47 protein-coding genes and 1 pseudogene (2 of these 48 running past the window's edge) are annotated in these 57,671 nt (G+C 56.7%); 27 read left to right on the top strand and 21 right to left on the bottom strand.

Going from position 1 to position 57,671, the window contains the following annotated elements; all coding sequences use genetic code 11:
- Nucleotides 1-503: the 5' portion of a LysE family translocator gene (locus IGS16_RS17540; protein WP_297087601.1), read on the bottom strand. It extends 76 nt beyond the left edge of the window; 503 of the gene's 579 nt are visible here — the first part of the coding sequence; it begins with the start codon at nucleotides 501-503; its stop codon lies off the left edge, out of view.
- Nucleotides 504-1,145: 642 nt separating this feature from the next.
- On the opposite strand from IGS16_RS17540, the gene IGS16_RS17545 reads away from it, so the two are divergent.
- The 3 genes from IGS16_RS17545 to IGS16_RS17555 all read left to right on the top strand — a co-directional run bounded on the left by IGS16_RS17545 (nucleotide 1,146) and on the right by IGS16_RS17555 (nucleotide 3,977).
- Nucleotides 1,146-1,760: a glyoxalase-like domain protein gene (locus IGS16_RS17545; RefSeq protein ID WP_225894693.1), complete on the top strand. Its 615-nt coding sequence runs from the start codon at nucleotides 1,146-1,148 to the stop codon at nucleotides 1,758-1,760.
- A 27-nt stretch (nucleotides 1,761-1,787) separates the two neighbouring features.
- Nucleotides 1,788-3,026, top strand: a complete 1,239-nt coding sequence (locus tag IGS16_RS17550; protein ID WP_297087603.1) for a hypothetical protein — start codon at nucleotides 1,788-1,790, stop codon at nucleotides 3,024-3,026.
- A 165-nt stretch (nucleotides 3,027-3,191) separates the two neighbouring features.
- Nucleotides 3,192-3,977, top strand: a complete 786-nt coding sequence (locus tag IGS16_RS17555) for a PhnD/SsuA/transferrin family substrate-binding protein (RefSeq protein ID WP_297087605.1) — start codon at nucleotides 3,192-3,194, stop codon at nucleotides 3,975-3,977.
- A gap of 6 nt (nucleotides 3,978-3,983) precedes the next feature.
- Here IGS16_RS17555 and IGS16_RS17560 read toward each other — a convergent pair whose 3' ends face one another.
- From IGS16_RS17560 to IGS16_RS17580, 5 genes are all read right to left on the bottom strand, one after another.
- Nucleotides 3,984-4,619, bottom strand: coding sequence for a histidine phosphatase family protein (locus IGS16_RS17560; protein WP_297087607.1), 636 nt, complete (start codon nucleotides 4,617-4,619; stop codon nucleotides 3,984-3,986).
- Between the two features lie 39 nt (nucleotides 4,620-4,658).
- On the bottom strand, nucleotides 4,659-5,045 hold the full coding sequence (locus IGS16_RS17565; protein ID WP_297087609.1) for a hypothetical protein: 387 nt from the start codon (nucleotides 5,043-5,045) through the stop codon (nucleotides 4,659-4,661).
- A gap of 136 nt (nucleotides 5,046-5,181) precedes the next feature.
- Nucleotides 5,182-5,532, bottom strand: coding sequence for a histidine triad nucleotide-binding protein (locus tag IGS16_RS17570; RefSeq protein ID WP_297087610.1), 351 nt, complete (start codon nucleotides 5,530-5,532; stop codon nucleotides 5,182-5,184).
- Between the two features lie 292 nt (nucleotides 5,533-5,824).
- Nucleotides 5,825-6,841, bottom strand: a complete 1,017-nt coding sequence (locus IGS16_RS17575; RefSeq protein ID WP_367185811.1) for a ribose-phosphate pyrophosphokinase — start codon at nucleotides 6,839-6,841, stop codon at nucleotides 5,825-5,827.
- A 406-nt stretch (nucleotides 6,842-7,247) separates the two neighbouring features.
- On the bottom strand, nucleotides 7,248-7,379 hold the full coding sequence (locus tag IGS16_RS17580; protein ID WP_297087612.1) for a photosystem II reaction center protein Ycf12: 132 nt from the start codon (nucleotides 7,377-7,379) through the stop codon (nucleotides 7,248-7,250).
- 419 nt (nucleotides 7,380-7,798) lie between these two features.
- Here IGS16_RS17580 and IGS16_RS17585 point away from each other — a divergent pair, with 419 nt between their 5' ends.
- Entirely contained in the window at nucleotides 7,799-8,149 is a 351-nt protein-coding gene (locus IGS16_RS17585; RefSeq protein WP_297087614.1) for a YkgJ family cysteine cluster protein, read from the top strand.
- Nucleotides 8,150-8,154: 5 nt separating this feature from the next.
- Nucleotides 8,155-9,327 carry a DUF58 domain-containing protein gene (locus IGS16_RS17590; RefSeq protein WP_297087616.1) on the top strand — a complete coding sequence of 391 codons (1,173 nt, stop codon included), beginning with the start codon at nucleotides 8,155-8,157 and terminating at the stop codon, nucleotides 9,325-9,327.
- Between the two features lie 74 nt (nucleotides 9,328-9,401).
- Here the strand turns inward: IGS16_RS17590 and IGS16_RS17595 are convergent, their stop codons facing one another.
- From IGS16_RS17595 to IGS16_RS17605, 3 genes are all read right to left on the bottom strand, one after another.
- On the bottom strand, nucleotides 9,402-10,082 hold the full coding sequence (locus tag IGS16_RS17595) for a GUN4 N-terminal ARM-like repeat domain-containing protein (RefSeq protein WP_367185820.1): 681 nt from the start codon (nucleotides 10,080-10,082) through the stop codon (nucleotides 9,402-9,404).
- A gap of 148 nt (nucleotides 10,083-10,230) precedes the next feature.
- A complete protein-coding gene (gene rfaE2, locus IGS16_RS17600; RefSeq protein WP_297087620.1) occupies nucleotides 10,231-10,728 on the bottom strand; it encodes a D-glycero-beta-D-manno-heptose 1-phosphate adenylyltransferase in 498 nt (165 codons plus the stop codon).
- A gap of 81 nt (nucleotides 10,729-10,809) precedes the next feature.
- Complete coding sequence (locus IGS16_RS17605; RefSeq protein ID WP_297087622.1) at nucleotides 10,810-13,917, bottom strand: toll/interleukin-1 receptor domain-containing protein; 3,108 nt, start codon at nucleotides 13,915-13,917, stop codon at nucleotides 10,810-10,812.
- Between the two features lie 297 nt (nucleotides 13,918-14,214).
- Between IGS16_RS17605 and IGS16_RS17610 the strand changes: the two genes are divergently transcribed.
- The 4 genes from IGS16_RS17610 (at nucleotide 14,215) to IGS16_RS17625 (ending at nucleotide 19,745) form a co-directional block, all read left to right on the top strand.
- A complete protein-coding gene (locus IGS16_RS17610) occupies nucleotides 14,215-15,387 on the top strand; it encodes a cysteine desulfurase family protein (RefSeq protein WP_297087624.1) in 1,173 nt (390 codons plus the stop codon).
- 399 nt (nucleotides 15,388-15,786) lie between these two features.
- A complete protein-coding gene (locus tag IGS16_RS17615) occupies nucleotides 15,787-17,391 on the top strand; it encodes an ammonium transporter (RefSeq protein ID WP_367185812.1) in 1,605 nt (534 codons plus the stop codon).
- A 142-nt stretch (nucleotides 17,392-17,533) separates the two neighbouring features.
- Nucleotides 17,534-18,436: an SGNH/GDSL hydrolase family protein gene (locus IGS16_RS17620; protein ID WP_297087626.1), complete on the top strand. Its 903-nt coding sequence runs from the start codon at nucleotides 17,534-17,536 to the stop codon at nucleotides 18,434-18,436.
- 538 nt (nucleotides 18,437-18,974) lie between these two features.
- Complete coding sequence (locus tag IGS16_RS17625; RefSeq protein WP_297087628.1) at nucleotides 18,975-19,745, top strand: DUF429 domain-containing protein; 771 nt, start codon at nucleotides 18,975-18,977, stop codon at nucleotides 19,743-19,745.
- 133 nt (nucleotides 19,746-19,878) lie between these two features.
- Here the strand turns inward: IGS16_RS17625 and IGS16_RS17630 are convergent, their stop codons facing one another.
- Nucleotides 19,879-20,016, bottom strand: coding sequence for a hypothetical protein (locus tag IGS16_RS17630; protein WP_297087630.1), 138 nt, complete (start codon nucleotides 20,014-20,016; stop codon nucleotides 19,879-19,881).
- A 103-nt stretch (nucleotides 20,017-20,119) separates the two neighbouring features.
- On the opposite strand from IGS16_RS17630, the gene bchB reads away from it, so the two are divergent.
- Both bchB and IGS16_RS17640 read left to right on the top strand, forming a co-directional pair.
- Nucleotides 20,120-21,646, top strand: coding sequence for a ferredoxin:protochlorophyllide reductase (ATP-dependent) subunit B (bchB, locus tag IGS16_RS17635; RefSeq protein ID WP_297087632.1), 1,527 nt, complete (start codon nucleotides 20,120-20,122; stop codon nucleotides 21,644-21,646).
- Nucleotides 21,647-21,695: 49 nt separating this feature from the next.
- On the top strand, nucleotides 21,696-23,105 hold the full coding sequence (locus IGS16_RS17640) for a hypothetical protein (RefSeq protein ID WP_297087634.1): 1,410 nt from the start codon (nucleotides 21,696-21,698) through the stop codon (nucleotides 23,103-23,105).
- Nucleotides 23,106-23,151: 46 nt separating this feature from the next.
- Here the strand turns inward: IGS16_RS17640 and IGS16_RS17645 are convergent, their stop codons facing one another.
- Nucleotides 23,152-24,180, bottom strand: a complete 1,029-nt coding sequence (locus IGS16_RS17645; RefSeq protein WP_297087636.1) for a pentapeptide repeat-containing protein — start codon at nucleotides 24,178-24,180, stop codon at nucleotides 23,152-23,154.
- 345 nt (nucleotides 24,181-24,525) lie between these two features.
- On the opposite strand from IGS16_RS17645, the gene IGS16_RS17650 reads away from it, so the two are divergent.
- Together IGS16_RS17650 and IGS16_RS17655 are read left to right on the top strand one after the other, a co-directional pair.
- Nucleotides 24,526-26,112, top strand: a complete 1,587-nt coding sequence (locus IGS16_RS17650; RefSeq protein ID WP_297087708.1) for a glucose-6-phosphate isomerase — start codon at nucleotides 24,526-24,528, stop codon at nucleotides 26,110-26,112.
- Nucleotides 26,113-26,346: 234 nt separating this feature from the next.
- On the top strand, nucleotides 26,347-26,793 hold the full coding sequence (locus tag IGS16_RS17655; protein WP_297087638.1) for a dTDP-4-dehydrorhamnose 3,5-epimerase: 447 nt from the start codon (nucleotides 26,347-26,349) through the stop codon (nucleotides 26,791-26,793).
- A gap of 76 nt (nucleotides 26,794-26,869) precedes the next feature.
- Here IGS16_RS17655 and gloA read toward each other — a convergent pair whose 3' ends face one another.
- Entirely contained in the window at nucleotides 26,870-27,295 is a 426-nt protein-coding gene (gene gloA, locus IGS16_RS17660; protein ID WP_297079227.1) for a lactoylglutathione lyase, read from the bottom strand.
- Between the two features lie 174 nt (nucleotides 27,296-27,469).
- Between gloA and gcvT the strand changes: the two genes are divergently transcribed.
- The 4 genes from gcvT to nth all read left to right on the top strand — a co-directional run bounded on the left by gcvT (nucleotide 27,470) and on the right by nth (nucleotide 31,013).
- Nucleotides 27,470-28,549 carry a glycine cleavage system aminomethyltransferase GcvT gene (gcvT, locus tag IGS16_RS17665; RefSeq protein WP_297087640.1) on the top strand — a complete coding sequence of 360 codons (1,080 nt, stop codon included), beginning with the start codon at nucleotides 27,470-27,472 and terminating at the stop codon, nucleotides 28,547-28,549.
- Between the two features lie 101 nt (nucleotides 28,550-28,650).
- A complete protein-coding gene (gcvH, locus tag IGS16_RS17670) occupies nucleotides 28,651-29,046 on the top strand; it encodes a glycine cleavage system protein GcvH (RefSeq protein ID WP_068508687.1) in 396 nt (131 codons plus the stop codon).
- 81 nt (nucleotides 29,047-29,127) lie between these two features.
- Nucleotides 29,128-30,219 (top strand): RIP metalloprotease RseP, encoded by a 1,092-nt coding sequence (rseP, locus tag IGS16_RS17675; RefSeq protein ID WP_172353284.1) that lies wholly within the window; start codon nucleotides 29,128-29,130, stop codon nucleotides 30,217-30,219.
- A gap of 74 nt (nucleotides 30,220-30,293) precedes the next feature.
- Nucleotides 30,294-31,013 (top strand): endonuclease III, encoded by a 720-nt coding sequence (gene nth, locus IGS16_RS17680; RefSeq protein ID WP_297087643.1) that lies wholly within the window; start codon nucleotides 30,294-30,296, stop codon nucleotides 31,011-31,013.
- Nucleotides 31,014-31,400: 387 nt separating this feature from the next.
- On the opposite strand, the gene IGS16_RS17685 is transcribed toward nth, so the two are convergent.
- On the bottom strand, nucleotides 31,401-32,639 hold the full coding sequence (locus IGS16_RS17685) for a septal ring lytic transglycosylase RlpA family protein (protein WP_297087645.1): 1,239 nt from the start codon (nucleotides 32,637-32,639) through the stop codon (nucleotides 31,401-31,403).
- Nucleotides 32,640-33,334: 695 nt separating this feature from the next.
- Between IGS16_RS17685 and IGS16_RS17690 the strand changes: the two genes are divergently transcribed.
- Nucleotides 33,335-35,191: an ABC transporter ATP-binding protein gene (locus IGS16_RS17690; protein WP_297087646.1), complete on the top strand. Its 1,857-nt coding sequence runs from the start codon at nucleotides 33,335-33,337 to the stop codon at nucleotides 35,189-35,191.
- A gap of 23 nt (nucleotides 35,192-35,214) precedes the next feature.
- Here the strand turns inward: IGS16_RS17690 and IGS16_RS17695 are convergent, their stop codons facing one another.
- From IGS16_RS17695 to IGS16_RS17710, 4 genes are all read right to left on the bottom strand, one after another.
- Nucleotides 35,215-36,744, bottom strand: a complete 1,530-nt coding sequence (locus IGS16_RS17695) for a YcjF family protein (RefSeq protein WP_297087648.1) — start codon at nucleotides 36,742-36,744, stop codon at nucleotides 35,215-35,217.
- 441 nt (nucleotides 36,745-37,185) lie between these two features.
- Nucleotides 37,186-37,473, bottom strand: coding sequence for an RNA-binding protein (locus tag IGS16_RS17700; protein WP_068508672.1), 288 nt, complete (start codon nucleotides 37,471-37,473; stop codon nucleotides 37,186-37,188).
- Between the two features lie 528 nt (nucleotides 37,474-38,001).
- Nucleotides 38,002-39,087, bottom strand: coding sequence for a DUF1517 domain-containing protein (locus IGS16_RS17705; protein ID WP_297087650.1), 1,086 nt, complete (start codon nucleotides 39,085-39,087; stop codon nucleotides 38,002-38,004).
- A gap of 137 nt (nucleotides 39,088-39,224) precedes the next feature.
- Complete coding sequence (locus tag IGS16_RS17710; RefSeq protein ID WP_297087652.1) at nucleotides 39,225-40,409, bottom strand: aminotransferase class V-fold PLP-dependent enzyme; 1,185 nt, start codon at nucleotides 40,407-40,409, stop codon at nucleotides 39,225-39,227.
- 1,270 nt (nucleotides 40,410-41,679) lie between these two features.
- Between IGS16_RS17710 and IGS16_RS17715 the strand changes: the two genes are divergently transcribed.
- The 5 genes from IGS16_RS17715 to IGS16_RS17735 all read left to right on the top strand — a co-directional run bounded on the left by IGS16_RS17715 (nucleotide 41,680) and on the right by IGS16_RS17735 (nucleotide 46,987).
- Nucleotides 41,680-42,390 carry a DUF1995 family protein gene (locus IGS16_RS17715; protein WP_297087654.1) on the top strand — a complete coding sequence of 237 codons (711 nt, stop codon included), beginning with the start codon at nucleotides 41,680-41,682 and terminating at the stop codon, nucleotides 42,388-42,390.
- Nucleotides 42,391-42,878: 488 nt separating this feature from the next.
- Entirely contained in the window at nucleotides 42,879-43,655 is a 777-nt protein-coding gene (locus IGS16_RS17720) for a metallophosphoesterase (RefSeq protein ID WP_297087656.1), read from the top strand.
- A gap of 127 nt (nucleotides 43,656-43,782) precedes the next feature.
- Nucleotides 43,783-45,435, top strand: coding sequence for a glycosyltransferase family 39 protein (locus IGS16_RS17725; protein WP_297087658.1), 1,653 nt, complete (start codon nucleotides 43,783-43,785; stop codon nucleotides 45,433-45,435).
- Between the two features lie 151 nt (nucleotides 45,436-45,586).
- Nucleotides 45,587-46,120 (top strand): cyclic nucleotide-binding domain-containing protein, encoded by a 534-nt coding sequence (locus IGS16_RS17730; protein ID WP_297087660.1) that lies wholly within the window; start codon nucleotides 45,587-45,589, stop codon nucleotides 46,118-46,120.
- Nucleotides 46,121-46,165: 45 nt separating this feature from the next.
- Nucleotides 46,166-46,987 carry a SirB1 family protein gene (locus IGS16_RS17735; protein ID WP_297087662.1) on the top strand — a complete coding sequence of 274 codons (822 nt, stop codon included), beginning with the start codon at nucleotides 46,166-46,168 and terminating at the stop codon, nucleotides 46,985-46,987.
- Here IGS16_RS17735 and IGS16_RS17740 read toward each other — a convergent pair.
- Nucleotides 46,984-47,625: pseudogene (locus IGS16_RS17740) on the bottom strand (cyclic nucleotide-binding domain-containing protein); the annotation flags it as partial. The gene IGS16_RS17735 and the pseudogene IGS16_RS17740 overlap by 4 nt on opposite strands.
- Before the next feature lie 453 nt (nucleotides 47,626-48,078).
- Here IGS16_RS17740 and IGS16_RS17745 point away from each other — a divergent pair.
- A complete protein-coding gene (locus IGS16_RS17745) occupies nucleotides 48,079-49,515 on the top strand; it encodes a TldD/PmbA family protein (RefSeq protein WP_297087664.1) in 1,437 nt (478 codons plus the stop codon).
- Between the two features lie 96 nt (nucleotides 49,516-49,611).
- Here the strand turns inward: IGS16_RS17745 and IGS16_RS17750 are convergent, their stop codons facing one another.
- Complete coding sequence (locus IGS16_RS17750; RefSeq protein WP_297087666.1) at nucleotides 49,612-50,607, bottom strand: hypothetical protein; 996 nt, start codon at nucleotides 50,605-50,607, stop codon at nucleotides 49,612-49,614.
- 630 nt (nucleotides 50,608-51,237) lie between these two features.
- Between IGS16_RS17750 and IGS16_RS17755 the strand changes: the two genes are divergently transcribed.
- Together IGS16_RS17755 and eno are read left to right on the top strand one after the other, a co-directional pair.
- Nucleotides 51,238-52,608: a metallopeptidase TldD-related protein gene (locus IGS16_RS17755; protein WP_297087668.1), complete on the top strand. Its 1,371-nt coding sequence runs from the start codon at nucleotides 51,238-51,240 to the stop codon at nucleotides 52,606-52,608.
- 434 nt (nucleotides 52,609-53,042) lie between these two features.
- Nucleotides 53,043-54,326: a phosphopyruvate hydratase gene (gene eno, locus IGS16_RS17760; RefSeq protein ID WP_297087670.1), complete on the top strand. Its 1,284-nt coding sequence runs from the start codon at nucleotides 53,043-53,045 to the stop codon at nucleotides 54,324-54,326.
- 52 nt (nucleotides 54,327-54,378) lie between these two features.
- Here the strand turns inward: eno and IGS16_RS17765 are convergent, their stop codons facing one another.
- A complete protein-coding gene (locus IGS16_RS17765; protein WP_297087671.1) occupies nucleotides 54,379-55,266 on the bottom strand; it encodes an MnmC family methyltransferase in 888 nt (295 codons plus the stop codon).
- Nucleotides 55,267-55,347: 81 nt separating this feature from the next.
- Nucleotides 55,348-55,872, bottom strand: a complete 525-nt coding sequence (ilvN, locus tag IGS16_RS17770) for an acetolactate synthase small subunit (RefSeq protein WP_068508903.1) — start codon at nucleotides 55,870-55,872, stop codon at nucleotides 55,348-55,350.
- Nucleotides 55,873-56,238: 366 nt separating this feature from the next.
- Between ilvN and IGS16_RS17775 the strand changes: the two genes are divergently transcribed.
- On the top strand, nucleotides 56,239-57,671 hold the 5' portion of the coding sequence (locus IGS16_RS17775) for a putative PEP-binding protein (RefSeq protein ID WP_297087674.1). Its footprint extends 1,126 nt past the window's final position; 1,433 of the gene's 2,559 nt are visible here — the first part of the coding sequence; the start codon lies at nucleotides 56,239-56,241; its stop codon lies beyond the right edge, outside the window.

Consider the following 57,671-nt stretch of genomic DNA (forward strand, 5'->3'; position numbering starts at 1 on the left):
AGCCCCGCGCCCAGGAGGAACCGGGTTTGGTCTGCCAGCAGCGCGTAGATGACCTTCACGCCCCCAACTGCGGCGATCGCCACCAGCATAATCACGCCTGCATCGACATAGGACACCTGAGACATATCCAGAAACGCAGGGAAAAAGCCGAGGTAAAACAGCGTCGCCTTCTGATCAGCCAGGGTAATCAGCAGCCCGGTTAGAAAACTGGAGACCCTCGACGAGTAGGAGAGGGCCTGCGTTTCCACAGGCTGCTCCCTAGCCCGAAAGAGCCGAACGCCCAGCCAGATTAGATAGGCTCCGCCCAGATATTTGATCAGAAACACCAGGCTGCCCAGGGCGCTGGATAGAAATGAGAGTCCCCACAGGGCGATCGCAATAAACAGGAGATCACCCACCACGATGCCCGCCGCCGTCAACACGCCATGCAGAAACCCAAGGCTGGCCGCCCGCGAGGAGACTGTGAGGACACTGACGCTGGGAATAGCTGCCAGAACGACCATTGCGGAAAATAGGGCAACGATGTGGCTCAGGGTCAGATTGCTTTGTGTCCATGTTTGTGTCCATGTTTGTGCCAATGTCGGAAACATCTTTGTGCCAATGTTTTGTGCCAATGTCGGAAACATCTCGGAAACATCCAAGTGTTAATTAAGCGTCAATCAAGCGTCAATTCTCGATTTTGGATTTGCGGTTTTTGGATTGCCCGTCAAGCCTTCGCAGGGCTTCCAGCACGTTTATTCCACGCTTATTCATCGTGCCAATTGGGAAAATTCGGGAAATGAAACGGGTGTATCCCACTTTTGTAACCCTCACCCTAATATCCCTCTCCCACTTTGGGAGAGGGACTTCCAATCTGGCTCCCCTTCTCCCGCTTTGGGAGAAGAGGCTGGGGGATGAGGGCAAACTTGCAGGACTGGGATGCGCCCAATGAAGCAGGAAGGGCGATCGCCCCGCCTCCCCCCTCCCCTCTCAAGCTGCAACGTCGGCCTTGATGACCCAGACGTTCTTGATACACTGGAGTCAGTAATCGCGCCCACCCAGCGCCTCTAGCGCTCGCTCTACTGTGCAGATGCTCATGGCTCTGGTTTTCCTTTTCGTTCTTCCTTCTTCGTTCTTCTAGCGCTCGCTCTACTGTGCAGATGCTCATGGCTCTCCCTCTAATGACCGCTTCACTAGCAGACCCCCTGTTCACCAAGCTTCTATTTACCCAGTTGTTCTCCCTCTTCCTGGCGATCCCAATTGATGGGCTGTTGTCTACTCAGGGCGTGATGGTGATGCTGCTGGTTGCCTACGCCGGAGCCATGTGGATGTTCCTTTCCAGCGCCCCCAAGGTCTACACCATCATGGTGTCGGATCTAGAGCTAGCGCGGCGGTTTTATGAAGAGGTGCTGGATTTGCCCGCCGCCGATGTGCCGCTGCATTATTACTACAACTACGAGCAGACCATTGGCGGGGCTGGGTTAGACCCGCTCTATCTATCGGGCACCACAGGCTATTCCACCAGCCCCTCGCTCAGCAATCCCGACGGACTGTGGTACCAACTCCGCAAAAAGACCCAACTTCATGTGATTACGGGTGCAAGCCTGGGCGAAAAGAACCGCCAGCGCCATGTCTGCTTTGATCACGACTGTCTGGAGCAAATGCTGTTGCGAATTCAAAGCCGGGGCGCACAGTACAAAATTCGTAGCGACAAGCCGCTGAACTTTTTGGTAAAAGACTGGGACGGTCGGATTTTTGAGATGTCTGAAGTGGCAAACTAGCAAGCCCGCCAACTGGGTAAACACGCTATGACTCCTCCCGATCGCGCTGGAAATACCTTAAACGCCGCGCGGCGTATTCGCCTATCAGAAACGCCCAAGTCCTTTCGGGATTTCGTAGGCGGCAAGGATTTGGATTTCTACCGATTTCGAGTGCTGCGAGCCAGCCAGTTTTTGCTGAATCTGTCGGAGCTAACGGCAAATGCAGATGTGGCCCTGCTGGATGACCAGGGCACAGCCCTGCTCCAGTCGGCTCGAAAGGGGAAGCGCCCGGAGGTAATTCGCGACACTCTGGCAGCAGGCACCTACTTTATCCGCGTTGTGCCCAATCGGGCAAACCAGCGGACAAATTACAAGCTTACGCTGTCGGCTGCGCCGCTAAAGACTAGCGACTTCAAAATTGAAATCGACTATCGCTTTGACACGAGGGGTTGGTTTACCCCGCTGCGGCGAGCCGTACTAGAGGCAGCAGCAGAGGTCTGGTCTACGATTATCCGGAGTGAGTTTCCTGACGTGCCGACGGGGAAACGCACGCCAAACGTCCGAAATCCGGCCACGGGGGGAACCGTGCGAACCTTTGTGACCGATCGCCCGATTGATGATTTGACCATCTTTGTCGGGGCGCGGCAACTGGGCGGCACAACCCTAGCGCTGTCTGGCCCATCGGGCTACTTCGTGGGCGAGAGTCGGTACGAGGGCAATACGTTCCAGCCGTGGATTGGCTCGATGGCGTTTAACCTCACCACGGACTGGTATTTTGACCGCACGCTCGACAGCACCAGCGATATTCCTAAAAATCAGCAGGATTTTTTCTCGACCGCGCTGCATGAAATTGCCCATGTCCTGGGGTTTGGCACCAGTCGCGCCTTCAGTCGGCTGATGACCAGCAGCGGCTTTGGTGGGTCGAATACCAGAGCGCAGAACGGCGGTAATGCGCTACCGTTGGACAGTTCTGAGCATATTCGCAATGACTATACCTTTGGCGGCGTGGGGGAACCCTTGATGACCCCGTTTGCCCAGCGTGGCCAGCGTAAGCGGGCAACGGTTTTGGATATCGCAGTGCTGAATGATTTGGGCCATACGGTGTTCTATGGCAATGCCAGCGTGAACCCCCTCAGCACGCAGGCAGCCCAGTTTGCGAGACAGGCGACGCGGCCAAGGGGCGCAGCGGCGAAGGGGGCGCTGAGTCAACGGCTGCTGCTGGCCTATGGGCGCTGTGGCTGTAGCGGCTGTCTGGTAGATGCAGGGGCGGCTAGAGGACTGGCATAGCAGAATGTTAGCTGTTGTAACAAGTCTGGTAGATTGGTCTTTTCTCAGTCCTTTTAGGCGTGAGAGATGGCGATCGCCCTTTGAGCTTGTTCTGCTAGACGTATGGATTATCCATCAGATGAATCTGGAACCAGCCCCTTAGCCCCCTTAAGATTCACCTCTTGTATGGCAGACAACACGCTGCCTGTAATGGCAGAAATTGCGGCCTATGCAGAGCGCAGACTTAGGCTTCCGACTGAGTTTATTGATCAGATTCCCTGGCAGCAGCGCGAGGAGCGCTTTGACCGGGGCGAGATTCAGGTCTGCTGGATTTGTGGGGTGCCCTATGTGCAAAAGGCCGATCAGCCAAATCCGCAGATTGAACTGCTGGCCGCGCCTGTGATGCAGGGCGATCGCTACCAAAATCGCCCGATTTATTTTTCAGACGTAGTGGTGCGGCGCGATCGCCCGTTTCAACAGTTTACAGATCTGCGCGGCGCACGCTGGGCCTACAACGAACCGCGATCGCACTCTGGCTATGTCCTGACGCGCTACCACCTGGCCATGCTAGAAGAGAGCCGAGGCTTTTTTGGTAGTGTGGTCGAGTCGGGCGCACACCAGATCTCGCTCCAGCAGATCCTGAGCGGCGAAGTAGATGCGTCGGCGATCGACAGCACGGTGCTAGAACACGCGCTGCGCGAAGATGCATCTTTGCAACGCCAGATTCGCGTGATTGACACGCTTGGCCCCAGCCCTAGTCCGCCTTGGCTGGTGTCTACTACAGTTCCTGCTGCGCTCCGCACCCGCCTCCGCAGCCTGCTGGTGCAGATGTCCGACGATCCAGAAGGAGCAGAAATTCTAGCACGGGGCGGCCTGGCCCGATTCGTGCTGGTGAGCGATCGCGACTATGACCCCATTCGCCACATGCAGCAGATCGCCGCCGCCGTCTCGCTGTCTGGTTCAGAGGCTTGACCGCTGCTAAGTCCCGGTGCGATGCCGCAGATCGCCCATATAGGTGCGATCGCCCAACACCTCCAGCATCGGCCCGTGGTCGCCAAACTTCACAATGCTGACCGACCCAGCGTAGGCATTGAGGCGATCGCGGTAGCGCCCCAGATCGATGCCCAGCAGTGTGCAGAGCAAAATCCGAATCGTCGCCTTGTGCGACACCAGCAGCACCGTACCCGTCGGGTATTTCTCCTCGATTTCGGCCACCACCAGCGAGGCGCGACTGGCAATTTCCACCGCCGTTTCGCCACCGGTTGGCGGGTTCCAGGCGGGTTCCGTCATCCAGCGGATGTAATCTTCGAGATAGTGTTCCTTGACGAATTCTGGTGACTGGTCTTCCCATTTGCCATAGCGAATTTCCTTTAGCCCGTCGCGGAGCTGCATCTCTAGCCCCACCGCCTGACACAGCGGCGCAGCGGTTGCAATCGTGCGCTTCATCGGGCTGACGTAGACCGCATCCCAAGACACGCTAGAATAAGCTGCCGCAAAGGCCGCTGCCATTTGATGGCCTTCGGGCGTTAGCTCAGCATCGATCTCGCCGCAGTAGCGGCCTGTCTGGCTATAGGGCGTTTCCCCATGCCGCAGGAAGTAAAGCGTTAGTCCCATTGGGTGTGTGCTGGAGCAGGAAGTAGATTGGGCGATCGCTCACTGCTGCGTCTGCCGCTGCTGCGAGAGGCGATATTCTGCCAAAGCCCACTCTGCCCGCTGCTCTGCCTCTGTTTCGTGGTGAATTTGGTAGATTTCGCTGTCTAGCCCCAGCGCACTTGACATTGCTTTGGAATGCACCACGCGATCCGCAATCGAGAGCGCATCATTCAGCACGCCGAACAGCGCCATTTCCTGGTCAATTTTTTCCAGGTCTTGCAAAATCGCCTGCTCCTTCTCCCCACTTGCCGCATCGAGCTGGCTTAGGCACTGGCTGCGCTTCACCTTACAGCGAGAGTAGGAGTTTTTGAAATACTCGTGCAGCTTGGTAACGACGGAAGCAACCGATTGATTTTCGTCCAGAAAGCTGAGTTTGTCGGTATTCATTAGGGCTTATCTTAAGGCGAAACGATTTTTCTAGATTCTAAGGCTTATCCTCAAATCGGCAAGGGAGTTACGGGGTTTCTTTAGACCCAGCTGTGCGATCGCCCTTCAAAGCAGCCGCAAACTAGGACAACACCCCTCAACCCGGCGGCCAGGCCAAAGCGCGACCGCCTAGCAGATGCAGATGCAGGTGATCGACCGTCTGCCCACCGTCGGCCTTAGTGTTGATCACAACGCGATAGCCGTTTTCTAGTCCCACTTGATCTGCCACCCGCTTCACCGTCATCAGCAAATGCCCCAGAATGCGATGATCTTCGGGAATTGCGTCGGCCAGGCAGGGAATTGGCTTTTTGGGCACAACGAGAATATGGACAGGAGCCTGGGGGTTGATGTCCTTGAAGGCGATCGCCAAATCATCCTCGTACACAATATCCGCAGGAATTTCGCGACGAATAATTTTGAGAAACAGAGTATCGGCTGGCTCGGTCATGGGATCACGCTTGAGATATTGAAATATAGGTGAGATATTAGGTCTGAATAGAATTCTCTAGCGACTGCGCTCAGCGTTTCACATTCAGCGGACTGGTGAAATTCTACGAGTTTCCTAGCAACTTGGCGCAACAGATTTGCCCAACAAGCCCAAACGCTCAGCGCCAACGCGACAGCCGGGTAACCCAGAGAGCCAAAAAAAATGGCGATCGAGCAAAACCTCACATCGCCATCTCTGGAAAAATTTAGAACAAGCTCAGAATAGATGCCTGCGATAGAGCCTTGCAACAGATCTAGCGGAACATGCTGCTCACTGAGCTGTCTTCATGAATACGCCAAATCGTTTCGCCGATGATGTTCGCCACAGACAGCACCGTGAGTTGCTTAAAGCAGTGATCTTCAGGCACAGGGATGCTGTTGGTGACGATCACCTCTTCAAACAAACCACTGGAGAGGCGCTCAGTCGCAGGCGGCGAGAAGACGGCATGGGTCGCGCAAGCGTAGACCTGGCGTGCGCCCTGTTCCCGCAAAATCTTCGCCCCTTCGCAAATCGTGCCAGCGGTGTCGATCATGTCGTCCACTAGCACAGCGGTCTTGCCAGCCACGTCGCCAATCACGTTCATCACCTCGGCCACGTTGTGGGCCTGGCGGCGCTTGTCGATGATAGCCAGCGGTGCGTCATCTAGCTTTTTGGCAAAGGCGCGGGCGCGAGCTACACCGCCCACGTCGGGCGACACCACCACTATGTCTGACAGTTGCTTGTTGGCGATGTAGTCAATCAGGACGGGCGAACCGTAGACATGATCGAACGGAATGTCGAAATAGCCTTGAATCTGGGCCGAGTGCAAATCCATCGCCAAGACTCGATCTGCGCCTGCCTGCGTAATCAGGTTGGCCACGAGCTTGGCTGTAATCGATTCGCGGCCGGCAGTTTTCCGGTCTGCGCGAGCGTAGCCGTAGTAGGGAATCACCGCCGTAATCTGGCGGGCGGACGCCCGATGGCAGGCGTCAATCATAATCAACAGTTCCATCAGGTGGTCGTTCACTGGGCAGCAGGTGGGCTGCATTAGGTAAACGTCGCACCCGCGAATGGACTCTTGAATTTGAACGTATAGCTCACCATCTGCGAACCGCTTACGAACCATCGGCCCCAAGTCCATGCCAAGATAGCGGGCCACCTCTTGGGAGAGGGGGACATTGGCAGAACCCGAAAACAGCCTGAGGCGGCTATTGTCGGCAATTTGAGGCAGAGGAGGCTGAAGAGACAAAGCTGCCGAGCGGATCACAACAGTTCCTCGGGAAATAGTCACCGCAATCTTATCATTCCAATTTGACAACAGCCGCTCAGATTTCCAGGGAAATTAATAAATACTGGAAAAAGTAAAACTGCCAAATATAGCCTTAAAGAAAGGAACGGTCGGGGTGAAAAAGCAGAGAAAACACGATAACTCAGCGCCACCCGGATGTTTCCGAAACGATCCGTCTCCGAAACGACCCGTACACCCTAATCGAATCGAAACAAAAACTAGTGGGGCTTTAGAGGCTTTAACTGGACAAAAACATATAAGGCAAAAACTATGAAAACTGAGGCAATGCACCCGAAAGCAGCGATCGCCTACAGTCTCTCATGATAGCAATTGAACCCGGCCGGGGTGTAAGCTCTCGGTGTATCTCGTCAACGTAAACGCTCGTCAACCACTTCAAACCACGGAAAACTTACAGGTCGCCGCCACGAAAAGCCAGCAGAAAAATCACCACTGGCCCGGCAATCATGATCATGCCTACCAGAGTCAACTGAATAATGGCTTCCCAGTTAACATTGCCAACCAGATTGCTAATCAGATCCATTGCGCCCTCACGTGCCGCGAAATTTAGGTTAGGTTTAGTTAAGTCAAATGTCTTCGCCCATTTTACCTGTGTGGGGAACCCGATTCTCAGAAAGTTAACAAAAATCCGGTGGTTGTCTGGGACGGTCTGGTAATGGGGAGTTTTGGCGCGGGGTGAGGGGATTGAGCAGGTTCCGCCAAACGTTTTTCTTGCAGGATTTTCAGAAGTTGCTCAACCTGAATTGGTTTGGCAGAGCCGTGTGGCGATCGCCCCGCGAAGCTGCATCAGAATAATTAAAAAACGTTACAAAACTTTCCCCTGAGTTTTTGGTCTGGGTTTTCCGTCGATGGGGCTGTCTGCGCTGATAGAGCCATGCGGCGCATATCTGGGCATTTCTGGGCACTTTGGAAGGGGCGATCGCACTTGGGAGTTAAGAGGCTATGGCGACCTGGCGTTGCGTGAAACAGTGTGGGGCTTGCTGCCACCTTGATCCGGCAGAGCGTCCTGATCTGGAAGAATACCTGTCGCCGCCGGAACTAGCGGAGTACCTGAGCCTAGTCGGCCCCGACGGCTGGTGCATTCACTTCGAGCCAGACTCGCGGGAATGCACCATTTACGAGAAGCGCCCCCGCTTTTGCCGGGTAGAGTCAGCCGTGTTCCAGGATTTATTCGGCATTGAGCCAGAGGAGCTAAATGATTTTGCGATCGACTGTTGCCGCCAGCAAATCGAGGGCGTGTATGGCGATCGCAGTCTGGAGATGCTGCGCTTTGACCGAGAAGTGGGCCTATAAGAACTATGAGGCTAGGGATTAAACGGTTTGGGATTCGGCGGCTGGGGGCAACCCTGGTAAACCGACTAGAGACGCGCTGGGTCGCGCCGTCCTATGGCGGCTGGGTCGCCCTTGGCCTGGCGCTATTTTTCTTTGGCGCAGCGACGAACACGATGGCGGGCTGGCTCTATGCCACCAGCGGGCTGATGGGGGCGCTGCTGGTGCTGGGGGCGCTGCTGCCGGGGCGATCGCTGCGGGCGCTGGCGGTTCGCCGAATGCCGATTGAACCCGTCAGCGCGGGCGATGCTTTGCACTTAGAACTGGCCGTTGAAAACACTGGACGACAGGCAAAAACGCTGTTGCAGGTGTGCGATCGCCCGCCGCCAGCACTGGGCCCAGCAGAGACGACCGTCATCGAGTCGCTAGCGCCCGGCCAGACCTATCGCTGGGTCTATAGCCGTACCGCAGATCGACGGGGCGTGTATCGCTGGGATGGGGTGGATTTGCGGACTGCCACACCGCTGGGCTTGTTTTGGGGACGGCGATCGCACTCAGTCAATGCCTCGGCCGTGGTCTACCCGACCGTGCTGCCCCTTAGCCAGTGCCGCCTGATCGACGAAATGGGGCAAGACCTCAGCCACGCCACCGAAAGCCAGCGCCGTGCCCAGATGGCGACCGAAGGCGTGACGCGGACGCTGCGCCCCTATCGCTGGGGCGACCCGACTCGGCTGATTCACTGGCGCACCAGCGCCCGCTACGGCGAATTGCGGCTACGAGAACTGGAGCGCTTCACAGGTGGGCAGGAAGTCGTAATCGTGCTGGACAGCGCCGCCCTCTGGCAGCCCGACGCTTTTGAACAGGCCGTCATCGCGGCTGCCTCGCTCTATGCCTATGCGCTGCGCCAGAGCATGACCGTCAGCCTGTGGACGGCTGGAACGGGGAGTCTGCGGGGCGATCGCCTTGTGCTAGAAGCCCTCGCCGCCGTGCAGCCCGGTGAACTGGCCCCCAATCACCCGCCCACGCAATCTCCCTGCATCTGGCTCACACCGTCTCTCCAGCGCTGCAACAGCCTGCCGCCCCAAAGCCGCTGGCTCCTCTGGCAGGATGCAGACTCCGGCGGAAGTCACTCAGGCGAATTGACCACCACCGGCCGAATCATCCAGCCAGACGAGTCGCTACTCGTCCAGCTTCAGCACTAGACCGTCAGCGCTTCGTGCGGCCCAAAATCGCCCATCCAAAATCACCCCTCCAAACTCCAAAACCAGCTTCACCTCTACTGCGCTGTCCAGGCCGGGTGCGCCATTAGTGAAGCCATTGTGCGAACGCCTCGCAGTTGGTTTGACAGGGGCAGATGACCGCGAGGAGCCGTCAAACTCCAGGTAAAGCCGCCCGGATAGCGTGTCCAGTTATTCCCCGACTTCCAGCCGATCAGCGGCCAGAGCCGATCCCAGTTTTTGCCCACGCTAAGCCACAGATCGCGCTGCACCGAAAAGCCAAACTTACCTTCGGAGTAGACTAGCCAGAGCGTGTTGATGGTCTGCAAGTCCTCAATGGGAAAGTCATCGACCTCGGTGAAATAAATCCAGCGGCGCTGCACAGCGGTCGGGCCCGCCAGTTCACACAGTTTTTCTAGGGTGAGGCGATCGGCTGCCTGAAAGTCTTGCTGAACCAGCAGCGTTTGTAGCGGTTGGTAATCTATCCCGCGCTGCGATCGCCCAGGCACTAGCCCCTGGGGAAACTGGGTCTGCAAAAACTCCTGCGCTTTGGGGGATTCAGCAGCGGACAAAATCTGCACGGCCTTGCCTTCCAGGGGCCCTGGTTTGCTGCCCTGGCGGTCTTGCAGCACCCGCATCAATACCATCAGCCCGGATTCGCCCTGGGCGGCAATGTCTTGAATTAGCTGCAACTGGGTCTTCTCGTTTTCAGACTGGAGGCGGGCAAGGAAATCGGTCATGAAGTCAGACGCGCCAGGCTCGGACAAAGCGGTGATATCCAGCGGAGATTGCGACAGATTGGCTTGCACGTTATCCATGATTTGCAGCAGCACCGAGCAAAAGCGCGAGTTTTACGCGACTTCTCATTTTAACCTTTAATCTCCTCCTCTACTCTTTGCCGACTGCGCCTGCCAGAATGCGCTGAATGATCGCTGTGGTGGAACTGGGCACTTCTACCTGAATTAGCTCGATTCGCCCGCCGTAGGCTTGGACGGTGGGGGCTTCGGGCAGGGTTTCAACGGTGTAATCGCCGCCTTTGACGTAGATATCGGGCTGGAGGACCGATATCAGGGCGATCGCCGTGGGTTCCTCAAACACCACCACGCCATCCACGGGTTTTAGCGCGGCCAACACTTCGGCTCGCTGGGCTGCGGGCACGATGGGACGCGGCGGCTGTCCGGGTTTGGCGGGCTTGATGCGCTGCACCGAAGCGTCACTGTTCAGCCCGACGACGAGCGATCGCCCCTGATTTGCCGCCGTCTGCAAGTAGCGCACATGCCCCGCGTGGATCAGGTCAAAACAGCCATTGGTAAACACCAGCGGTCGCCACTGGTCAGGATTTTGGGCGATCGCCTGCTGCAATTCAGTCAGGGTATAAACGGGCATAGTCAGGGTTTTGGGAGTCAGGCGTCTAGGAAGAGGCGGCTTTCCAAATTATCGCCTCCTATCGTTCATCGCTCTATCTCCTCATTCCCTTGATTCACACTCTGCCAATCGGCCTTGCTCTATCGCGGGCAGACTGTGACGATAGTCTTGCAGCAGTCCACACCCCAGGTTCAGCAGATGTTCCAGGTCATTCATCTGGGTCAGCGTCCACAGCAAAACCGTGTGGTCGTTGCTGGCGGTGGCGAGGGTCTGCCCGTCGGGGCTATAGACGGCAGCGTTGACCCCGTCGCGGTGGCCGCGCAGCGTGCTAATCAGCTTGCCGTCCAGCGTCCAGAGTTTGATTGTGCCGTCGTAGCTAGCGGTTGTCAGGGTTTGCCCATCGGGGCTAAAGCTGACGTGCAATACGCCATCGCTATGACCTTCCAGGGTTGTCAGCAGCACACCGTCCGGCTTCCAGAGCTTGACCGTGTTGTCGTAGCTGGCGGTGGCGATCGCCCGTCCGTCGGGGCTAAAGCTGGCGTGATACACCTTGCCGCTGTGGCCGCGCAGCGTGCGGAGTTTGCGACCCCCTGCCGTCCACAGAATGACAACCTTATCAGTGCCGCCTGTAGCGAGCATTTGCCCGTCGCGGCTATAGTTCACGCTGAGAACACCGCCGCGATGCCCCTGGAGCGTGTTCACGAGGCGGCCGTCGCGCTGCCAGAGGCGCACCACGCCATCCTCGCTGGCGGAGGCGATCTGGTCGCGGCTGGGTGAAAAGGCGACTTCGTTCACGGCGGCGGTGTGACCGGTCAGGGTTTGCAACAGGTCGCCGTTTCGGTTCCAGAGCTTTACCGTGCGATCGGCGCTGGCTGAAGCCAGGGTTTGATTATCGGCGCTGAAGGCCACGCCGCGCACGGGTTCTGTATGTCCCGTCAGGGTCTTCTGCAACTGGCCGTTTCGGTTCCACAGGCGCACCGTGCGATCGCCGCTGGCGGAGGCAATCAGGTCGCCGTCGGGGGAAAAGTCCACATCATACACCCGATCCGTGTGGTCATACAGTTGGCTCAGCAGCGTGTGACTCACGCGCCACAGCCGCAGCGTGCGATCGCCACTCCCAGAAATCAGCGTCTTGCCGTCTCGGCTAAAGCGGAGGCTGTGAACCTGGGAGGTGTGGCCGCCCAGCGTAGACAGCAGCGTACCGTCCAGTCGCCAGAGCTTAATCGTCTTGTCGGCGCTTGCAGTGGCCAGCAAGTCGTCTGTCGGGCTAAACACCAGGCTGTAAATCGGCGAAGAATGCCCCTGGAAGGTGTGGATGGGCGTGCCGTCCAGCCGCCACAGCCGTACCTGCCCATCCAGCCCGCTGGCAGCCAGGATTTGCCCGTTGGGACTAAAGGCTAGACTGGTCACTGCCAAATCGCTGCTAGGAAGGGTCTTCCAGCGGGTTCCATCCGGCTGCCAGAGGCGGATCATCCCGCCAGCGCTGCCCGTTGCCAGGATTGTTCCATCGGGGCTATGGGCAACAGCGCGGACGGGCGCGTTCTGGCTGGGCAGCGTGCCCAAGCGCCGGCCCGTTTCGTCCCACAGGCTCACCGTGCCGTCTTCGCTGGCGGCGGCGATCGCCCCTCCATTGGGCGCGGCACTCAGCGCATTGACCGCCTGACCGTGGGCAAACTGGCGAATCCCCGTGCCGTTGGGCTTGCGAAACCAGAGGCTACCGTCGTCATGGGCGCTGACGATTCGTTCGTGAGGCAGCACGACAACGCTGAGTGCCTGGGAGGTGTCGCCTGCCAGCGTTTGCACAGGTGTTCCATCCATCTGCCACAGGCGCACCGTGCCGTCGGCGCTGGCAGAGGCGAGCCGTTGTTCATCAGGACTGAGGGCCACCTGCCACACGGCTCCGGCGTGCCCCCGCAGTTGGTTGCGCTCATGCACCCAGTAAATTGCCTGCTGCAAAGAAGACAACACGCGCGATCGCACGTCTGAATTCTGCGCCTGTTCTCTCCGCTTCAGGGTTTTCAGCGTAAACCCTGCTTCTACGGCCTTCACCAGCGCCTCAAAGGTTTGCCCCGAGCCATACAGCGCCCCCGAAGCCTCCGTCAGCGCCGTCAGTCGCTCCCGTTCCGCAAGGCTGCGGCTACTTTCCGCCGAGCGATACAGGCTGAAGGACACGATCCCAAGGGCGATCGCCATTGCTCCTGCCGCTGCGATCGTCTGGGTCAGCAACCGCTGCTGCCGGAGAATCTGCTTTTGCTCTGCCAGTTCCTCCTGCTGATGATCCATCTCTTCGTTGTACGAAGCCCAGATGTATTCCTTCTGCACTTGCAGCGCCTGGGGGGACTTGCGATCGCTCTCTGCCAGCCAGCGCCGCGCCTCCTGAATTTCGCTGCCCCGTAGCAGCAGGCTGCGGTCCTTGCCGCGTGCGTTCCACTCCGTTGCCCGCACCAGCAGCCGCGTGTGGGTTCGCACATAAGACAAATCGGCATCCAGCGCCGCCACCAGGCTGCGAAACCCAACCTCAAAGTTGTCTGTATCTCGCAAAAAAATCCAGTTGATTTTGCCCAGTTCGGGATGCACCAGCGCCGGGTCAACGTCTTTGCAAACCACAGGCAGCAGCCGCTTCTGATGTTGCAAGGCATGTTCTAACTCGCGGCCACACACCTCCGAAGCCGCCGACTCTGGGCTGAGGACAAAGATCATCGTGTCGGCGACCTCAATGCCCAGCTTGATCTCTTCCCACCAGTCCGCCCCTGATGGAATGCTGTCCCAATCAACCCAGACCTCGCGCCCCCGCTTTTGGAGCGCCTGCACCAGCGTTTGCACAAAGGGCTTGTTGCGACGGGAATAGGACACAAAGACGTTTGCCGTTTCGCTGGACACGTCCAGAATCTTCCAGATGTCCTTGGGCATCCGGCGGTTAGACTTGTGCGCCAGCTTTACTTCGTAGGCGATCGCCCCATCCTGCTCTAGCTGACGGACAATGCGCTTTTCTAGCAGCGGCAGCAAGAACGCCTGCATTTCGGCTTCGGTCTGCTGAAAGTGGGCCGCCGTTTCGCTCAGGGAAACAACATTATGGCGCAGCAGCCAGCGCACGACTGACTGCTGTTCGTCGGGTAGCAGCAGCACATCCGCCATGCGAATGCCCGTGATGTTGTCAGGAAGAGAAGGCGCAGAAGACGCAGCAGCAGACCCGGATGCCGAATCGCTCATGGTAGATGCAACTTAGAGAAGCGGTGGGGGAAGCCGTAGAGAAACTGTGGGGCAACCACAGAATGGTTCTATCCTACTGGGCAGTTTGGGGAATCAGTCGAGTTGTTGGCATTTTTTATATTTGCATGGAAAAACAAGCTACTCCATCAGTACGGGTTGAGACGGCACGAGTTGAGACGGGACGAGTTGAGACGGGACGGGTTGAGATCGAGCTAGAACATCGAGCTAGAGCAGGGATGTTCCGCCGCTGCCATCGGGGCGCGATATCCTGAGAATTGGAGTTTGCGGGGAATCTTGATGCAGATCTATCTGGACTACAGCGCCACCACGCCCACCCGCCCAGAGGCGATCGCTCGCTGGCACGCAGTCTTGACCCAGCAGTGGGGCAACCCCTCCAGCCTGCACCAGTGGGGGCAACGGGCTGCCGAAGTCCTGGAACTGGCCCGCGCTCAGGTCGCTGCCCTGATCAATGCACCACCTGACAGCATTGTGTTTACCTCCGGCGGCACCGAGTCTGATAACCTGGCCCTCTACGGCATAGCACGTCAATATTCCGCGCCCCAGCATTTGATCGTGTCCAGCGTCGAGCATTCGGCTGTGGCCGAACCAGCCCGCCAGCTAGAGCGCCAGGGCTGGCAGGTGACTTGGCTTCCGGTCAACCGCCAGGGGCGGGTCGATCCGGCCGACTTGCAGGCAGCCCTGCGACCCAACACGGTACTGGTTTCGATCATTTACGGGCAGAGTGAAATCGGGACGCTCCAGCCGATCGAAGTACTAGGACAAATCGCCCGCGATCACGGCGCAGTGTTTCATACCGACGCAGTGCAGGTGGCGGGGCGGCTGCCGCTAGACGTGCAGCGGTTGCCTGTCGATTTGCTTTCGCTGTCTAGCCACAAGCTCTACGGGCCCCAGGGTGTGGGGGCTTTGTATGTACGGCCCGGCGTGGCGCTGGTTCCACTTTTGGGCGGCGGCGGACAAGAGCAAGGGCTGCGATCGGGAACCCAGGCAGTGGGGGCGATCGCCGGGTTTGGCGTGGCCGCAGAACTGGCTGCCCGCGATCTGTCCAGCGAAACGCCCCGGCTGGTTTCCCTGCGCGATCGCCTGTTTGACCAGTTGGCCGACGTGCCGGAGCTTATCCCTACGGGCGATCGCCTGCATCGACTGCCCCACCACGTCAGCTTTTGCCTGCGCCACGCCGATGGGCAAACCCTGACCGGGCGAACCCTGGTGCGCCAGATGAACCTGGCTGGTATCGGCATCAGCGCTGGCTCTGCCTGCAACAGCGGCAAGCTCCAGCCCAGTCCGGTATTGCAGGCAATGGGTATGAGCGATCGCCAGGCTACAGGCGGCATTCGGCTCACATTGGGACGCTACACGACCGAAGCCGATATCGACTGGACGGCGATCGCCCTCCGGCAAATCCTGGATCGTCTGGCGGCCGGACAAGGCTTGCAGCAGTCTGTGGTGTGAGTCTCTTAAACGCCCAGTTCTGCTCTGTCGCCCAGTGCTGTAGGCTTCCTCAAGAGGGCTTCTCCTGCTCCCACCTATACAGGATTTGGGTCGAAGATCGAATTTTGTGATGTAGGATACAGATTTACTTTCTCTTCATTGGTGGAATCTGTATTAATTGATTCACGCCCTGCGCTAACCTTCTACAGGTTTTTGCCTGTTCGGTTTTGCCTGCTGGCGCTCTTTGCCACAGGTTCGACTGTATGGGGCAGCGGCAATCATATACTCTGCTAGATAATCTGCCAAACTGACTTAGCTCTTAAATGCGGAGCCGGTCTGGGTACTCCTCTTCGATTTGGAGATGCGGTGTCAGTTCTGAGCCGTGTCATTAGTCTATCCACGTTCAAGGAACGTCCACCAATGTCTAGATTAGTTCTCAAAAAGCGAAGCAGACGGCAGCCGTTGATCGATCGGCGCGGCCTGTCTGCGATCGCCAAAATGCTTTTGGAACGCCCACGGGCGACTGTTAATTCTCTTGCTCCAACTTGGCAAGCCTGTATTCCTTTGGTGGCGCTGATTCTGCTGGTTGGCAGCACGGCTGCCGTTGCCCAGGATGCGCCTACGGTCGAGTCTCTAGCTGAGACAGCCTCTACTCTGCAAGTGGGTCTGGACACCCTCTGGGTGGTTCTGGCGGGCGTGCTGGTGTTCTTCATGAACGCTGGCTTCGGCATGTTGGAAACTGGCTTTTGTCGTCAAAAGAACGCTGTTAATATCCTCTCTAAGAACTTGATTGTGTTCGCTCTGTCCACAATCGCCTACTGGTTCATCGGATGGGGTCTAATGTTCAGCGATGGCAATCCCTTCTTTGGCACGGCTGCGCCCTTCTTCTTGTCTGGTGCAGACAATAGCCCTGCCACAGGGGATGCCTACGAAGGCGTTTACAGCGCTATTAGCTGGGCGGGTGTTCCTTTAGCCGCCAAGTTCTTCTTCCAACTGGTGTTCGCTGGAACTGCCGCAACGATTGTTTCGGGGGCGGTAGCCGAGCGCATCAAGTTCATCGACTTCATGCTCTTCAGCTTGCTGCTAGTCGGTATTGCTTACCCGATTACGGGTCACATGGTCTGGGGTGGCGGTCTGCTGGGCAGTGGCGGCTTCTGGGATTTTGCAGGTTCAACCGTGGTTCATGCCGTGGGTGGTTGGGCTGCGCTGATGGGTGCAGCCATTCTCGGCCCCCGTCTCGGCAAGTACAACGAAGACGGTACGCCCAATGCATTACCGGGCCATAACATGAGCATTGCCACGCTGGGCTGCTTGATCCTGTGGCTGGGCTGGTTTGGCTTTAACCCGGGTTCAACCATGGGCGTTGGGGACGGTTCGGCGATCGCCCACATCGCGCTGACCACGAACATCGCGGCTGCCTTCGGCGGTGTGGCGGCGAGTATCACCGCTTGGTCTCTGCTGGGCAAGCCCGACCTGTCGATGACGATCAACGGCATTCTAGCGGGTCTGGTGGCGATTACCGCCCCTTGCGCTTGGGTCACTGCGGGCGCTGCGGCAATCATTGGCTTGATCGGCGGCATCTTGGTGGTGCTGGCTGTCGGCTTCTTCGACCGCATCCGCATTGATGACCCTGTGGGCGCAACCTCGGTTCACTTGGTGAACGGTCTATGGGGAACGCTGGCGGTGGGTCTGTTTGCCAAGGGGCCAGACGGTACGCTGTATGGAGATGGCGAGGGCCCGCTAGCTGGCCTGTTCTATGGTGGCGGACTGACCCAGTTCGGCATTCAGCTAGGCGGCACGCTGCTCTGTGGTTTGATCATCACCGTACTATCTACCATCTTCTGGTATGCGCTCAAGGCTCTGATGGGTATCCGAGTATCTGCCGAGGAGGAACTGGTGGGTCTGGACATTGGCGAGCATGGCATGGAAGCTTACGCTGGCTTTGTGAAAGACGCAACGGGCGCTCCTTCGGGGGTCTATACCACCAGCAGCACCTCCACGGGCATTGCGGGTAATCCAAACTAATCGCTGACTTTCTGTTCTGGGTTCCCTCAGAACTAGAAGAGATTCAGTATCATAAGCGGTGAGTCTTGATGCTTGATCAGACTTGCCGCTTTTTGCATCCGATTCCAAATCCTGAGAGAAAAGGTACTGAGAGACAAGACCGATGCGCGATCGCTCTCTTCAGTTTGCAATCTACCTCGCGCCCTACTGGGCCCGGCTGCAAGCTCGGTTGCGGCAACTGCGGATAAAGTGGCGATCGCAGCCGCCAATTGTGCGGGCTTCTCTGATCGCCAATGCAGTAATGCTGACCCTGCTCACAGGAACACTGCTGCGGCATCACCACACTCGCCTCGCGCCTAGCGCCCTGTCTCAGGCGTTGTCCCAGACCCCACAAGCTGTGCCCCCACCCGCCACCCAGACCGGAACGCGCCACCTGCTGAACTATCAGCAGTGGGTTGACCTGTTGCGGCAAGAGGCGATCGCCGCCGCCGAAAATCCACCGGAGCGGCTGGCCGTGCTGCTGGGCGATTCCATTAGTCTGTGGTTTCCGCCCGACCTGCTGCCGCCGGAGCGCAACTGGATTAATCAGGGCATTTCGGGGGACACGACCGATCGGCTTCGGGCACGGCTCCATCTCCTCGATCCGGTACAACCGCAAACCATCGTGGTAATGATCGGCATCAACGATTTAATCTGGGGTGCAGACGATGCAGCTATCTTGGCTCACTATCGAGAGATCGTGCGCTATCTGCGCCGCACCCACCCTGGAACGCAAGTGTTGGTGCAATCCATCTTGCCTCATGCCGCAGAGCAGGCGACCTGGGAAGGGCGCGATCGCCTCTTAGCCTTACCCAACAGCCGCATTCGGGCGCTCAATCAACAACTCGCGGCGATCGCCCAGTCCGAAGGGGCGTACTATCTTGACCTGTATCCACTATTCGCCAACGCCCAGGGCAACCTCAAGATGGGTCTTAGCACCGACGGGCTACATCTCAATTCGCAGGGTTACCTGGTGTGGCGGGCAGCGCTGCAACTATACCTGCGGCAAACGTTGCCCACCGGGTAGCGCGATCGACTACGCCCCAAACACCTGCTTTCCAAAAGTGCTTCAAAAATAAAGCATTGAAGACGGTGCGACTCGGCGTGTTTGTTGAACCGGGCGGTTATCTCGCAAGATGGGCTGGAAGTAAGACATTAGCATCAGAATAATGAGCGTGATCCAAATCCAGGGAAAGTCGTTGTTGGGCGAAGGATCTTTGGGGGTTGAAAGGTCACGCTTAAAGTCGCAAGAAAGGCACTGATAGAGATTGGGGCCAGCCAGTACCACAGTCTTCTTGCCGCAGCTTGGGCACTCAACAATTTCAGCCATGAGGAGTCTCCTTAGGGTGGGGGCAGGAGCAGTCAATATTTAAGGAACCAAATTTAAGGAACCAAGTAGGGAGCCAGGGCTTTTAGCTACAGAAACCTACTGGCCGTCCAAACTTAGCTATGCAACTTGAGTCATACACCCTGAGTGATGCAGCCTGAGTGATGTAGCCTGAGTGATGCAAATAAATATCAGCCTGGGATATCAAAATTACGTAAATCCCTTCTAAATTCTTTCTATGAAGTTTCTTGGCATCGATTTTGGCTGGACTTCTCAGCCCAGTGGTCTTTGTTGCTTGGTGTTTCAGGACAACGCCCTGTGGCTGAAGGATCTCACCCGTCTTGCCGATATTCCCGACTTGTTGGACTGGATCGATGCCTGCGTGTTGCCAGAAGAGCCTGCGGGGGTGGCGGTTGATGCACCCACACTCATCCCCAACGCCACCGGAATGCGCCTCCCCGATCGCTTGGCTCACAAGCACTTTGGGCGCTATCATGCGGGCTGCTATCCAGCCAATCTGGGACTCCCGTTTGCCCAGCGCACGGTGCAGCTTGGCCTCAGCCTAGAGGCTCGCGGCTTTGCCCATGCCCCGACGATTCAGCCCCAGGTTCCCATCCGCTTTCAAATCGAATCTTTCCCGCACCCGGCTATGGTGCATTTGTTTGGGCTGTCGCGCATTTTGAAATATAAAAAGGGCACCGTTGCCGAACGTCGTGCCGAACTTGCTAAACTGCGGCATTACGTCCTGACCGTGCTGCCTGCCCTGACCCCAGCGCTGCATTTTAGGCCCGATCAAACCCTGCCCGACATTCCCACTCGCGGCGTGGATCTAAAAGCTGTAGAAGATAGGCTCGATAGCATTGTCTGCGCCTACATTGCCGCGCACTGGTGGTATTGGGGCGAGGCAAGAAACTGGGTGCTGGGCGATCGCACTCAGGGCTACATCGTTGTTCCAGCGCCCGCTGCTGACCTGTCAAGCCATGCAGCAGAAGCCACGCCGGTGGGATAAGCTCAAGCCCCATATCCAACGCCTGGCGCAGGTTTAGCAAGCTGTTCTCTTCAGCGATCTCGTTGATCTCGTTGAGGCCGCAAGCGCATCCGTTTGACCTGCGCTTTGGGGGGTAGGTTTCAGAGCTTGCAGGTTATGACGAAATCTCAAGAATCATTGCGGTTGGTGCGGGAGCATAGGTGGAGGGCGATCGCCACAACATCGACCAGGCAAGAGGTTGGGCGATCGCGCTCTGGCTAAACCCCACATTTCCGTCCGTTACAGCCCACACTCCGGGTTCCCATCCTCTGCGACAATCGAATATCGTAAACGGAGCCAGTGCCCGCTCTACATCTGGGCTTGCTGCGCCTCCTTGTCCCCAACTCCAAACCCCTATGAAACTTGCCTACTGGATGTACGCTGGCCCAGCCCACATTGGCACATTGCGGGTAGCCAGTTCCTTCAAGAACGTCCACGCCATTATGCATGCGCCGTTGGGGGATGACTATTTTAACGTGATGCGATCGATGCTGGAACGAGAGCGGGACTTCACGCCTGTCACGGCGAGTATCGTGGATCGCAACGTTTTGGCACGCGGCTCGCAGGAAAAAGTAGTAGACAATATCACGCGCAAAGACAAAGAAGAACGCCCCGATCTGATTGTGCTGACACCCACCTGCACGTCCAGCATTTTGCAGGAAGATTTGCAGAACTTTGTCGAGCGGGCGCAGCTAGAGGCGAAAAGCGACGTGCTGCTGGCAGACGTGAATCATTACCGCGTGAATGAACTGCAAGCGGGCGATCGCACGCTGCATCAAATCGTGCAGTTTTACATTGAAAAGGCCCGCAAAAAAGATGACCTGCGGACGGATAAAACGACAGAGCCATCCGTTAATATCATTGGCATTTCCACGCTGGGATTTCACAATCAGCACGACTGTCGCGAACTGAAAAAGCTGATGGGCGACCTGGGCATTCAGGTCAACGCGGTCATTCCTGAAGGCGCATCAGTGCATGAGCTAAAGAACCTGCCCCGCGCCTGGTTTAACCTGGTTCCCTACCGCGAACTGGGGCGAATGACGGCTGAGTATTTGCAGGCTGAATTTGAAATGCCCTTTGTAGACATTACGCCGATGGGTGTGGTGGAAACAGCCCGCTGTATTCGAGCAATTCAAACCATTTTGAATCAGCAGGGCGCAAACGTAGACTATGAATCATTCATTCAAGACCAGACGTTATATGTCTCCCAGGCGGCCTGGTTTTCGCGCTCGATTGACTGTCAAAACCTGACGGGTAAAAAGGCGGTCGTGTTTGGCGACAACACTCACGCAGCAGCGATTACCAAGATCCTGGCGCGGGAAATGGGCATTCGCGTGGTGCTGGCGGGAACCTATTGCAAATACGATGCGGAATGGTTTCGTGAACAGGTGAGCGGCTACTGCGATGAGGTTTTGATCAGCGATGACAATGGTGCAATTGGCGATGCGATCGCCCGGTTAGAACCCGCTGCCATCTTTGGCACGCAAATGGAACGTCACGTCGGCAAACGGCTGGATATCCCCTGTGGGGTAATCGCCGCGCCGATTCATATCCAGAATTTCCCCATCGGCTATAAGCCGTTTATGGGCTACGAAGGGACGAATCAGATTGCGGATTTGATCTACAACTCCTTTACGCTGGGCATGGAAGATCACCTGCTGGAAATCTTTGGCGGGCACGATACCAAAGAGGTCATTACGAAGGGCGTTTCGGCGGATTCTGATCTGGCGTGGAGCAGGGATGGTCTAGCAGAACTGAACCGCATTCCGGGCTTTGTGCGCGGCAAGGTGAAGCGCAACACCGAAAAATTTGCCCGCGATCGCGGTATTGAAACCATCACCGCCGAAGTCCTCTACGCGGCCAAAGAAGCCGTCGGCGCATAGGGCGGGATCGCAGAAATACAGGTTTGCTAAGATTTGCAGGGACAGTGATGTGCCTGATGTTTCGGTGGTTTTCTTCTCAGTGAATTCCAGCAGTTTAGCGAACCGTTTAACGCATGGGCGATCGCCCGACCCGTCCCAGACAGCCGTTCAGCCTGTTGCTTTGGCGTTTTGGGCTGGGCGAGTGCTGGCCCTGGGGGTGCTGCTCAGTGTCGGCATAGCTACGACTGCCATTGCTGGAACCCGCCAGCCGCAGGCTACCGCCGCCGCACGTCAGGCATTTCGCCAAGAACAGCAGAGCAAAATTCGTCCAGAACACTACGACTTGGCGCGATATCCCCTGACGGAGGAGATGGTCGGCCACTGGCGCGGGCTGCTGTGGGCGACGGCAATCGTGGAACCTGCTGACCGATCGATTGATACGTCCATCGCACAACTGCTGGAGTTTGCCTATTCGCCCGATGGGCAGGGGTTTTCGTCGGCACAGCGGTCGGTGGTGGAAATGGCGCTTCAGGTGGGGACGCAGCTTTTGCTCAGCAACACTCCGTCTCCGCAAATTGCAGCACAGTTTCAGCAAGTCCTGGAACGCAGCGAGAACCCCCGCTGGGTGGCGATCGCCCTCTCGGCTCTGGCGCAGGCTACAGACCATGCGGCAGATCGTCGGCAGTGGGGCGATCGCGTCCGTCAGCGCTTTCCAAACTGGCGACAGGAGCCAATTTTGGAAACCACCCTGCGCGACGTAGCGGAGCTAGATTCACCGCCCACTCTGCCGCCGCTGCAAGATTTGCTGGACTGGCAAATTGCGCCCGACCAGATGCACGCCTATGTCTTGTGTCCGCGCGATCGCACGGCCTTGTGTCAACTGATGGTCAAAGATCGGACAGGGGCGTTTGTGGAACGGGAAGATGGGACGCGATGGTCGGTGCTGCTGCTGCGGCGATCGCTCCACGGGCTGCGCTGGAACCTGACGCGGGGCGACACGCCCCAGGGTATCTATCGGATTGAAGGCGTGCGATCGCCCAGCGCCGACACCTTCCGCGCCTACGGGCAGTTTCCCCGCGTGAATCTGTACGTGCCCCATGAGGCCGGCGTGCAGGAATTTCTGCCGGGGCAACCGGGAACTGTAGGGGCGATCGCCCAATATCGCGCCCTGCTGCCGCCGTCCTGGCGGAATTATTTCCCGATTTACCAAAGCTATTGGGCCGGGCGCATCGGCCGGGGACTTTTTCGCATCCACGGCTCCGGCGAAGACCCCGCCTTTTTTGCCAACAGCGCCCGCTTCCCCCACAGCTACGGCTGGAGTCCTGCCATCGGCTGCCTCTCCGCCCTTGAGCAATACGACGAATCCGGCAACCTACAACAGGCCGATATGCCTGCTATTTTGCAAGTCCTGACCCAGGCGAGTGGCGCAGCGTCTCCCTCAGACTTGGTGGGCTATTTGGTGCTGGTAGAGAGAGTGTGAGTAGAGGGAGAGTGAGGGCGCGATGTTCTCCGAATCTAGCCCTCCGTCATGCATGAACCTCTCCATCCGGCATGATTGCCCCGCTGAGGTATGCCCCCGTCATCTTCACCATAATCCGATCCTTCACGCCCATGCGGGCCCCGCGCAGGTTTGCGCCGCGCAGGTCTGCCCCGCTGAGGTCTGCGCCAATCAGGTTGGCATCTTGCAGGTTGGCGTGGCTGAGGTCGGCTTCTAGCAGATTGGCGCGAAACAGATTGGCCCGCTCTAGGTTGGCATGGTTCAGGTTAACGCGGTGCAAAAAGGCATCGCTGAGGTTTGCCTCGCTGAGGTTGGCATGACTCAGATTGCGCCCGCTCAGATCCTTTTCGCGCAGGTCACGCCCGCTTAGGTCGGTGCCGCTGAGGTCGGGATCTTGGCGGCGAGGGGGACGGGGCGGCGGTTCGGGTGGGGGTTGGCTGGCCGTGTGGCTGCTGTGGGAATTGCCTGGAGGCGTGTGGCTGGTGTGACTATTGCCGGAGGCATGGGCGCTGTTGCCATTTCCGCTGGGCTGCCGTGTGGAACTTGTGGAACTGTTATAGCTCGATGGGCCAGCCGTTCCCCTGGCTGTAGAGTGAGAATAAGTGGATTCGGAATAATTGGAGCCAGACGACCCAGTACCGGGATAGCTGGAGTACGCGCCACCGGGATAGCCCGCGCCGCGATAGGAAGAACTGGGGTCAGATGCGCCCTTATAGGTGGAGCCTTGGGCGTATCCGGGGCGGGCGGGCGGGCGATAGCGGGCGCGGGAATAGGACGGGCGGGATGGCTCTGGGCGAGTGCTGCTGGTGGATTGAGCCGATGGGCTGGCGGCAGCGCTCGATCCAGCGCTGGACCTTAAAAAGGTGCGGAGGCGATCGCGCGCCTGGTTAATTTCCTTAATCTTTTCCTGAGCCTTCTGATGCAGTCGCTCGTTATCGGTCGGAATTCGATCGGGATGCCACACAAACACCAAATCCTTGTAAGCCTGGTTCACCTCTTCGAGGGACGCGCCAGGCTCCAAATCCAGGACTCGGTAGTAGTGTTCGAGGTCTTTCATCTAGAACACCATATCATTTCCCCAGGCGCGAGGATGGCGGAAATCCTCTCTGCATCATAGATTGATCGCCGATGGCGGCTGCCGAATTGGGGTTCGTCTGTGCTGCGCCCAAAATCGCTGCCCCGATTGCCGTGAGTTGGGTTGAGCCGTTTGTTGGGATCAGTTGAGCAGGGGCGATCGCCTATGATTCCTATCCCGCAACTCTACAGCAACTCTAAGCAAGGCCCCGCAAAAACTCATCCGAGCTACGGGAAATCTAAATAATTGACGTGTCCAAAGCTTCATCTGTCTTGCAAACCGGGCCGCTAAACTGTGGGGTGATGAATGCAAAGGGTAAAAACAATGATGGATGCCACTGCACTCTGGCAACGCTATCAAGACTGGCTTTACTTCCATGAAGGGCTGGGTCTTTATCTCGATATTAGCCGGATGCGCTTTGCCGATGACTTTGTGGAGCGCATGAAACCCAAGTTTGAGAAAGCGTTTAAGGACGTGGCGGCGCTGGAAGCAGGGGCGATCGCCAACCCTGATGAAAACCGCATGGTCGGCCACTACTGGCTGCGAAACCCCGACCTCTCGCCCAGTCCAGAGATCAAAGCCGAAATCGTGAATACCCTGGCCAGCATCAAAGCATTTGCCGCCAAAATCCACGCAGGCGAAATCCGTCCACCCCAGGCAACGAAATTCACCGACCTGCTATCGATCGGCATTGGTGGCTCGGCCCTTGGCCCGCAGTTTGTCGCCGAAGCGCTCGGCCCAGAACCCGCGCCGCTCAAAATTCACTTCATTGACAACACCGACCCCGCAGGCATGGATCGCGTGTTAAATCGGCTCAAAGACCGACTAAACAGTACGCTCGTTCTAGTCACCAGCAAATCCGGTGGCACGCCCGAAACCCGCAACGGCATGTTGGAAGTTAAGCAGTTTTATGAAAAGCACGGGCTAAACTTTGGGCAACACGCCGTCGCCGTCACCATGCCCGGTAGCAAGATGGACGGCATTGCCAAGTCCGAGGGCTGGCTGGCCACGTTCCCCATGCAAGACTGGGTGGGCGGTCGCACCTCCGAGCTTTCTAGCGTGGGTCTGCTGCCCGCCGCGCTGCAAGGTATTGATATCCAGGCCATGCTGGACGGTGCAAAGGAAATGGACGAAGCCACCCGCGTTCCCGACCTCCGCCATAATCCTGCTGCCCTGCTTGCGATGTGCTGGTATTACGCAGGCAACGGCAAGGGCGAAAAAGATATGGTGATGCTGCCCTACAAAGACAGCCTGCTGCTGTTTTCGCGCTATTTGCAGCAGCTGGTGATGGAGTCGCTGGGCAAAGAAACCGACCTCGACGGCAACAAGGTCTATCAGGGCATTGCGGTCTATGGCAACAAGGGGTCTACTGACCAACACGCCTACGTGCAGCAACTCCGCGAGGGCGTGCCCAATTTCTTTGTCACGTTTATCGAGGTGCTGGGCGATCGCCAGGGCGACTCGATCGAGGTGGAACCCGGAGCGACCAGCGGCGATTTTCTATCGGGGCTGCTGCAAGGCACTCGTCAGGCGCTCTACGAAAACCAGCGCGACTCGATCACAGTGACGGTTCCCCAGGTCACGCCGCGCATCGTCGGCGCACTGATCGCGCTATACGAACGGGCCGTTAGCCTCTACGCTTCGTTGGTGAATATCAACGCCTACCACCAGCCTGGTGTAGAAGCGGGCAAAAAGGCAGCAGCCTCGGTGCTGGAGTTGCAGCGGCAGATCGTCGCCACCCTCAAGGCGACGGGGCAGCCCCTCTCGCTGGCAGAACTGGCAGACAAGATTGGCGCATCTAACCAGGTGGAAACGGTTTATCTCATCGTTCGTCATCTCAGCGCCAACGGTCGCGGCATTACGCTGTCTGGAGATCTGGGCCAGCCCAGCAGCCTGACGATTTCTGGCCGCTAGTCGGGTTTGCGGCTTGAGTCTCCGGCGCAACAGGTACGAAAAATTAACCTGTTTGGCGGGGGTGGGAGTTTAGCGCTCTGCCCCCGCCCCTGTATCATCACGCCTTGTAAAAAAGAAGAAACTTCTCTATCACGAAACGTACCGATTTTGCCATTTCAGTAACAATCTTTTTATAGTGGACGTATAGGCTAAAACTGTACGCTCACAGATTACGCTCACAGATGAGGTGCTGATATGGGTCTGAAAGGTCGTGTTGAGATTCGCCCGTTGACCTCGATCAAGGGCGGCATGGCTGAGTTTTATACCCCCCAGTCCAGCCATGAAACGATGCTGGTCAGTATTCCACCAGGCATGATTGACGATTTGTTTGTTCACCATTTCCAAACTGACCAGCTTCTTGTAGTGCGCGGCAGTTTTGTGCTGGTAGTGCTGCAAAATCGCGAGTATCAATATATTCCCCTGAGCGATCGCCACCCCACAGTGGTTACGATTCCCCCCGGCATTCCCCACGCGGCTATCCATCTGGGGTCTGAACCCTGCTTCTTGGTGAACGCGGTGCTGCGGCATGGCGATGCTCATCCCAAAGACTATCGCCCAATGAAACCGCCGATGCCGTTTGATTTTGTGAAGGCTCGCGCTGCGCTAGCGGAGTTGGAATACCCCATTGGGATTGCAAGCTAGGGATTCAGGCTTCTGCGAGGGGGCAGGAGGTCGGCTGAGCGACGGATGCACAGCGGCCTCCTACCCCCCCTTTTTGCTATGCGGTTGCGGCCGTTTCCTGCTTTTGTGCCGATCCCTGGGTGCCCAGTTGAATCAGTTCCACCTTATAGCCGTCAGGATCTTCCACAAAAGCAATCACCGTCGAGCCATGCTTCATGGGGCCAGGTTCTCGCGTCACCTTGCCGCCCAGTTCTCGAATGCGATCGCACGTCTCGTAAATATCTTCTACACCCAGCGCAATGTGGCCATAGCCGTTGCCCAGGTCATACTTGTCTGTGCCCCAGTTGTAGGTCAACTCCAGCACGGTGTGATCTGCCTCGTCGCCATAGCCCACAAACGCCAGCGTAAACTCGCCACCGGGATAATCTTTCTGGCGCAGCAGCTTCATTCCCAGCACGTTGCAATAAAACGCCAGCGACTTTTCCAGGTTGCCTACGCGCAACATCGTATGCAGCATTCTCATAGCGTTCGCCTCTCGTGTCTCCGTTGCTGTGTTCCCTTTTATTCTAGGGCAGGGCTTTGAAGTGACAGGGCATGGGGGAAGAGGGACTTCCCGTTGATCCCATCCCACCTTGCTCCGCCTTCCAACTCAGGCTACAGTCAGCTAATATTTAGCCCATTTCAAGTAAGTTCTCCTATGACTGACGCGCTCCGCAGAACGCCGCTGTATGATTTGGCGATCGCCCAAAAAGCCCGCATGACTCCGTTTTCGGGCTGGGAGATGCCCGTGCAGTTTGGCGGCATCACGCAGGAGCATCACGCCGTGCGGCAGAGCGTCGGCGTGTTCGACATTTCCCACATGGGCAAGTTTGTGCTGCGTGGCGAGGCAATCTTGACCCAGCTTCAGCGGCTAGTGCCCACGGATTTGGGCAGGCTGCAACCGGGCATGGCGCAATACACCGTGCTGCTGAATCCGCAGGGTGGCATCGTGGACGACTTCATCATTTATGTGCAGGGAGCAAATCGGGCTGACCTGATTGTGAACGCGGCAACGACTGAGAAAGACAAGGCATGGCTCTTGGAGCATCTCCCAGGGGTGGAATTGGAAGATGTATCGGGCGATCGCGCTTTACTGGCCATCCAGGGGCCCGATGCCGTTGCCACCCTGCAAAAGTTTGTCGAAGAAGACTTGTCTAATGTGCCAAAATTCGGGCATCTCGAAGGTCATGTTTTAGGAAAACCAGGCTTTTTGGCACGGACGGGCTATACGGGCGAAGATGGCTTTGAGGTAATGGTGGAGCCAGAAACAGGACGCGAATTGTGGCGATCGCTCCTAGACGCGGGCGCAGTGCCCTGCGGACTGGGGGCCCGCGACACACTGCGGCTAGAGGCGGCAATGGCGCTCTACGGCCAGGACATCGACGACACCACCACGCCCCTCGAAGCCGGCCTCGGCTGGCTCGTGCATCTCGACAAAGTGCCAGAGTTCATCGGGCGGGATGTTCTGGTGCATCAAAAGCAGGACGGCGTTTCTCGCAGGCTGATCGGCTTGCAGCTTACGGGTCGCAACATCGCCCGCCACGATTACCCTGTGCTGCACAGCGGTGAACCCATCGGCAAAATCACCAGCGGCACGCTCTCGCCCACGCTAGGTTACCCCATTGCCCTGGCCTACGCGCTCAGCGACCTCGCCAAAATTGGGCAAATCCTAGAAGTCGAAATTCGCGGCAAAAGCTACCCAGCCACCGTCGTCAAGCGGCCCTTCTATAAGCGCTGATTTGTAAGCGCGGATCAGACCCAAGCCCTGTCGGAAATCAGACCGACCAACGCCAAAAATTACGGTAATCTTTTCCTGTACGCTTCATCGCGCCCTGACCTATGAGCCTGGAATATCCCGAAGATCTGAAATACACAGATTCTCACGAATACATCCGCCTGGATGGAGACACCGCCACGATAGGCATCACAGCCTTTGCCGTTGACCAGCTTGGCGACATCGTGTTTTTAGAACTGCCCGAAGTTGGCGATGCGCTGGAAAAGGGCGAAACCTTTGGCACGGTGGAATCGGTTAAGGCCGTCGAAGACCTGAAAGCGCCCCTCTCTGGCAAGGTGATCGAGCGCAACGACCCCCTGCTCGACGCGCCAGAGCAGCTTGCCGATGACCCCTACGGTACGGCCTGGCTGCTCAAAGTGGAGGTCAGCGATGGAGCCGAGCTAGACGATGCGCTGTCAATGGAAGAGTATGTGGCGCTGGTGGAGGGAGAGGAGGGGTAACCCATCAATCCGGGAATCCCTTTAGAATGGACAAATATGCGTTGTAGATACGCATCGTAAAGTAGTAACTCAGGCTTGCTTATGTCGGTTTTGGCGGCGATCGCAGTTCTTGCACTCCTGATCTTTGTTCACGAGCTGGGGCACTTCCTGGCGGCGCGACTCCAGGGGATTCATGTCAATCGGTTTTCCCTGGGCTTTGGGCCGATCCTGTGGAAGTATCAGGGCCCCGAAACGGAGTATGCGATTCGCGCCATTCCGCTGGGCGGCTTCGTGGGTTTTCCAGACGACGACCCAGACAGCGACATTCCGCCCAACGACCCCAACCTGATGCGGAATCGCGGCGTACTCGATCGGGCGATCGTCATCAGCGCTGGGGTGATAGCCAATCTGCTGTTTGCCTATCTGGTATTCGTTACGCAAGTAGCAGTTGTTGGCGTGCCGCAGGCGTTTAACTACGAACCGGGCGTGCTGATTCCGCAGGTGGTGTCCACTGATTCGCCGGCCGCGTTGGCAGGTGTGCAGGATGGCGACATTGTGCTGGCGGTCAATGGGCAAAGCCTGGGCGAAGGCGAAGCCGCTCAGAAAGCGCTGATGGAGGCTATTACTACAAGTCCAAATCGCCCCATTAATCTGACCGTTCAGCGTAATTCGGGTCAGGTCAATCTCAGCGTTACGCCAAAGCCAGATGCCGAAGGTGTGGGCAAGATTGGCGTAGTGCTGAACCCGAATGGCAAGGTCGAGTTTCGTCGTCCAAACGGACTCTTTGAGGTGTTCAGCCTTGCCGCCAGAGAGTTTCAGGATATGTTCTCTCGGACGGTTCAGGGCTTTGTCTCGCTGATTACGAACTTCTCGTCGGTGTCGGGGCAGGTGGCTGGCCCGGTCAAGATTGTGGAGCAGGGCGCAAACCTAGCAGCGAACGACTGGATCAACCTGTTCCCGTTCACGGCCATTATCAGCATCAATCTGGCAATTATTAACATTCTCCCGCTGCCTGCGCTGGATGGCGGTCAGTTGGCGTTCCTGCTGATCGAGGCGCTACGCGGCAAGCCACTACCGACTCGCTTCCAGGAGAGCGTGATGCAGACGGGCTTGATGCTGTTGCTGGGGCTGGGTGTGTTTCTGATTGTGCGAGACACTACCCAACTGTCCTTTTTCAGAAATTTGCTCCAGTAATTTGCTTCAGTAAGCTACGTCGGGAACTTGCTTTAGATAAGCTTTAGACAAGCTTTAGACAAGGAAGAGATTGCGTGCCAAGACGGGCAGGACAGAAGCAACGGGCCCTGGAAATTCGGGTGCTGGAGATCTTGGAGCGGCTAAAGCGGCTCTATCCGAATGCGACCTGCTCGCTAGATTATGAAACGCCTGTACAGTTGCTTGTGGCCACAATTCTGTCGGCGCAGTGTACGGATGAGCGGGTAAATAAGGTAACACCGGAGCTATTTCGCCGCTTCCCGGATGCAGCCTCAATGGCGAGTGCAGACCTAGCGGAGTTGGAAGAGCTGGTGCGCTCGACGGGGTTCTATCGCAACAAGGCAAAAAATATCCAGGGAGCCTGTCGCAAAATCATGACGGACTTTGGGGGGCAGGTGCCGCAGACGATGGAGGAACTGCTGACGCTGCCCGGTGTGGCCCGCAAGACTGGGAATGTCGTGCTGGCTCATGCCTTTGGGATTAATGCGGGCGTGACGGTGGATACGCACGTCAAGCGGCTAAGTCAACGACTCGGGCTGACGACGCATACAGAACCCGTGCAAATCGAGCGCGACCTGATGAAGCTGTTGCCTCAGCCCGACTGGGAAAACTGGTCGATTCGCCTGATTTATCACGGGCGGGCGGTGTGCAATGCGCGGAACCCGGCGTGCGATCGCTGTCAGTTGGTCGATCTCTGTCCCTCCGCCGACCCGACAAAAGTCGCGCTGGCGACAACGCCTGCACCTGTACAGGAACCTGCGCTCCTCGAACCTTGATTTCATAGCTTCGTGGCCCCTGCTCAAGGCCAAACAAAAAGCTGGGAGTTGATTGTTGAATCGCTCCCAGCTTTATTAGATTCAGGTAAATTCAGCTTGCTTGGGCAGACTCATCAGACTCATCAATGGGAGTCAAATAAATGGGGGTCGAACTCTACCCGCAAGCATGACTGAGATCTGCAAGTTTGGTTTTGGCAGCAACATCTAGCCGATGCGTTCCACAGCCGTGTTGCTGACACTGGGACAGTTCTGATTGCGAGATAATCGCTTCAGCGACAGTCCATTGTTTCAAACATGCGTACCAAAAGGGGCTTTCCAAACTGCGCTTATTTATATAGACGCTAGCAAAACATAGACGCTAGCAAAGCAGAGCTGCATCCTCTGATGTTAGCGGGATGCCGTTTGGCTGCGACCGATAACCTCCAGACTGACAGGTGCCACGCCGCTGCCGATCATGCCAATCACGCGGGCAGCCCCAGCCGATAGGTCAATCACTCGACCCCGTGAGAATGGGCCCCGATCGTTGATGCGAACCACCACCGATTGTCCGGTGTTGAGGTTGGTCACGCGCACCTGGGTTCCAAAGGGCAAATAGCGGTGGGCAGCGGTCATGGCGTTTTGGTTAAACACTTCGCCGCTGGCGCTGCGGTTGCCGTGGAAGCCTGGGCCATACCAGGATGCGATGCCTGACGCAACTTGCGTACTGCCTGTTCGGTTCGCAGGAGACACCGACACTCGTACCGCAGGACGGGGACGGTCTTGGATATCTTGCAGCGGTGGGGCGCTTCCCAACAAGCGACGAAGACGATTGGTGGCTTGCAGCGCGTCTTCGGCTGGGTTGCGCGTAGTGTCCGGCAAGATGATGTCGGCGTTCATCTCGATTAGCTCTTCACTGCCAACCTGGATGACGTAGCGCTCACGCTGAGCATCCCAGCGGACGGTAATCGTTTCGGCGCTGGTGCCATCTCGGTGGATCTGGCGCAATCGAGCAGCGATCGCCCCGGCTCGCTGCATCGGGTCGGCCGAAGCGTCCGCCGTTGCACTTGAGCCAGAATCGGGCTGCCCAGGCACCACCGCAGACGCATCTGCTTCGGGTGGGGTTGGGCGCTTGACCGTTTCCGATTCGCCAGTCGCCCTACCTTCAGCCGCATTATCTAGAGCGCTTGCTGTAGAAACCGATGATGGATCGGGCTGGGTGACGGCACCCAAAAACGTGAAGACAGGAATGCTCTGAATACGGAGCGTGGCTGATGAGCGGTTGTTCACCTCATGCGGAATGATGGTGACCGTCAAGTCTTCAGCGGTATCTGTTTCTTCCTGGTCTTGATACTCGCCCACCTTGCGGACTTCGCCGAGGGCGGCAGCAATCCGATGAGTGGACGGGGTTTCCGAAATAGCTCCGGGCCGGACTGTATCTGTTTCCGAGGCGCTACCCACGGGTGCAGACAGTGGCGCAGGGGAACCTGACTCGATTGAGGCATCCAGGGAGGGAACCTTTTCCTGGGAAACCTCGTCACCCTCGCTAGCAAGATCTGTCTGTGCGTCTGCAAAGGCAGCCGAGACAGGCGCTAGAGCAGTGAACAGGAAGGCGGCAGTCGTGAGGCCGCTCCAAAGTTTCTGAGACATACACTCCATAGTGAAGGACATGGTGAGCCGAGACCCTGAACTAGCCTTGGGATGGCGATCGCCGCAAAAATACTCTGACGGCCGTCCATCACGCCAAGCACACTAAACACAGACGCATTGACCAGTAGTAAGCCAGCGCCGTATCAGGTTCAATCGGAGCAGACCGTCCGCAAAGCACCTCAAGAAATCTGCACCAGGCAGAAAATCTTTGAGTCACTTAACGGCTGACTGCTCAACTCGTACTCATTTCGTGTTCAACTTATGGCTGTGGAACTGACTTAGCCTAGCATAGGAAATTTTGCCTGGGGATCAGGGTTCTCCAACATACGCAGAAAACTTTACACAAGCTTCATACGGATTTGTCGGGTAAATCCTTCGTCCCAAGCGTATTTGAGGTTTTTCTTCCGCAAACTTACTTCACGGAAACTTTATATAATTTTTGTTTTTCTTAGACTTTTCTCCCGTCAATTTCAGCCTTTCAGTTTCGGCCTTCCAACCTCAGCCTTGTTCCGTTGAACCGAGCAATCCAAACTTGCAGTGTCTCTAAGGCAATCTATGGGGTAATGCGAAGCGCAGTGAGGGGGAAGAGAGGATTTTTGCGTTCAGTCCGTTGTCCTCTAGCTGTACCTGATGCCACTTTATTCGATATCAAAAGACTAAAGCTATCATAGTATGGTATCACATTCATGGGTGTTATGCCAAAACGTACCAAGTTCCTCTCCCGCAACCCCGAAAAACCTTCTCCGCGCGATCGCTTTTGGGCCGTCCTGGCAAATACGCCCCGCTTGGTTCAGTTGGTTTGGCAAGCGGCACCCCGGCTGCTGCTGCTGCAACTGGGGATCACGCTAAGCAATGCCCTTATCCCTGTTGCCCAGCTCTATATCAGCAAGCTCATCGTCGATCAGGTGGTCTTGGAGCTATCGCAGCCCGGAGTCGATTGGACAGTTTTAGGTCGCTTGGTCGGGCTGGGGCTGGGCATTACGCTGGCGCAAGTTGGTTTTAATCAAGCTGAAACCTACACCACCCAGGTTTTGAATGACCGCTTCACGCTGTATGCCAACCAAATCTTGCTAAAACAGGCAATTCGGCTCGATCTGGCCCACTACGAACTGCCAGAGTTTTATGACACGCTGAATCGCGCCCAGCAGAGCGGCAGCGCCTATCCCGTGCGGGTGTTTGAAACGCTGATTGACCTGGCGGGGCAAGCCATCACCTTTGCGGGTTTGCTATCGCTGCTGGTGGCATTTAATCCGCTGCTGCTGTTGCTGCTGCTGCTGACTTCTATGCCTGCGCTCTGGGTCGGCATTCGCTTTTCGGGGGTGCGCTTTTGGCTGAAGCGTCGCCAGACCGAGAGCGGCCGTTTGGCGGAATATTTGCAGCAGGTGTTGACCACGCAGGAATTTGTCAAAGAGGTGCGCCTGTTTAACTTGGGCGATTACCTGCTGCGCCAGTGGCAAAGTATTCGTCTCCAGTTCAACCGAGAAATGGCCGAAGTGCTGGCGCGAAATGCGTGGCTCCGCTTTGGCGTGGGGCTGATTGCCAATTCGGGCTTTTACGCCGCCTACGCCTGGGTCATTGTGCGGACGGTTCAGGGGGCGATTTCTCTGGGCGATTTGACTATGTATTCTGGTGCGTTTCAGCAGGCACAGGGCCTGATCCAGGGCATTTTGTTCCAAATCGCATTGATTTATGAATTCAATCTATATGTGTCCCAGTATTTTGAATTTCTGAATTTGCAGCCCCAGGTCGTGAGTCCGTCAGACCCGATTGCGTTTCCCAATCCGATGCGTTGGGGGCTGGAATTAAGGGACGTGAGCTTTCGCTATCCCGGCGCGAGTGAACCCACGCTGCACCGCATTAATCTGACTGTGAAACCGGGGGAGAGTATTGCGCTGGTGGGGATGAATGGCGCGGGTAAAACAACGCTGCTGAAGCTGCTGACCCGCTTTTATGATGTGGAGTCAGGAGAAATCACGATTGACGGCATTCCGCTGACTGCCTTCGACCTGGAAGATTTGCGGCGGAATGTGGGTGTGGTGTTTCAGGACTTTTCGCGCTATCACCTGAGCGTGCAAGACAATATCGGCTTTGGCGACCTGCGCCACCGCGATGACCTGGCCCAGATTGAACGAGCCGCCCAAAACGCAGGCGCAACGGGCGTGATTGCCGCCCTCGACCGAGGCTATGAAACGATTTTGGGTAAAACCTTTTCCGATAGCGCGGAGCTTTCGGGCGGGCAATGGCAAAAACTGGGACTGGCCAGAGCATTCATGACTCCTGCTCAAATCCTGATCCTGGATGAGCCGACGGCAGCGCTAGATGCGATCGCCGAATATGATCTTTTCCAGCGCTTTCGCCAGCTGACGCAGGACAAAATGACCTTCCTGGTTAGCCACCGCTTTTCCACCGTCCGCATGGCCGACCGCATTGTGGTACTCGAACATGGGCAGATTGCGGAGTTGGGCAGCCATGAAGAGCTGATGGATTTGGGCGGAAAGTATGCCCAGATGTTTCGATTGCAAGCATCAAGCTACGCAGGGGGCGGGGCGTGAGCTTGAGGGGACATGCCTGGTTCCTAGCTCATCCTGTCGTCAGCGCTCTCCTTGCTGCTTTGTAGGGGTTCTACGACGCGGGCGATCGCCTCTTTGAGAAAGCCTTTCATAAACTCGTCGCGGCGGTTGAGCTGAAACTGTTCCTGCACGACTTCGCTGATGCCGCCGTCGCCCCAGGTCTGGTTGCGGCGAAAGTATTCGATAAAGCTTTTGCCTGCGATGCGCGTTAGGTAGGCGGCGGTCGCTCCCTGGATGGCGCGGCCGATGACGAACGTTCCAGCGTTGGTTTGCAGCGCCAGCGAGAAAATTTCCACTACGCCCCGCACCACGCCTAAGCTGACGAGGGTTTTGGCGAGCGATCGCGCGAGTTCTTTACCTTGGTCGATGTTCATCTCGCAGCCGTAGACCCGACCCAGTTCCACCACCATTTGCGCGTTGACGGCGGCGGCGGCAAGCAAATCCACCATCGGCAGCGGCGTTATCGAAACGACTCCTGCGCCAATCCACTGGAAGCGCTCTACCACTTGTTCTGCCTGGCGCAACCGCTGCTGGTCGAGAATCTGGCGGGCTTCGTCGCCCAACTGCTGAGATTGCAGCAGGATATTGTCGGCAATCAGGTCTTCACCCTCTTCGCGCAGCACAGACGACAGGCGACGCAGCAGCGGCAAAATAGCAGGCTGGGGCTGCACTCGTTCGCCGTTGGGCAGGGTAAACGGTTGCGGTCTGGCGGCCACCGCTACGATATCGGCAGGCGACAGCACCGACTGGAGGCGATCGCGCAACTGCTGCAAAATCGCCTGCAAATCTGCCTCGCTGTACAAATCTGCCTTATTCAGCACCAGGATCGACCGCTTGCCCATGCTGGAGAGCGATCGCAGCGGGTCATATTCCGAACGGCGCAGGTCGCTGTCGATGACAAACAGCAGCAGGTCGGCGCTGGCTGCTAGTTGTCGCGCCTGTTGCTCCCGCGCCGTGCCCGCGATGCCTGCTTCCAAAATGCCTGGGGTGTCGGTAATCCAAATTTCTCGATCAACCCCCCGCAGCAAAAATCGAGCCGTCTTTTCCTGGGTTGTGGTGCCCATTGCGGCCCCGACATCCCCCACGCCCAGCCCCAAAATTGCGTTGACCAGCGACGTTTTGCCCGCAGATCCCGTCCCAAAGACCACCACCCGAAACTCGCCTCTCGCCATGTTTTGCGCGATTTCGCGAGAGCGGTCGATGAGCGCTTGACGAGTCACCTCATCCTGAATCTGCTCGACTTGTTGCTGCACAGCTTGCAGGTTTACTTCGGCAGCTTCGGTGCGGTCGAGGGGCACCTTGACGTGCGATCGCCCCGTTTTTGCCGGCCGCAAGAATAGGTAAGCGTAATAGCCCAACGCTACCAACAGCGCCACCAGCAGCGCCACCACGCTCCCCACCACCAGGTTTGCCAACGCCGCCGACACTGCCGCAAGCTGAGTGTAAAGCTGCGTCAGCGAAGTGACCAGCCACAGCGCAAACCCCAGCCCTATCAACAGGGCAAGAATAATGAGCAACAAGCGCGATCGCGTCATGGCAGCCAGTGCAAGAGAGACAGCAGCGGAGAATTGAGCGAAGTGGCGAAAATTGCGCCCGGTAGACCATTCAGGGTGTCTTGATTCTAGCCTCCGGGGGGGGGCAGCGAGGAAAGGGCAAATGGCAAACGAGCAACGCCAAGGCGTGGGTTAAGCCCGGCAAAAAAATTGCTGTATGGCCAATGCCACACAGCAAGCTATACCTATGAAACACTCATGAAACCAAGCTCGAATCCAAACTGTCAACAGAGCCTTCACCGGACGGGGAATAGACTCTTAGAAAAGGTGTCTAGAGCCAGTGCAACAAACCAGGGTCTAGATCCTTCAAAGACTCAAGGCTACAGGCTCACGGAAACAGGCTATACCTATGAAAAAACTCCAGAAGCCCTGAAGTTGAAAACCCATCTAGTAGGTATAGAGAGAATTAAGAATTAGAAGAACCTACATTCCACCGTTGCGGGGTCGTCCGCCACCGCCACCGCCGCCTTCGCGAGGCTTGGCCTTGTTGACTCGAATCTCACGACCGAGCCACTCAGCACCGTCTAGATCGGCGATCGCTTTGTCTTCCTGCTCCTCGTCTTCCATTTCTACAAAGGCAAAACCTCTTTTTCTGCCAGTTTCGCGGTCGGTTGGCAAGCTAACGCGACTCACCTTCCCATACTCAGCAAACACTTCACGCAAATCTTCTTCGGTAGCCTGAAAAGACAGGTTTCCAACGTAAATAGTCACAATCCTCTCCAAACCTAATAACGCGGGGGGGGCTCGTTCGATGGATAAACCTGCAACAGCAAATGCTGACACGCCTGAGTCTTCCATTTAGTCGAACGCTACTTCGCTGTCATCATAGCTGATCTATTAGTAAATGGCAGTAGCATGTCAGCAAAACGTATATATCTTTTGCCGAAAATTCCAAAGCGATGCAACCGCACAATACTCTCTTGGTTTTAGCTAGCTCTAGGGGTTGAGTCAGGATTGCTTTAGAGTCGCCAGAATCCTCTATAAGTGGGGCTTATACAGAGGTTTTCAAATTTCTGCTTTAATAGCTAGAGCGATGGCATTCTGTATTCTAGGCAACATTAAAAACTGTCAAACTTTTGGGAGTGCTTGATAGCTCGAGGCCGATTCTTTATCGGGTGATGTAATCTTAGAACCCGGCTTCAACCTCGTTTCCCAGTTTTTCCGCTTGGCTAACCTAGCTAGGCGTTTGGGTGGGCGATCGCCTTTCTGCCACTGTCTTGTTGGTGCCTTATCTGCCTTCTAAATCTGCATCAGATCGGGATAGCTAGCCACAAGTTCATCGCGGCTGAGACTAGAAGACTCATCCTGTGGGGCCCACAGCAACTCGTAAATCAGCAGATAGCTGGGCGGCAGGCTGCCCAGACGGCGCAGTGCAGCCGCTAGCGCCTCGATTGAGCGAATTTCGCTAAACAAGGGGCGATCGTCTGCGGTGCCTACCAGCAGCGTCACCACGATATAGGCAACGGGATCGCTATCAAGCGGCTGGGACGTGGCTTGCTGGCGCACGCGCCCGCCAATGTTCACCAGCGTTTCGGCGCTCAGTTTGCTGCGCTCAGCCAGCGAGAGTTGCTCAAACAGGCGTGACCCGGCTTCCCGGCTCTTGACTGTTTGCGACGTGGCGCGAACGTGCGTCCAATATTCGGGCGATCGCAGCAACGCCAGCACCGTTTCTCGCAGCAGCTCTGACAAGCTCTCCTGATTGCCCCAGTCGGTTCGTTTTGCCAGCGCATTCAGGTCTCGCTGCAAGTCCCGTGCCCCCGCCAGCAGCCCGATTTGAATTTGGGACACCGTTACGATGTCATTGTATAGCTCACGGGCTGACCCAGCTGGGGCGGCCGCCGTGCTGCTGCCGCTCGACCCTGCCCGCACGTAGTTCAACACCACAGGCAGCAGTGCAAATCCGACGATCGCCAGAATAAACACAAAGCCCAAGTCAAACCCGCCGCCACCCACGGGCACGACTACCGTTGGCGATGGGCGATAGCCATAGTCGGGAATGGGCACAAACACGGGCCCTGGAACAGGCGTCGGATAGTAGCCCCCGCTAGAGGGCGATCGCGGCAGGGGGCGAGGCGCAGACGGCGCAGGCGACGACCCAAACCCGCCACCCCGGGCCCGTCCACCTGCCACCGCTCCTTCCATGAGTGCTTCCGCAGTCAGCGCCGACCCGCTCGATTCCACCTGACTCAGCGCAGGCGGGTGGAGGACTTGACTGTGGGCATAGCGCGGATGGGGACGGCTAACGCTGTAGAGAAAGGCGACACTAACGACCAAAAGCAGGGCAATCGTCAATAACAGGGCACGCAGATTACGATTCTGCTGCATGGCAAATCTCCGGGAAATCGAGCAATTTCAAGGATCTGGGGCGCTGGAACTGGAGCATGGCTAGAATACCACGCCCTTAATCCTGGCTGGTGTGCCCCCGGACTGAACTACAGCATTTGTAATAGATCCCTTGGGAATTAGTGAGCCAGATTGGCGATCGCCCCTAACAGCCGCTCAATTTCCGACTCTAGCGTGAAATAGTGAACGCAGGCGCGAATGCAATTTGGATACAATAGCGTTCGCAGGAGAAACCCCTCTTGCTCTAGGGTTTGAACGGCCCGATCATGGAGACCGTCTGCAAGTTGGAACGAAACCAGACCCGCTTCTGGTGGTGCAGTCCGCAAGCAGGAAACCTGCGGCAGTTGGGTCAGTCCCTCCCACAGGAGCCGACTGAGCTGACAGATGCGACGATAGCGATCGGCAGCGCTACCCCAGCGGTGGTGAGTGGCGATCGCCTCGCTCATTGCCCCATACAGCGGAACGTCGGAGGTCGCCACTTCAAACCGCCGCCCGTCCGGCTGCCAGCCTGTGGGGTTGCCCTGTGCGTCTTTTGTCACGCTGCGCCAGCCGATGAAGGTGGGGTGCAGGTCAGCGAGCGCATCGGGCGCAACGTATAGCCCGCCAATGCCCGCCGGGCCGCACAGCCACTTGTGCCCCGTAAAGGCGTAAAAATCAGCGGCGATCGCCCCCAGATCCAGCGGCAACACACCGACGGACTGCGCTGCATCCACCAACACCCGCACCTGCCCGCGCCGCCCTGCATAGCCATGACACAGCGCTACAATCTCTGCCAACGGCAACACCTGACCCGTGTTCCACAAAATGTGGCTAATCACAACCAGCCGCGTTTCGGGGCGGAGGTGTTGGGCGATCGCCTGCATCGGGTCGCCATCATTAAGCGTGGACAGCAGCGGGCAAATCGATACTGCTAGGTCAAATCGGCGGGCCAGTTCCCGCACAATGCCCACCACGCCCGGATGCTCACAGTCCGACAGCACGATGTGGTCGCCCGCCTGCCAGTCCAGCCCCCACAGGGCAATGTTGCAGCCGACGGTCACATTTTCAGTCAGCGTGAGCGTGGTGGGGGAAATCTGGAGTTCAGCGGCGATCGCCCCCCGCACCTGCTGCATCTGCTGATGGGCCCAGCCATTGACCGTATTGGAAAACGGCCCGTGGGCCTGCATATATTCATGCCCAGCCGAAATCGCGGCGATCCCCCCCTGAGGCATCGGGCCCTGTCCGCCATAGTTGAAATAGGACTGGGTAGACAATGCCGGAAACTGCTGCCGGTGTTGTGCTAGGGACGAGTCCAGATTCAGCATTTCAGTTATTTTGAGAGCCTTTTGAAAGTCTTTTGTATATCTTTTGTCAAAGACTAGGACTGGAAAAAACGAAGGCGTGAGAGTCACCCTCCCACGCCCAAGCGCATCTTCAAAACTATAATGACTTCACTAGTCATGCAACTATGCCTGCGATCGCCGTGTTCTAGCCATCGCGATCGGCCATCCAAAAATCTGCTTTTAGGGCAACCGATAATCTCTACAAGTTCTTACCGATGCTTGAGAGGATTTTACACTCCAGGATGTGCTTTTAGGCTGACTGAAGGGACGCTTTTTCCTGGTGCGAAACCTGGAAAGAAAGAGTGCTAGAGCCTGTCCTAACCCTGGTTTCGATAGCGTTCTTCTGGCTGATATTGCCGACAAAAGCATCGCTCTAGATGCTGCACTCGATAAAAGCGTGAGAATCGATGAATGTCTAAGATAATAGGACTATTCCGATCGAATACGCGCTGATTCAGGTAATGCCAAAGAACGGAGGAGAAGAAAGATCTGGAAGTCATAGGTCGGCAAACAGCTAAAAGAACTAGGGGTTTAGCAGACGAATGGAGAAACGTCAGGGAATCACGTCATCGAGGGAAAGTTCACCAGACTGAATGGGCAACCTGTTGTCAACGCTGGAACTGCGACGATCTAGCGGTTCTAGGGCAGAAAACAATTGCCTATCTGGTGATTGAGCGTTGCATACTTTAAGCGTTCCCACATCACTGGAGGAATCTCCCACGTCACACAAATTCACAAGTGGGCGCTTGCTTTCGTGCGATCGCAGCAAAAATCAGCCTGGCTACTACAACTGCACGGTCTGCTAGAACTGGGTTAAAGCCCTCTTGCAAACCGATTGCGCTAAGTAGCCTTGGCGCATACATCCTCCACCACGTAAATCTTAAAGAAGCCTTAAGACTCAATAAAACTGTCGCCAGACGGAGAATGCCTATCCCTTCAGTTACCTTTCAGTTACCTTTTCATCAGCTTGGGCGTGATTTCGGGACGAGACAGGGACAGATCTTGCAGCGTCCGCTTTTTACCATTTGCCATAGCTTTCGCTATACACTGGGGATTCTGCAAATGATTTTGTGAATTTTCACAAATGTTCATTTTGTGGATTGGCTTTGATCGGCTCTACAGCATTTTCTTGCGGGGTGAAGCACATGCTGCCCTCACGAGGCAAGGGCTTATTGACCATCCGTATGCCTCACTAGCTTCAAAAACGCTGTAATCGGCTTTGCGTTGTTCTGACTTGTTTCCACAGCAACCTATGACCCAGCTTCCAGATTCTCTAGATGAGGCGATCGCCCAGGCGGTGCAATCCACCGAAGCGGCGATCGCCGACGGGCTGACGCGCCTTCAGGTAGAGCTATTGTTTCCTGAATTGCCCATAATGCCTGTGGCGCAAGCGTTTGTGGCGGGTTTTGCAGAGCGGGGCAGCGGGCTACGGGTGTTTTTCCCCGATGCAGGGGCGGCTGCCCTGGCCCGGCGCGACTGGGGCGAGGTGCCCTACGCGGTTCGCGGCATTGAGGATGTCAAGACCGAAATTCAGCCGGAGGAAACGCTGATCCTCTTTATTCAGCCGTCTTCGGTGGAGGTGGGGAAGGTTGAGGCGCTGTGTCAGCAGGCGGGCGATCGCCCGGTAGTGTTCTTCAACCCCCGGCTAGAGGATGTAGCAACCATCGGCATTGGCTATGCCGGACGGCAACTCCGGGAGCGATTCCTAAACCAGTTCCAGCCCTGCTACTCGATTCGTCCGCTAGAGAACGCCGCCGTGTTTCGCGCGTATCCTGCACTGTGGCAGGTTTGGTTAGAGCAGGACGAGACCTATCAGCTGGTCGCTGAAGAGGCGCAGCGCCCCGCCGGAGAAGCGCTAGACACGATTCTGCTGCGGGCGATGGGGCAGGAACCCAGTTCCCCCGTCCCCAATCGGGGGTTGTTTGCTGAGTTGCAGCGGTTTTTGCGGGCCCTGAGTCAGTAGCGCCTCTGGAAATCACCGGGCAAGCTTTACGGGAACTTGTCAAAAAATTCACGGGCGATCGCGGCGAAAGATTAGCCTCTCTGGGCATAATGAAAGAAATACCCCCATTTTCCACCCATTTGGGATGCGCTGGGTATCGCTCTGATAGCAGCCTCACTCATCAGAGCGAGTCAGAAGTTCCTTGCTCATCTCTGGTTCAGTTCTGGTTCAGTTTAAGTCTGTGAATTGCTGTGATAAGAAGGCTGGGCAGAGTGCTGATCTGCTGAGCAGGTTTTTGGCTCCGGAAGAAGATCGGTTTGGGCTGTATTTGTTCCTTATGGAGCGTTTTTAGAAGTCCTTGCTTTGCCTCGCTGACCAATTGGGTCAGATGAATGCTGAGCCGAGGCGAGGAGTTTTTAGCGTTCAGCATAGCCATCAGTGTGTATCAGACGAATTCGAGCCTTGGTTTGAGCTTTGGGTGGTCTAGCCAATAGATAGGAAGGTTTGCGGTGGGCAATCGGCGCATTTTTATTGGAGACGTACACGGGCACTATGATGGCTTGATGCGCCTGCTAGAGGTGATCGCCCCGGGCGCAAGGGATCAGGTCTATTTTCTTGGAGATCTGATCGATCGAGGGCCCAAAAGCGCTCAAGTGGTTTCCTTTGTGCGGCAGCAGGGCTACGTTTCGCTGCTGGGAAACCACGAGCAAATGCTGCTAGAGGTCATGCCCCACGGCAAGCTCTCCTATCAGGCGCTACAGGCGTGGCTATTTAGCGGTGGTCAGACCACGATGCAGAGCTATGGCAAGTCTGACGACCTGCTGATAGAACATGTGACCTGGATGCGATCGCTCCCCACCCACCTCGACTTGGGCGACATCTGGCTGTCTCATGCGGGAATGCACCCCGCCCTGTCCGTCGCCGACCATACTGCCCAGGAATATTGCTGGGTGCGCGACGAGTTTCATAGCATGACCCGTCCCTATTTCCCCGACAAGCTCATTATTACTGGGCACACGATCACCTTTACGTTGCCTAACGTGCCGCCAGGGGCGATCGCCCAAGGGCAGGGCTGGCTCGACATCGACACAGGAGCCTATCATCCCCGCAGCGGCTGGCTCACTGGGCTAGACTATACCCACCAGCGAGTTTATCAGGTCAACGTGCAAACTCAGGAAGCGCGAGTGCTGCCCCTAGCCGAAGCATCGGTGCAAATTGACCCAGCCCGTGTGATGGCTCGCCGCCGCCAGCCGATGCCTCTGGAGGCGCTGACGAAGCCTGTATAGCGCCGCAGCGTAGCCCGGCCTTGGTAACCCGGAGCAAGCCGTATTTTGCAAACCCCGCCTGTCCAGAATTTCCAATCTGGGAGAATCTCGGTGTCCGAGGGTGTGCCAATGTTGCGATAATGCTGGCATGTCTATTCTGAGCCACTCCGGTGCCAAAGCCAGTGCCTATCCCATCCGGCAAGATTGGGTCTGGATAACCGCGCTGCTCATCGTGGCGCTGGTGCTGATGACGGTCAACCTGGGTGGCGTGCCGTTGCGCGACTGGGACGAAGGCACCGTCGCACAGGTGGCGCGGGAGATTTGGCGATCGCCCTCGGAAGCGCGGGCCTGGCTGTTTCCGACTCTGGGCGGCGAACCCTATTTGAATAAGCCGCCGCTGATGCACTGCCTGATGGCGATCGCCTATCGCATCGGCGGGGTTAATGAGTGGACTTCGCGGCTGCCGGGGGCGATCCTGACCGCGCTCTCGGTGCCGCTGCTATACGCCATTGGGCGCGAGCTGTTTCCTGGTCGCTTGCCCTCGCTGCTGTCGGCGCTGGTCTATCTTACCTGGCTGCCCGTTGTTCGCAACGGTCGGCTGGCAATGCTGGACGGGGCAGTGCTGTGCTGGCTGCTGCTGCTGGTGTGGTGCGGACTGCGATCGCGCCGAGACACACGCTTCGCCCTGGGAATTGGCCTTAGCTTGGGGCTGATTTGCCTGACCAAGGGACTAATGCTAGGGCTGCTGCTGGGGAGCATTTTGCTCGTTTTCTTGATTTGGGACACACCGCGTCTGTTGCAGCAGCCCTACCTGTGGGCGGGGATTGCCCTGGGCAGCGCTCCGGTCGCCTTCTGGTATGCCGCCCAGTGGGGGCACTATGGCAGGGAGTTTCTGGGGCGAAACCTGGTGCAGCAGTCCGCCAGCCGCATCTGGAAGCCCGTCGAGCAAAACGACGGCCCGCCCTGGTATTACCTCCTAGAAATTGTGAAGTATGGCGTGCCGTGGGTGGTGTTTCTGCCAGCGGGGATTCGCTTAGCGCAGAATAATCTGATTTTTGGCTGGGCAAAGCTGGCGCTGGTGTGGAGCGGTCTCTATTTTGCCGCTATTTCCCTCATGTCTACTAAGCTGCCGTGGTACGTGCTGCCGCTGTATCCGGCGCTGGCGCTGCTGGTGGGGGGCAAACTGGCTGATCTGTGGCGGGAGGGGCGGCAGGTAGGCGTGCGGCAAATGCCAGGAGAGGGCTATGCGCCGCTCTGGTGGTGGGCGCTGGGCGGGCTGGGGCTGTTGGGCTGGGGCGGGGCGGTGTATCTGGGATGGATTCAGCAGCCACGCGAGGTGGATGTGGGGATTGTGATGGCGACGCTGGCGGCGGCGCTCACGGTGGCGGCGGTGCTGGTCAGGCGGCAAAACCCGCAGTTTATCGGTGTGTTGATTTGGGGGATGTATCTATCGCTGCTGTTGCTGATGCTGACCCCCCACTGGCTGTGGGAACTGGCGGAGGCGTTTCCGGTTCAGCCTGTGGCGGCGCTGGTGCGATCGCACACCCCGGCCGGAGAAACGGTCTATAGCTCCTATGGCGATCGCCGCCCGTCTTTGGAGTTTTACAGCGATCGCCGGGTTCTGCCTGCCAATGTCGAGCGACTGCAAAAGCTGTGGACAAACGAACCGCAGGTTTATTTACTGCTGGATGAGTCCGCACTAAAGTCTTTGAAATTGCCTCAGAAAAAGGTCTTGGGACAGGCGGAGGGATTTACGCTGGTGCAGCGGGTGCGCCCGCCCGTGCAAACTCCGCCGCTGTGATATTCGGGATTGTATTTAGAAAACTCCCCAAAGAAATTACCCAAAGAAAATCACCCAAAGTCGGTATGCTGAGGGAATATGGCTGAAAACAGGTTTATTCGTTCGTTCAACAGGTTAATTTTTAACAGGATTCTATTAGAAACTGAAGGGTATGAAAAAAGCGTTATATCTACTGGCGGCCATTAGCGATCGCGATTTTGAGTGGCTATTGCAGGCAGGTAAGCGGCAGGGGGTTCCCAAGGGATCGGTGCTGATTTCTGAGGGACAGCCAATCGATGCACTGTATGTGGTGCTGAGCGGGCGATTTGTGGTGTCGGTGGCTTCGCCGGAGGGCGATCGCCCCATTGCTGTGCTGTCCTCTGGCGAGGTGTTAGGGGAAATTTCCTTTATCGACTCGCGCCCGCCCACGGCAACCGTGAGGGCGGTTGAGAATTCGGTGGTCTGGTCAATTCCCCGGATGCAGTTGACAGCAAAGCTGTCGCAAGATGTTGCCTTTTCGTCTAACTTCTATCGGGCACTGGCAGCCTTTTTGAGCGATCGCCTGCGAACGACGGTCAGCCGCTTGGGCTATGGGGGCGACTCGCCCAACGTGCCCGATGACGAATCGCCCGACCACCACAACCCCCAGGTGTTCGATAACCTGGATCTGGCAAAAGCCCGCCTAGAGTGGCTAGTGACGCATTAGCCCAGTGACGCATTAGCCCAAATATGACCTTCCCAGCGTTGCCCTATGGATTTCCCGCCAGCACGACAGCGGTTCTATCAGGAGATTCACCAGCCCGATGAAGCCATCGACTTGGCGCGGGCTGCGCTGTATATCGCGCAGGAAGAATATCCCCCGCTCGACCCGGAAGAGTATCTCAACGCGCTGGACGTGATGGCCACCGAGGTTGAAGAGCGCTTGCCACCCGAACGCTATCCGCTGCGGGTCATCCAAGCGCTGAACCGCTATCTATACGAAGACCTGGGCTATGTGGGCAATGCCGCCCAATATTACGACCCGCGCAACAGCTACCTGAATGACGTGATTGAGCGGCGGCGGGGCATTCCGATTACGCTGTCGCTGGTGTATCTGGAAGTTGCAAAACGAATTGGCTTTCCGATGGCGGGTGTGGGGATGCCCGGTCACTTTCTGATTCGCCCGACCGTGGCCGATATGGATATATTGATCGACCCATTTCATCAGGGTGCGGTGATGTTTGCTGAGGACTGTCAGGAGCGGCTGAGCCAGGTGTATGGGCGGCCTGTGGAACTGCGCCCAGAGTTTTTGCAGCCAGTCAGCAATCGTCAGTTTTTGGCGCGGATGCTGACCAATCTAAAGATGATTTATTTGAACCAGGAAGATTTGCCGCGATCGCTCTCAATGGTCGAACGTATCCTGATGCTGTTTCCCGATGCGCCCCAAGAACAGCGCGATCGCGGCATTTTGTATTATCACCTGGGTCGCTGGCCGGAGGCATCGCTGGATCTAGAAGCCTATCTTGACCAAGTTCCCACCGCCAGAGATGCCGAGTTGATTCGTAATCTGCTGGCGCAAATGAGCGGTTCTTAGGCCGGCCCCGCTGACTGAACCTGAAGCTGATTGAGCAGGCGCTCGAACCGCAGTTGGGCGATCGCCACGCCGTCTTCATGGGAAACATGACCGTTAGCGGCGGGTTTTGCGCCCTCGTCGCCCAGTTGCTTCACCGTGCCCCGCAGTCGCTGCGACAGCAAAATCGCCAGCGCTCGATAAAAACGGCAGCCAAAGCCTTCATCTTGCTGGAGCTTTTCGGCAAGTTGGGCGCGAGGAATTGCCAGCACCGTAGAATCTTCCAGCGTTTGCACCGTCGCCGAAGGCGGACGAGCGTCGATAAACGACATTTCTCCCACCACCTCGCCACTCGATAGGCGCGCGATCTGTCGGCCGTCCAGCGCCGAAATCGACACCACCAGCGTCCCATCCAACAAGATATAGAGCGTGTCTACCGGATGCCCCTCGTAAATCAGGACGCTGCCCGCGGGCACCTGCTGCTTGCGACCGACCTGCACGAGCCAGTCAATATCGCGATCGCTCAACTCACCCAGAATACACAGAACCTTTTGCATGGGCTGCTTCCTTGATAATCTCCAATCCCAAATCGCAGTTTCTGACACAAAAGCTGCTAGAGCCACCGCTCCAGCCACCAGTAGAAGCACCCAAACCAAAAACTCAGTATCGGACTTTGAACAGCCATGTGCGGTTAAACGAAACCGCCTTAATCTGCCGACTTGACAGCTTAAATCCGCTGCCCCGACTCAACTCTCCTGACTCGATTCGGTTATCAAGAGAATCTTGTAGTGTCACTTTGTTAAGTATTTCTATCATTTTATACCGAGTCTGCGGAGTGAAATCCGTAGAAGTCGTTAAGGTTCTTCGCAAGCACTTGACTAATTGGGGCATGTCAGGGGGCTGACTCCTCCTGAAGCTTGCCTGAAGCTTGCTTGCTGCGCTGAACTCAAGGGTCGGCTAACAGACCTTCAGCTAAAAAATTCAGCTACCATGCATTCAGACGCTTTTCCAATGCTCCAGTTGCTCTGAATGCTTGGCTGGGCAGTGGAGCGACTTGGCACGGAGCAAGCCTTCTGCAAACTTGACCGCATCAATCCTAAAACCTTGACATTCCTATGATTTCTGACCTGCAACATCTGCTCTCTACCCTAGATTTGGACGCAGACTGGATTGGCCTCCGGGCAGTCAGGGAAACCGCTGCCAGTTGCTATGTCCGCGATGGACTGCCAGAGGGCAATGCCAAGTCGCTGAATCAGGGCGTGATGGTAGAGGTGATGGCGCAGGGGCAGATTGGCTATGGAGCAGTCAATTCTTTTCAGCCGGAACAGATCCGCGCTGCAGCTAAAACTGCCTATCAGCAGGCGATCGCCGCCAGCCGCTGGAGCATTTATCCCGCTACGCCCGCTATTCGCCCCAAAGTGGTTGGGCAATATGCGTCGCCGTTCCAAAAGCCACTAAATGCCCTCTCGCCAGGAGAAATCAATGATCTCCTCGTGCGCCTTTGCAAGACGCTGAAAGTCTCGGAGCAAATTGTGCAGACGCTTGCCGCCGCTCATCATGAGACCGTGGATTCTTGGTTTGTCAGTAGCAACGGATCAGAAGTCTATCAGCAGTTTTCGCTAATAGAAACACACTATGGGGCGATCGCCCAGGACGGGCCCATTGTGCAACAGCGCAGCAACAACGGCCACCTAGCGCACTGCTATCAGGGCGGTTGGGAGCTATTTTTAGACGATCAGCTTTGGACCCGCGCGCGGCAGATTGGCGAGCAAACGGTCGAACTGCTGACGGCCGAAGAATGCCCCACCACCCGCACCACCCTCGTCCTGGCCCCCGACCAGATGATGCTGCAAATTCACGAAAGCGTCGGGCATCCGCTGGAGCTAGACCGAATCCTCGGCGATGAGCGTAACTACGCAGGTGGCAGCTTTGTGAAGCCGTCGGACTTTGGCCGCCTCTCCTATGGCTCCCGGCTGATGAACATCACCTTCAACCCCACCGTCCCCCATGAATTTGCCAGCTACCGATTTGACGACACAGGGGCACCTGCCAGTCGGGAATATCTGATTCGCGAAGGCGTGTTGCAGCGGGGGCTGGGTAGCCTGGAAAGTCAGGCGCGACTGGGGGTTCCGGGGGTGTCTTGTGCCCGCGCCTCGTCCTGGAACCGCCCGCCCATCGACCGCATGGCGAATTTGAACCTGGAGCCAGGCGAAGAGTCGCCCGCCGCCATCATTGCTGACATTGAAGAGGGCGTGTATATGGAGGCAAACCGCTCCTGGTCCATCGACGATCAGCGCTACAAGTTTCAGTTTGGCTGCGAATATGCCAAGCGCATTGAAAACGGCAAGCTGACCAAAACGCTGCGAAATCCTAACTATCGCGGCACAACGCTTGACTTCTGGCATCGGCTGAGTCGCATTGGCAATTCAGAAACCTGGGAAATCTACGGCACGCCCTACTGCGGCAAAGGAGAACCCAACCAGGCAATTCGCGTGGGGCATGGCTCTCCAGTGTGTGCCTTTGAGGGAGTTGAAGTGTTTGGCGGCGGCTGAGGTGATTCTAAATCCTTCTCTCAAGAACCCGCCGGGTGGCTTGTAGAAGTTGGAGCAAACGGTCTTCGGCGATTAGAAGAGGCTGTTCCTTGATTTTCAGTGCTGCTGAGACAAAATAAAAGGAGAAGCGTCAGGGCACAGTTTTGAATACTTGGTATCGTAGTGCCTCACTTCAAGATAGTTTAAGTTTTTGGGATGGGGCTTATATAAGCAAAAGCATTCCAGTAAACAGAATGTTGCAGCGCTTTCCAGCGGGCCCACCATTATCACCTTATTTTTCCAAGTTCGTCCAGATTTAAGCCAATATCTCACCTGGTCTTGTGACAGGCAATACATAGCCGAGTGGGGATTCACACACTCGGCAAACTTGATTCCATCTGATTCGATTAATGAGAAGCTATCCCAAGCACAGTCTGAGCAAATGGTCAAATCAATGTAGCTTTTTCGTCCTTCGTGCATCTCATAACGATTGGGAGTTAAAACAAAATTTAAACCCCCGCTGATTTGATTGAATTTAGACAGCTTTTCTAGGAATGAGCTATCTGAAATGACAATGTCATCTTCGAGCATAAGAAACCAGTCGTAATCCTCTACGTGGTCAATTAATGTATCTTGCAACCTATACTCAACGAACATAGGATTGCAATCAGGAGAGTCAATCGTTTGAACTAATTGACGTTGATAGGCTGGCAAAGCTTTAACCACATGACGACCCGGTAACGTATGGATAGTGATAGTCAAGTTGCAGTGAGCGAAGCTGCTCAGCAAGCCATCAATGGTGCATCGCAAACGCTCAACTTTCTCGCTTCCCAATTCTGTTGGATGCTCAGCTTCCTGCGGTGAGGTAATGTGAGCAATTGCTACCATTACTCTAGGTTTTTCAACTTCAATGTCGGAATCAGAAAAGAGCTTGATAACTCTGCTCCGCTGATAGAATAAAATCATTTTCCATTTAGCTCTGTAGACGCGAGCAATCTTCGCTAGAGTGGTCAATAAAAGCGCTGTTGAGTTCACTGCATAACGTCTCAGGCTTATTAAGCAGTTCTTTATTGAGCTGTTTAGCCTTCCCAAGCGATCGCTTCGTTTAGCCATTGCAAAAGACTCCTTCATGAAAAATGGGACAGTCCACAATCTTTGGTGTAATCTCTTGGTGCAATCTCAATCACCGGGATTCCTAATGGGGGAATCTTGACCAACTGCTGTATTGAGGAAATGAACCACGGTATACAGCATTTTTGAAACGAATGAGGTGTGCGGATGGTCAAGAAGCCCTCGCCTCGTCAGAGCAGCATTTACATCACTCCGTAAGCAAGTGCTGTATCGAGCTTTTCTCAACAAGCATCCATATCTTTCAAGGCTCCTCAAATTTAGTGACGCTGAGTAATGCTCAGCCCTACAGAGCTTTGTTCAGTAGAGGATTGAGTTAGGATTTATACCTGGGTTCCCGCTAGTAGAAGCGTCGAGTTAAATCTCCTTTTGACACAAAATTTAAGAAGATGAATAACACTACTGACCCAGTGTAATCATGTGTCCTGAGAAAGGCTTCATCAAATCTTCATGAAAAATTGGCTAAGACTTTATAGTTGAGTGTCGCTTCGCTTCTTGCTGCTCCTTATCGTTCTTCAAGTCTTTTCAGAGGGGATGAGTTAGGCAAGATTTGCGCTGAAATTAACAAGTAGGATGTAAGCGTATGTTTTAGTAGTCGCAAGACTTGGGGTAAGCGTGACACATCTCGAGATGTCCCTAGAGACGGCAGTTGTTTTAGATCATCTGGAAACTGAGTTTGCGGCGTTGACCGAGGCGATCGCCGATCAGCTTTTGCCGGAGGAGCAGTTCACGCTGGGGCTAAATGCCGAACAGAGCCAGTTTGTACGGTTTAACCACGCCCGCGTGCGGCAGACGGGGGGTATTGTGGACTGCCAGGTGGGGCTGACGCTAATGGCAAACCAGCGCACCGCATCCTGGCGGTTTCCGCTGACGGGCAATTGGGACACAGACTGGGCGATCGCCGCCGATGCGCTGGCCGACCTGCGGGCCGACTTGCCTCATTTGCCGCTCGATCCCTATCAGGTGTTGCCGTCGGGCGATGCCACCAGCCGCGAGGTGCATTCCGGTCGCCTGCTCGATCCGAATGCCGTCGTGGATACTGTGCTGCCGGAGGTCGATGGGCTAGACTTTACGGGCATCTACGCAGGTGGGCGAATGCTGCAAGCCTATGCTGACTCGGTGGGGCAGCGGCACTGGTTTGCCACGGAGTCTTTCTCGCTGGATTATTCGCTATTTACCGCCGACGGGCAGGCTGTGAAGGGCACCCTAGCAGGCAGCAAGTGGGATGCGGCGGCCTACGCCGCCAAAATAGCCGATTCCAAACAGCAGCTCGATCGCCTCGCCTGCACCCCCAAACCCATCCCCAAAGGGGGCTATCGGGTTTATCTGGCTCCAGCGGCGCTGGCCGATATTTTGGCGATGTTCTCCTGGGGCGGGGTCAGCGAGGCATCGCTCCAGCAGGGCGAAAGTGCGCTGGGCGCGTTGCAGCGGGGCGATCGCACGCTGTCCTCTCAGTTCACTTTGCGCGAAAACTTCGCTTCTGGTCTGGTGCCCCGGTTCAACCACCTGGGCGAAATTGCGCCAATGGAGTTGACCATTATCGACCGGGGCAAGCTGGTGAATACCCTGGTCAACTCGCGCACGGCGAAGGAATATGGCAAAGCCGCCAATGGTGCAAACAGTGCCGAATCGCTGCGATCGCCCGAAGTGCTTCCGGGCAGTTTGCTGGCTGCCGATGTGCTGAAGGCGCTGGATACGGGGTTATACCTGTCAAATTTGCATTATCTAAACTGGAGCGATCGCCCCACGGGCCGCATCACAGGCATGACCCGCTACGCCTGCTTCTGGGTGGAGCAGGGCGAGATCGTTGCTCCGATTGAAAACCTCCGCTTTGACGAAAGCCTCTATCGCTGCCTTGGCGACAACTTGGTTGCTCTGACACAGCAGTCTGAATTTATCGCCGATGTAGACACCTACAATCGCCGCAGCCTGGGTGGTGTGCGGGTTCCCGGTGCGCTGGTGGAGGATTTCACATTCACGCTCTAGCGGGCTGTCGATGGGGCTTCACATCGATTCTTGCCCACATCGATTCTGGATTGTGGACTTGCTTTTGGCTTGCCTGTTGGAGATTTGCAGGGCTTTCAGCCATTTCACTTGTGGCTCTGCTCAGAAGACTTGACATCAGAAACTGCAAAAGACACTGCGAACGTTAGCGAGTCTCTGTGCAGAGCAGCCCACCAGCGACTATTTGGGCAAAAGTAGAGACTTTCTGGCTCGTATCTTTCACAACATGGCAAACCCATCGCGCTGGCTTAGACTAGGCGCTAGTTTTTGCACCGTTTCACAGTAGATTAAAACACTCCAAAAGCTTTGAGAGAAATTCTGCTTCTTCTGGTTCAATGCTATGGGAAGCGCAACATGTAACCTTCACGTCCATTTACGAATTGCGAATTCACGAAATTATTTGAGGATTAATCACTATGGCGGCGATCGCATCCATTAAAGCCCGCGAAATTCTCGACTCTCGCGGCAACCCGACGGTAGAAGTAGACGTGACGCTGGACGATGGCGGCTTTGGGCGGGCGGCAGTGCCGTCTGGCGCTTCGACGGGAACCCGTGAAGCCCTGGAACTGCGCGATGGGGACAAGAGCCGCTATGGGGGCAAGGGCGTGCTGAAGGCGGTGGCAAACGTAAACGGTGCGATCGCCGACAAGCTCAAGGGAGCCGATGCGTCGGATCAAAAGGCGATTGACCAGACCATGCTGGATCTGGATGGCACAGAGTACAAGAGCAATCTGGGGGCAAACGCCATTCTAGGTGTGTCGATGGCGGTGGCGCGGGCCGCGGCAGATTCGGCAAACGTGCCCCTCTATCGCTATCTGGGCGGTGAAGCTGCTGTGCTGCTCCCCGTGCCCTGCTTCAACGTGCTGAACGGCGGGGCCCACGCCGACAACAGTGTGGATTTTCAGGAGTTCATGATTGCGCCTGTGGGTGCGCCCAATTTCCGCACGGCGCTGGAAATGGGGGCAGAAACCTATCACGCCCTCAAGTCAATCCTTAAGGGCAAGGGCTACAGCACGGGTGTGGGCGACGAAGGCGGCTTTGCGCCCAACCTGAAGGCAAACGTCGAGGCGGTGGAGTTGATTCTAGAAGCCATTACGAAGGTGGGGCTGAAACCGGGCGACGACATTGCGCTGGCGCTCGACCCCGCCGTCAGCGAGATGTGGCAGGAGGACGGCACCTACATTAACTTCAAGTCTGATAAGGCCGTCCGCACGACGGAAGACCTGATTGCCCTCTGGGAAAGCTGGATTGCTCAGTACCCGATCATCTCTCTGGAAGATGGCTTGGGCGAACAGGACTGGGAAGGCTGGAAGGAACTCACCAAGCGCCTAGGAGATAAGGTGCGGCTGGTGGGCGACGATGCGTTTGTGACCAATCCCACCATCATCAAGCAGGCGATCGCCGATGGCGTGGGCAATGCCTCGCTAATCAAGGTCAACCAGATCGGCAGCGTGACTGAAACGCTGGACGCGATCGAGCTATCTCGGAGCGCCGGGTATACGGTGATGACGAGCCACCGCTCTGGCGAAACGCCGGACGACTTCATTGCCGACTTGACCGTTGCCACCAACGCCGGGCAAATCAAGAGCGGCGCACCCTGCCGGGGTGAGCGTTTGGCAAAGTACAATCAGCTTTTGCGGATTGAGGAAGATCTGGGCGATCGCGCTCAGTATCCTGGACTTTCAGCCTTCAAGAAGTAGGCAAAAGCGGCATTTTTTGGGAAAACATGCCTGAAAAATGCCTAGACAATGCCTAGACAATTCCCCATCGCCGCCGCCAGCTTGTGGTCGATTCTAGCGGAGCCTGTTGCTGCTCCTGTTGGTGTCGCGTCAGGATGGCGGCGGCGCTGTCGTCGAGGTTGGGATCGCGGTAGGGCACAGCGGCGCGGGTGCGTAGATGCTCTTGCTCCATCGGCGAAAGGGGCAACAAGCCGTCGGGCGACCAAGCGGCCACCGTGCCCTGGGACCATTCGTGGGGACGGCGCTCGGCTCCGGCGGGCAGGGGGATGTTGCCCAGATGCAGCCCGGCAGCCTGCATCGCTGCCCGCACCGAGGCCGAGCGTGAATAGGTGGCTAAAACGCCTGTCGGACTCAGACAGATTGCCACCTGCGCGAAAAATTCCACTGTCCAGAGCTGGGGGCAGCGGCGCGGCGAAAACGGGTCGAAAAAGATCGCGTCTGCCTGGAAATGTTGTGCCACTACCTGCTGGATGGTCTGTCGTGCGTCGCCGATTAGCAGGCGGGCGCTAAGTCGAGAATCCTGAAATTCGGACTTCTGGGCGATCGCCCTCAGCACGTTTTGCACTGGGGGCGACCAGGCGGTGAGCAGATCCGGGGCGATCGCCGCCTGCGGAACCGTCGGGTCTAGCTCCAGGGCGATCGCCTCCACTCGACAGCCCGGATTCTCTGCCCACAGCGTTTCCAGCGCAGCGGCCGTGTTGTACCCCAGCCCGTAGCACACATCAAGCAGGCGGATCGGCGGCGAAGCGGGTTCCGTAAACCGCCGTGCCAGCGCCGCCAGCCGCGTCACCTGGGCAAACTTTTCAAACGCCTCGGCCCGTGCCCCCAGCCGACTGTGAAATGCTTCACCAAAGGCTTCCGAAAAAAAGGTAAACGAACCATCTTCGGTGCGCTGGGGCACCCAAGCTGGTTCCTTTGGCAGGCTGTCAGTCGGCTGCAACGCTCGTCAATCTGGGAAAAACTGCCTGGTGAAAAACTGCCGCTAGACCCGCGCTTCCATCGACTGGAGCTTGAGAAACTCGGTATTCACGCCCGACTCGCGCACCAGGGCGATCTTGCCCGTGCGGGCCACTTCGCGGATGCCAAATCGTCCAAGCTGCTGCACGATTGCCACCATTTTGCCAGGGTCGCCCACGACTTCCAGTGTCAGTGAGTCTTCGCCCACATCCACTACCCGCGCCCGGAAAATCTGCGCCAGCTCGATAATTTCTGACCGAGTGACGCTGGTGGCGTTGACCTTGAGCAGCATCAGTTCCCGCTCAACACAGGGCGTTTCAGTAATATCTTGCACCTTGAGGACGTTGACCAGCTTGTAAAGCTGCTTGGTCAACTGCTCGATAATCGCGTCGTCGCCAGGCACAACCATCGTAATGCGCGAAATGCCAGATTGTTCCGCCGGGCCAACCGCCAGACTTTCGATGTTGAAACCCCGTCGGGCAAACAAGCCCGCAATCCGGGTCAACACGCCCGCTTCATCTTCGACCAACACAGAGATAGTATGCTTCATGGGATGCGATGGGACTGCGAACCGCCACCAAGGTTAGCGTTTAGGAATTGGATTAAACGTAGTGTTTATCAATGGGTTTATCAATCTTAGCCCGACCCATGCGCTCTATTCCTGTTTGAACGTTAAGGGATTGCGAGAATTTTTGCACCAGTCTATCCAGAGCGAGTTCAGAGCGTATGATGAAAAGATGTTAAGAAACACAGGAACGCAATCTCATCCGCGTTCTAGATAGACTGTCTTAAATCACTCTTAAATCACTCGTCTTGAATACCCGTCTTGGAATAACCCATCTTAAATAGGTTGTAGGTTGAGAGACCCCTCTATCGAGCCTTTTTCGCAACTACTCATCTCAAACGGCGACGGCGTATGCATGGGGACGCACTCAAAGACCTCTACGGGTTGGGGCAGATCCAGCCTGCTGACCGAACGGAGGTCGGAGACAAAGCCTACTATTTGGGACTGCTGGAGCAGCGGGGATTTCCTGTTGTGCCGGGAGTTGTGGTAGGGGCGCGAGTGCTGAGGCGGTTTCTGTCAAGTTTGGACTGGCAGGAGCCGCTATTTGCGGATTTGCCCGATTCCTCGCTGCATGTGGATGTCGATCGACCGCAGCAGCTTCAGGCGATCGCCCAAACCATTCGCCAGTCTATTCTCTCTACACCGCTCTGGGACGACTGGCTGGCGGGGGTCGAGGCGCAGGTACGGCAGTGGCAGTCGCCGATGGTGATTATGCGGCCGTCGCTGGGGCTGGCGGCAGGTCTTGACCCGACCTTCAGCGGACGGATGCGGGGGCTATTGGGGTCGCAGATTTGTGAGGCAAATCGAGGGGCGATCGCCCTGGCGCTGCGGCTGGTGTGGGCAGAGCTGTTTCGGGCCAAAAGCCTATTCGTTTGGCAGCGATCGCGCCTCCAGCTTCATCAGCTTCATCTGGGCGTGCTAATACAGCCGATTTGCGACGGGGTGGCGGCAGGAACGGCTTGCGTCAGTCCGACAAACTGCGAAATTCAGTCGATTTGGGGATTGGGAACCGCTCTGACCTGGGGAGAACTGGTTCCGGATCGCTTTTTGTTTACAAACCCTCCTGTCAGCCAGGAACCCGCCGCAGAGGCAACTGTCAATCGAAAACTTCTGCCAGTGGTTCGGCAGGTTCACCCCAAGCCCTATTGCTATCGGCTGTGTCAGGAGTCCGCTGGTTCTGTCCCCAGCAGCCTGCGCTCTTCTGCATCGGCTCTACGGATCGAACTGCTAGATCCGTCCCAACAGCATCAATCTAGCCTGAGTGACTCGCAACTTCAGGCATTGCTCGCACTGTCGCACCAGATTCAGCAAACGCTTGGCAGTAGCGTCGATCTAGAGTGGACCCTAGGGCCGCTTGAGTCGGGCGAACTGCCCCAGTTTCAACTGACCCAACTAAATGTTGTATTTCCCCGTGCGGTGGGGACTGCTCCGGGGTCGTCTATTGCCACGACTGTTCTAGCAATCGATGCTCAAGAGACTAATGCTCAAGAGACTAATGCCCAAGCGACTGAACCATTACCATTGTGCGGGCTGGCGGCGGCAACGGGTCGAGTTTCGGCTGAGGTCTGGGTGGTGGAGGATGTGAATCAGCTACCGCCAGACTTTCCAGCAGGGCAACTGTTGGTGATGTCGCATGTGCCGCCGAGGTGGTTGGGGTTGATGCAGCGGGCGGGTGGCCTTGTGACAGAGCAGGGTGGCATGACCAGTCATGGCGCGATTTTGGCGCGAGAACTCGGCATTCCGGCAGTGGTGGGCGTGGCGGGCGTGACGCAGATTTTGCGGAC

Origin of the sequence: Thermoleptolyngbya sp. C42_A2020_037 (genome assembly GCF_015272455.1) — a bacterium.
Taxonomy (GTDB): domain Bacteria; phylum Cyanobacteriota; class Cyanobacteriia; order Elainellales; family Elainellaceae; genus Thermoleptolyngbya.

Excerpts from the sequence above, each read along its gene's own strand:
- IGS16_RS17545 (WP_225894693.1), top strand. The coding sequence starts at position 1,146 with ATGGCTCTCCCTCTAATGACCGCTTCACTAGCAGACCCCCTGTTCACC.
- IGS16_RS17550 (WP_297087603.1), top strand. The coding sequence starts at position 1,788 with ATGACTCCTCCCGATCGCGCTGGAAATACCTTAAACGCCGCGCGGCGT.
- IGS16_RS17555 (WP_297087605.1), top strand. The coding sequence starts at position 3,192 with ATGGCAGACAACACGCTGCCTGTAATGGCAGAAATTGCGGCCTATGCA.
- IGS16_RS17560 (WP_297087607.1), bottom strand. The coding sequence starts at position 4,619 with ATGGGACTAACGCTTTACTTCCTGCGGCATGGGGAAACGCCCTATAGC.
- IGS16_RS17565 (WP_297087609.1), bottom strand. The coding sequence starts at position 5,045 with ATGAATACCGACAAACTCAGCTTTCTGGACGAAAATCAATCGGTTGCT.
- IGS16_RS17570 (WP_297087610.1), bottom strand. The coding sequence starts at position 5,532 with ATGACCGAGCCAGCCGATACTCTGTTTCTCAAAATTATTCGTCGCGAA.
- IGS16_RS17580 (WP_297087612.1), bottom strand. The coding sequence starts at position 7,379 with ATGGATCTGATTAGCAATCTGGTTGGCAATGTTAACTGGGAAGCCATT.
- IGS16_RS17585 (WP_297087614.1), top strand. The coding sequence starts at position 7,799 with ATGGCGACCTGGCGTTGCGTGAAACAGTGTGGGGCTTGCTGCCACCTT.
- IGS16_RS17590 (WP_297087616.1), top strand. The coding sequence starts at position 8,155 with ATGAGGCTAGGGATTAAACGGTTTGGGATTCGGCGGCTGGGGGCAACC.
- IGS16_RS17595 (WP_367185820.1), bottom strand. The coding sequence starts at position 10,082 with ATGACCGATTTCCTTGCCCGCCTCCAGTCTGAAAACGAGAAGACCCAG.
- rfaE2 (WP_297087620.1), bottom strand. The coding sequence starts at position 10,728 with ATGCCCGTTTATACCCTGACTGAATTGCAGCAGGCGATCGCCCAAAAT.
- IGS16_RS17605 (WP_297087622.1), bottom strand. The coding sequence starts at position 13,917 with ATGAGCGATTCGGCATCCGGGTCTGCTGCTGCGTCTTCTGCGCCTTCT.
- IGS16_RS17610 (WP_297087624.1), top strand. The coding sequence starts at position 14,215 with ATGCAGATCTATCTGGACTACAGCGCCACCACGCCCACCCGCCCAGAG.
- IGS16_RS17615 (WP_367185812.1), top strand. The coding sequence starts at position 15,787 with ATGTCTAGATTAGTTCTCAAAAAGCGAAGCAGACGGCAGCCGTTGATC.
- IGS16_RS17620 (WP_297087626.1), top strand. The coding sequence starts at position 17,534 with ATGCGCGATCGCTCTCTTCAGTTTGCAATCTACCTCGCGCCCTACTGG.
- IGS16_RS17625 (WP_297087628.1), top strand. The coding sequence starts at position 18,975 with ATGAAGTTTCTTGGCATCGATTTTGGCTGGACTTCTCAGCCCAGTGGT.
- bchB (WP_297087632.1), top strand. The coding sequence starts at position 20,120 with ATGAAACTTGCCTACTGGATGTACGCTGGCCCAGCCCACATTGGCACA.
- IGS16_RS17645 (WP_297087636.1), bottom strand. The coding sequence starts at position 24,180 with ATGAAAGACCTCGAACACTACTACCGAGTCCTGGATTTGGAGCCTGGC.
- IGS16_RS17650 (WP_297087708.1), top strand. The coding sequence starts at position 24,526 with ATGGATGCCACTGCACTCTGGCAACGCTATCAAGACTGGCTTTACTTC.
- IGS16_RS17655 (WP_297087638.1), top strand. The coding sequence starts at position 26,347 with ATGGGTCTGAAAGGTCGTGTTGAGATTCGCCCGTTGACCTCGATCAAG.
- gloA (WP_297079227.1), bottom strand. The coding sequence starts at position 27,295 with ATGAGAATGCTGCATACGATGTTGCGCGTAGGCAACCTGGAAAAGTCG.
- gcvT (WP_297087640.1), top strand. The coding sequence starts at position 27,470 with ATGACTGACGCGCTCCGCAGAACGCCGCTGTATGATTTGGCGATCGCC.
- gcvH (WP_068508687.1), top strand. The coding sequence starts at position 28,651 with ATGAGCCTGGAATATCCCGAAGATCTGAAATACACAGATTCTCACGAA.
- rseP (WP_172353284.1), top strand. The coding sequence starts at position 29,128 with ATGTCGGTTTTGGCGGCGATCGCAGTTCTTGCACTCCTGATCTTTGTT.
- IGS16_RS17685 (WP_297087645.1), bottom strand. The coding sequence starts at position 32,639 with ATGTCTCAGAAACTTTGGAGCGGCCTCACGACTGCCGCCTTCCTGTTC.
- IGS16_RS17690 (WP_297087646.1), top strand. The coding sequence starts at position 33,335 with ATGCCAAAACGTACCAAGTTCCTCTCCCGCAACCCCGAAAAACCTTCT.
- IGS16_RS17695 (WP_297087648.1), bottom strand. The coding sequence starts at position 36,744 with ATGACGCGATCGCGCTTGTTGCTCATTATTCTTGCCCTGTTGATAGGG.
- IGS16_RS17705 (WP_297087650.1), bottom strand. The coding sequence starts at position 39,087 with ATGCAGCAGAATCGTAATCTGCGTGCCCTGTTATTGACGATTGCCCTG.
- IGS16_RS17710 (WP_297087652.1), bottom strand. The coding sequence starts at position 40,409 with ATGCTGAATCTGGACTCGTCCCTAGCACAACACCGGCAGCAGTTTCCG.
- IGS16_RS17715 (WP_297087654.1), top strand. The coding sequence starts at position 41,680 with ATGACCCAGCTTCCAGATTCTCTAGATGAGGCGATCGCCCAGGCGGTG.
- IGS16_RS17725 (WP_297087658.1), top strand. The coding sequence starts at position 43,783 with ATGTCTATTCTGAGCCACTCCGGTGCCAAAGCCAGTGCCTATCCCATC.
- IGS16_RS17730 (WP_297087660.1), top strand. The coding sequence starts at position 45,587 with ATGAAAAAAGCGTTATATCTACTGGCGGCCATTAGCGATCGCGATTTT.
- IGS16_RS17735 (WP_297087662.1), top strand. The coding sequence starts at position 46,166 with ATGGATTTCCCGCCAGCACGACAGCGGTTCTATCAGGAGATTCACCAG.
- IGS16_RS17745 (WP_297087664.1), top strand. The coding sequence starts at position 48,079 with ATGATTTCTGACCTGCAACATCTGCTCTCTACCCTAGATTTGGACGCA.
- IGS16_RS17750 (WP_297087666.1), bottom strand. The coding sequence starts at position 50,607 with ATGGCTAAACGAAGCGATCGCTTGGGAAGGCTAAACAGCTCAATAAAG.
- eno (WP_297087670.1), top strand. The coding sequence starts at position 53,043 with ATGGCGGCGATCGCATCCATTAAAGCCCGCGAAATTCTCGACTCTCGC.
- ilvN (WP_068508903.1), bottom strand. The coding sequence starts at position 55,872 with ATGAAGCATACTATCTCTGTGTTGGTCGAAGATGAAGCGGGCGTGTTG.